Annotated in this window: 43 protein-coding genes and 2 tRNA genes; 38 read left to right on the plus strand and 7 right to left on the minus strand. The window is 51.2% G+C overall.

What is annotated here, in order from left to right; translation table 11 throughout:
• From BZG73_RS12395 to BZG73_RS12405, 3 genes are all read left to right on the plus strand, one after another.
• Positions 1–1,348 (plus strand): 6-phospho-alpha-glucosidase (locus tag BZG73_RS12395; protein ID WP_235606064.1); only part of this gene is annotated, 1,348 nt, incomplete at its 5' end.
• A gap of 48 nt (positions 1,349–1,396) precedes the next feature.
• Positions 1,397–2,953 (plus strand): alpha-glucoside-specific PTS transporter subunit IIBC, encoded by a 1,557-nt coding sequence (locus BZG73_RS12400; protein ID WP_046075085.1) that lies wholly within the window; start codon positions 1,397–1,399, stop codon positions 2,951–2,953.
• A gap of 578 nt (positions 2,954–3,531) precedes the next feature.
• Positions 3,532–3,762, plus strand: a complete 231-nt coding sequence (locus BZG73_RS12405; protein WP_077578297.1) for a hypothetical protein — start codon at positions 3,532–3,534, stop codon at positions 3,760–3,762.
• Between the two features lie 90 nt (positions 3,763–3,852).
• Here BZG73_RS12405 and BZG73_RS12410 read toward each other — a convergent pair whose 3' ends face one another.
• Complete coding sequence (locus tag BZG73_RS12410) at positions 3,853–4,887, minus strand: NADP(H)-dependent aldo-keto reductase (protein ID WP_046075087.1); 1,035 nt, start codon at positions 4,885–4,887, stop codon at positions 3,853–3,855.
• A gap of 199 nt (positions 4,888–5,086) precedes the next feature.
• Here BZG73_RS12410 and BZG73_RS12415 point away from each other — a divergent pair, with 199 nt between their 5' ends.
• Complete coding sequence (locus tag BZG73_RS12415) at positions 5,087–5,389, plus strand: DUF6482 family protein (RefSeq protein WP_046075088.1); 303 nt, start codon at positions 5,087–5,089, stop codon at positions 5,387–5,389.
• Positions 5,390–5,433: 44 nt separating this feature from the next.
• On the opposite strand, the gene mutH is transcribed toward BZG73_RS12415, so the two are convergent.
• Entirely contained in the window at positions 5,434–6,105 is a 672-nt protein-coding gene (gene mutH, locus BZG73_RS12420; protein ID WP_198531454.1) for a DNA mismatch repair endonuclease MutH, read from the minus strand.
• A 623-nt stretch (positions 6,106–6,728) separates the two neighbouring features.
• Here mutH and rppH point away from each other — a divergent pair.
• The 5 genes from rppH to BZG73_RS12445 all read left to right on the plus strand — a co-directional run bounded on the left by rppH (position 6,729) and on the right by BZG73_RS12445 (position 12,061).
• Positions 6,729–7,241: an RNA pyrophosphohydrolase gene (rppH, locus tag BZG73_RS12425; RefSeq protein WP_046075090.1), complete on the plus strand. Its 513-nt coding sequence runs from the start codon at positions 6,729–6,731 to the stop codon at positions 7,239–7,241.
• Between the two features lie 17 nt (positions 7,242–7,258).
• Positions 7,259–9,517, plus strand: coding sequence for a phosphoenolpyruvate--protein phosphotransferase (ptsP, locus tag BZG73_RS12430; protein ID WP_077606484.1), 2,259 nt, complete (start codon positions 7,259–7,261; stop codon positions 9,515–9,517).
• Positions 9,517–10,323 (plus strand): sulfite exporter TauE/SafE family protein, encoded by an 807-nt coding sequence (locus BZG73_RS12435; protein WP_369795707.1) that lies wholly within the window; start codon positions 9,517–9,519, stop codon positions 10,321–10,323. The genes ptsP and BZG73_RS12435 overlap by 1 nt, the downstream gene beginning before the upstream one ends.
• Before the next feature lie 12 nt (positions 10,324–10,335).
• Positions 10,336–11,133, plus strand: coding sequence for a prolipoprotein diacylglyceryl transferase (gene lgt, locus BZG73_RS12440; RefSeq protein ID WP_077578301.1), 798 nt, complete (start codon positions 10,336–10,338; stop codon positions 11,131–11,133).
• 88 nt (positions 11,134–11,221) lie between these two features.
• Positions 11,222–12,061: a thymidylate synthase gene (locus BZG73_RS12445; protein ID WP_046075094.1), complete on the plus strand. Its 840-nt coding sequence runs from the start codon at positions 11,222–11,224 to the stop codon at positions 12,059–12,061.
• 109 nt (positions 12,062–12,170) lie between these two features.
• On the opposite strand, the gene BZG73_RS12450 is transcribed toward BZG73_RS12445, so the two are convergent.
• On the minus strand, positions 12,171–13,319 hold the full coding sequence (locus BZG73_RS12450) for a Na/Pi symporter (RefSeq protein ID WP_046075095.1): 1,149 nt from the start codon (positions 13,317–13,319) through the stop codon (positions 12,171–12,173).
• A 419-nt stretch (positions 13,320–13,738) separates the two neighbouring features.
• Between BZG73_RS12450 and nhaA the strand changes: the two genes are divergently transcribed.
• The 4 genes from nhaA (at position 13,739) to BZG73_RS12470 (ending at position 16,538) form a co-directional block, all read left to right on the plus strand.
• Positions 13,739–14,944 carry a Na+/H+ antiporter NhaA gene (nhaA, locus tag BZG73_RS12455; RefSeq protein WP_046075096.1) on the plus strand — a complete coding sequence of 402 codons (1,206 nt, stop codon included), beginning with the start codon at positions 13,739–13,741 and terminating at the stop codon, positions 14,942–14,944.
• On the plus strand, positions 14,913–15,188 hold the full coding sequence (locus tag BZG73_RS12460) for a hypothetical protein (protein WP_046075097.1): 276 nt from the start codon (positions 14,913–14,915) through the stop codon (positions 15,186–15,188). The genes nhaA and BZG73_RS12460 overlap by 32 nt, the downstream gene beginning before the upstream one ends.
• 72 nt (positions 15,189–15,260) lie before the next feature.
• Positions 15,261–16,154, plus strand: coding sequence for a transcriptional activator NhaR (gene nhaR / locus BZG73_RS12465; protein WP_046075098.1), 894 nt, complete (start codon positions 15,261–15,263; stop codon positions 16,152–16,154).
• 66 nt (positions 16,155–16,220) lie between these two features.
• Positions 16,221–16,538, plus strand: a complete 318-nt coding sequence (locus BZG73_RS12470) for an ArsR/SmtB family transcription factor (protein ID WP_046075099.1) — start codon at positions 16,221–16,223, stop codon at positions 16,536–16,538.
• Between the two features lie 55 nt (positions 16,539–16,593).
• Here BZG73_RS12470 and rpsT read toward each other — a convergent pair whose 3' ends face one another.
• Positions 16,594–16,854, minus strand: a complete 261-nt coding sequence (gene rpsT / locus BZG73_RS12475) for a 30S ribosomal protein S20 (protein ID WP_046075100.1) — start codon at positions 16,852–16,854, stop codon at positions 16,594–16,596.
• A gap of 286 nt (positions 16,855–17,140) precedes the next feature.
• Here rpsT and murJ point away from each other — a divergent pair, with 286 nt between their 5' ends.
• From murJ to carB, 9 genes are all read left to right on the plus strand, one after another.
• The gene (murJ, locus tag BZG73_RS12480; RefSeq protein ID WP_077578304.1) at positions 17,141–18,712 is read left to right on the plus strand and encodes a murein biosynthesis integral membrane protein MurJ; all 1,572 of its coding nucleotides are present in this window, start codon (positions 17,141–17,143) and stop codon (positions 18,710–18,712) included.
• Between the two features lie 91 nt (positions 18,713–18,803).
• Positions 18,804–19,739 carry a bifunctional riboflavin kinase/FAD synthetase gene (gene ribF / locus BZG73_RS12485; RefSeq protein WP_077578305.1) on the plus strand — a complete coding sequence of 312 codons (936 nt, stop codon included), beginning with the start codon at positions 18,804–18,806 and terminating at the stop codon, positions 19,737–19,739.
• A 30-nt stretch (positions 19,740–19,769) separates the two neighbouring features.
• Positions 19,770–22,595 (plus strand): isoleucine--tRNA ligase, encoded by a 2,826-nt coding sequence (gene ileS / locus BZG73_RS12490; protein ID WP_077667058.1) that lies wholly within the window; start codon positions 19,770–19,772, stop codon positions 22,593–22,595.
• On the plus strand, positions 22,595–23,104 hold the full coding sequence (lspA, locus tag BZG73_RS12495; RefSeq protein WP_046075104.1) for a signal peptidase II: 510 nt from the start codon (positions 22,595–22,597) through the stop codon (positions 23,102–23,104). Before ileS ends, lspA begins: the two co-directional genes overlap by 1 nt.
• Positions 23,105–23,148: 44 nt before the next feature.
• On the plus strand, positions 23,149–23,580 hold the full coding sequence (gene fkpB / locus BZG73_RS12500) for an FKBP-type peptidyl-prolyl cis-trans isomerase (RefSeq protein WP_077578307.1): 432 nt from the start codon (positions 23,149–23,151) through the stop codon (positions 23,578–23,580).
• Between the two features lie 10 nt (positions 23,581–23,590).
• The gene (gene ispH / locus BZG73_RS12505; protein ID WP_046075106.1) at positions 23,591–24,535 is read left to right on the plus strand and encodes a 4-hydroxy-3-methylbut-2-enyl diphosphate reductase; all 945 of its coding nucleotides are present in this window, start codon (positions 23,591–23,593) and stop codon (positions 24,533–24,535) included.
• A gap of 134 nt (positions 24,536–24,669) precedes the next feature.
• Positions 24,670–25,473, plus strand: a complete 804-nt coding sequence (dapB, locus tag BZG73_RS12510; RefSeq protein WP_077668460.1) for a 4-hydroxy-tetrahydrodipicolinate reductase — start codon at positions 24,670–24,672, stop codon at positions 25,471–25,473.
• Positions 25,474–25,940: 467 nt separating this feature from the next.
• Entirely contained in the window at positions 25,941–27,080 is a 1,140-nt protein-coding gene (carA, locus tag BZG73_RS12515) for a glutamine-hydrolyzing carbamoyl-phosphate synthase small subunit (protein ID WP_077668461.1), read from the plus strand.
• A gap of 15 nt (positions 27,081–27,095) precedes the next feature.
• Complete coding sequence (gene carB / locus BZG73_RS12520) at positions 27,096–30,323, plus strand: carbamoyl-phosphate synthase large subunit (RefSeq protein ID WP_077668462.1); 3,228 nt, start codon at positions 27,096–27,098, stop codon at positions 30,321–30,323.
• Between the two features lie 51 nt (positions 30,324–30,374).
• Here the strand turns inward: carB and dacB are convergent, their stop codons facing one another.
• Positions 30,375–31,817: a serine-type D-Ala-D-Ala carboxypeptidase gene (gene dacB, locus BZG73_RS12525; protein WP_077668463.1), complete on the minus strand. Its 1,443-nt coding sequence runs from the start codon at positions 31,815–31,817 to the stop codon at positions 30,375–30,377.
• A gap of 276 nt (positions 31,818–32,093) precedes the next feature.
• Here dacB and greA point away from each other — a divergent pair, with 276 nt between their 5' ends.
• Positions 32,094–32,567 carry a transcription elongation factor GreA gene (gene greA, locus BZG73_RS12530; protein WP_046075110.1) on the plus strand — a complete coding sequence of 158 codons (474 nt, stop codon included), beginning with the start codon at positions 32,094–32,096 and terminating at the stop codon, positions 32,565–32,567.
• A gap of 103 nt (positions 32,568–32,670) precedes the next feature.
• Here the strand turns inward: greA and yhbY are convergent, their stop codons facing one another.
• Positions 32,671–32,967 carry a ribosome assembly RNA-binding protein YhbY gene (gene yhbY / locus BZG73_RS12535; protein ID WP_046075111.1) on the minus strand — a complete coding sequence of 99 codons (297 nt, stop codon included), beginning with the start codon at positions 32,965–32,967 and terminating at the stop codon, positions 32,671–32,673.
• 204 nt (positions 32,968–33,171) lie between these two features.
• Here yhbY and rlmE point away from each other — a divergent pair, with 204 nt between their 5' ends.
• The 13 genes from rlmE to rpsO all read left to right on the plus strand — a co-directional run bounded on the left by rlmE (position 33,172) and on the right by rpsO (position 45,791).
• On the plus strand, positions 33,172–33,801 hold the full coding sequence (rlmE, locus tag BZG73_RS12540) for a 23S rRNA (uridine(2552)-2'-O)-methyltransferase RlmE (RefSeq protein WP_077578311.1): 630 nt from the start codon (positions 33,172–33,174) through the stop codon (positions 33,799–33,801).
• Positions 33,802–33,852: 51 nt separating this feature from the next.
• Complete coding sequence (gene ftsH, locus BZG73_RS12545; RefSeq protein ID WP_077668464.1) at positions 33,853–35,802, plus strand: ATP-dependent zinc metalloprotease FtsH; 1,950 nt, start codon at positions 33,853–33,855, stop codon at positions 35,800–35,802.
• A 62-nt stretch (positions 35,803–35,864) separates the two neighbouring features.
• On the plus strand, positions 35,865–36,716 hold the full coding sequence (folP, locus tag BZG73_RS12550) for a dihydropteroate synthase (RefSeq protein WP_077668465.1): 852 nt from the start codon (positions 35,865–35,867) through the stop codon (positions 36,714–36,716).
• Entirely contained in the window at positions 36,716–38,053 is a 1,338-nt protein-coding gene (glmM, locus tag BZG73_RS12555; protein WP_077668466.1) for a phosphoglucosamine mutase, read from the plus strand. The genes folP and glmM overlap by 1 nt, the downstream gene beginning before the upstream one ends.
• 177 nt (positions 38,054–38,230) lie before the next feature.
• Positions 38,231–38,569, plus strand: a complete 339-nt coding sequence (gene secG / locus BZG73_RS12560) for a preprotein translocase subunit SecG (protein ID WP_046075116.1) — start codon at positions 38,231–38,233, stop codon at positions 38,567–38,569.
• A gap of 7 nt (positions 38,570–38,576) precedes the next feature.
• Positions 38,577–38,663 (plus strand) — tRNA-Leu (locus BZG73_RS12565).
• A 63-nt stretch (positions 38,664–38,726) separates the two neighbouring features.
• Positions 38,727–38,803 (plus strand) — tRNA-Met (locus BZG73_RS12570).
• Between the two features lie 422 nt (positions 38,804–39,225).
• Positions 39,226–39,681: a ribosome maturation factor RimP gene (rimP, locus tag BZG73_RS12575; RefSeq protein WP_077668467.1), complete on the plus strand. Its 456-nt coding sequence runs from the start codon at positions 39,226–39,228 to the stop codon at positions 39,679–39,681.
• A gap of 21 nt (positions 39,682–39,702) precedes the next feature.
• Positions 39,703–41,190, plus strand: a complete 1,488-nt coding sequence (nusA, locus tag BZG73_RS12580; protein ID WP_077668468.1) for a transcription termination factor NusA — start codon at positions 39,703–39,705, stop codon at positions 41,188–41,190.
• Positions 41,191–41,211: 21 nt separating this feature from the next.
• Positions 41,212–43,929: a translation initiation factor IF-2 gene (gene infB / locus BZG73_RS12585; protein ID WP_046075119.1), complete on the plus strand. Its 2,718-nt coding sequence runs from the start codon at positions 41,212–41,214 to the stop codon at positions 43,927–43,929.
• Positions 43,930–44,015: 86 nt separating this feature from the next.
• Positions 44,016–44,408 carry a 30S ribosome-binding factor RbfA gene (gene rbfA, locus BZG73_RS12590; protein ID WP_046075120.1) on the plus strand — a complete coding sequence of 131 codons (393 nt, stop codon included), beginning with the start codon at positions 44,016–44,018 and terminating at the stop codon, positions 44,406–44,408.
• 3 nt (positions 44,409–44,411) lie between these two features.
• Positions 44,412–45,368, plus strand: a complete 957-nt coding sequence (gene truB, locus BZG73_RS12595) for a tRNA pseudouridine(55) synthase TruB (protein WP_077668469.1) — start codon at positions 44,412–44,414, stop codon at positions 45,366–45,368.
• A gap of 153 nt (positions 45,369–45,521) precedes the next feature.
• Positions 45,522–45,791, plus strand: coding sequence for a 30S ribosomal protein S15 (rpsO, locus tag BZG73_RS12600; RefSeq protein ID WP_046075122.1), 270 nt, complete (start codon positions 45,522–45,524; stop codon positions 45,789–45,791).
• Between the two features lie 137 nt (positions 45,792–45,928).
• Here rpsO and metE read toward each other — a convergent pair whose 3' ends face one another.
• Positions 45,929–48,199, minus strand: coding sequence for a 5-methyltetrahydropteroyltriglutamate--homocysteine S-methyltransferase (metE, locus tag BZG73_RS12605; RefSeq protein ID WP_077668470.1), 2,271 nt, complete (start codon positions 48,197–48,199; stop codon positions 45,929–45,931).
• Positions 48,200–48,255: 56 nt separating this feature from the next.
• Here metE and BZG73_RS12610 point away from each other — a divergent pair, with 56 nt between their 5' ends.
• The gene (locus tag BZG73_RS12610) at positions 48,256–49,197 is read left to right on the plus strand and encodes a LysR family transcriptional regulator (protein WP_235606065.1); all 942 of its coding nucleotides are present in this window, start codon (positions 48,256–48,258) and stop codon (positions 49,195–49,197) included.
• A gap of 222 nt (positions 49,198–49,419) precedes the next feature.
• A partial coding sequence (locus tag BZG73_RS12615) for an Ig-like domain-containing protein (RefSeq protein ID WP_131826201.1) occupies positions 49,420–50,825 on the plus strand: 1,406 nt, incomplete at its 3' end.

The following is a 50,825-nucleotide window of genomic DNA, read 5'->3' on the forward strand; positions in this document are numbered from 1 at the left end:
ATTAAGAGGAGACATGATGATGAAACCACAAAAGCTCACTATCGTCGGGGGTGGAAGCACCTATACATTGGGGATGATCAATAGCTTGATTGCTGAAAAAGAAGTATTTCCGCTAAGCAAAATCACCTTCTATGACATTGATGAACAAAGACAAGCCTCAAATGCCAAAGCGACGGAGATTTTGCTGCGCGAGGCCTATCCCGAGGTCGAGGAGTTCGTTTATACCACGGATAAAGAAACCGCATTTTCAGATGCCGATTTCTTCTTTATTCAGATCCGCACGGGTGGGTTACCGATGCGTGAGCGTGATGAGCAGATTCCACTCTCTTATGGCTGTGTCGGTCAAGAAACCTGTGGCGCGGGGGGCATGGCGTATGGACTACGCTCGATAGGAGACATGATCACTCTCGTGAATGACATCCGTCACTTTGCTCCGGATGCTTGGATTTTAAACTATACCAATCCCGCAGCCATTGTCGCTGAAGCCTTACAGCGAGAGTTTCCTCATGACAACCGCATTCTAAACATCTGCGACATGCCCGCTGCCATTATGGTGAGTTATGCGCAATTACTCGGCTGCGAAATCTGGGACTTGGTGCCGGAATACTTTGGGCTGAATCACTTTGGATGGTTTACCAAGGTACGAAACCGAGAAGGTGTCGACCTGACCGATGAGATTAAACGCATCATTTTGGAAGAGGGGATCAGTGCCGTTGATCCAGAAATTGCTGATGACCCTTCATGGCAAGCAACGTTCAAGAACATGCAAACCATGCTAAAAGACAATCCGCAGTATTTACCCAATACTTACCTGCAATACTACTTATATCCAGAAAAAATGGTGGAAAAAGAAGATATTGCTAATACGCGTGCGCGCCAAGTGATCAATGGGCGAGAAAAGCGAGTGTTTAGCCTGAATGAGCGCATCATTGCCGCGGGCACTACCGCTAATGAGCACCTACACGCAGACATTCATGGGCGCTATATGGTTCGTGTGGCGGCCTCTTTGGCATATAACCGTGGCGAGACGTATCTGGTTATCGTGCCAAACGATGGCGCGATTCCAAATATTCAGAATGATGCCATGGTTGAAGTCCCGGCAGCGTTAACCAATGACGGCCCGAAACGTTTTGCCGTTGGCACCATCCCTACGTTCCAAAAAGCACTGATAGAAGGCCAACTCGGCTACGAAAAGCTGGTCGTTGATGCGTGGTTTAGCGGGGATCGACAAACACTGGTCAACGCGCTCACGCTTAATCGCACCGTCGTGGATGTGCCAAAAGCGCAACAAATCGTCGATGAGCTTTTACGCGTTAATGCGGACTATCTACCTCAATTTCAACAATAATAGTATGCCCCAGACACTATCTGGGGCCAACATCTGGGAGCGATCATCATGAAAGATATGATCCAGCGCTTTGGCGCAGCAATGTTTGTCCCTGTGCTCCTCTTTCCTGCGGCCGGTATGTTATTGGGCTTATCGGTGATGCTGCTTAACCAAGATCTTTTTCCTTGGGCAGTGGAAGGCAGTGCATGGGTAAAAGTGTCAACGATCCTACTCCAAGCCTCGTTGGCGGTGTTTAAAAATATGGCGTTAGTGTTTGCGGTCGGGTTACCGATAGCACTAGCAAAATCTGCATCCGGGCGCGCAGTGCTTGCCACACTGGTGTCATACATCACCTTTAATTATGTGATTGGTGGCATTTTACAGTTTTGGGGACCTGAGCTTGGGGTGAACTATGTGGAGGGTGAGCGTGGGCTTACTGATGTGGGCGGTATACTTACTTTGGATACTAACCTATTGGGCGCCATCGTAATTGCTAGCCTCTCCGTTTGGGTTCACAACCGTTTCTTCGACAAAAAACTGCCAAACTGGGCGGCGGTATTTGGTGGCACACCTTTGGTGGTTATTGTGAGTTTTCCGATTATGGTACTCATGGCGATCATCACCTGTTTTACCTGGCCAAGTATTCAGCACGGCATTAATAATCTACAAACCTTTTTAGTCGGTGCGGGGTCATTCGGGGTGTGGATGTTCACCTTCCTTGAGCGGATTATGATCCCAACGGGGCTGCATCACTTTGTCTATGGCCCCGTATTCTATGGACCTGTAGCGGTGGATGGCGGCACAGTGGCCCATTGGATTCAAAATATCCAAAACTTTGCCAGCAACCCTGCGCCTTTAACCGAGCAGTTCCCACAAGGTGGCTTGATGTTGACTGGGATGGGGAAAGTCTTTGGCTGTACGGGGATTGCCATGGCCCTTTACGCAACCGCAAAACCAGAAAACAAGAAGATGGTGCTCGGTTTAGTACTCGGTGCGGCATTGACGGCCATTCTTACGGGGATCACTGAGCCGATTGAGTTTACCTTCCTGTTCATCGCGCCGGCATTGTTTGCACTCCACGCGGTACTGGCAGCTACCATGGCAACCATTGCCTATTGGTTTGGTGTCTCAGGTAACTTTCAAACCGGACTTATCGACTTTATTTTTCAAAATTGGCTACCACTAGGCAGCTTGCATGGCACCACATATATTGCACAAGTACTTATCGGTCTGAGTTTTACCGCCATCTACTTTGTGGTATTCCGCGCGTTGATTTTGAAGTTTGATATTCCCACCCCTGGTCGAGGCAGCGCAGAGGCGAAGCTTTATACCAAAGCCGACTATAAGGGCGCGCAACAGAGTGATTCATCGAGCGGTGTGATTGACGGCGGACAAGCGAGCGCGTTTATTGAAGGGTTAGGTGGTAAAGACAACATAGCCCTGCTCACCAATTGTGCCACGCGGTTACGTATCAAGGTACATGAGCCTGAAAAAGTAGCGGAAACGCAATATTTTCAAGAACATGGTGCAGTAAACGTGGTACGTAATGGTGATAGTTTTCAAATTATTGTCGGCTTAACCGTACCACAAGTCCGCGAAGAAATGACGCAACTGACACGGGCTTAAAGACTTTGCTGATTGTTCAGCACTCGAGGCGTCATTGATAAGCAATCATCAACACACATAGCATGATTAGACACATAGCATGATTAGCGGGCGGCTAAACGTAGGGTCGCTCGCGCCATTCCCCTTCCTCTTGTGACGCCTCGATAATAGCGCATCAGTACCGGTCATAAAGGCATCTAATATCACGTCGATAGTACAACTGATTGAGTTTTATCGATGATTAGCGGACTGGTTAGCACAATCCCCCATGTCTTTATTGCTAGACAGAGTGTTGCGCTTTATTTGAACAATATTTATATAACTTATTGATATTAATTATAAGTTATTGAATACTATTAGCTCCATTCACGCAGATTCACATGCTCAAGGAGGTTAATGCCATGACTTATTTTCCGATGAAAAAACTCGATGTCATCGTTGCCTCTGCGCGTCACTGTGCCAACCACTTGGCTCAGGATACCCGCTCACGCATCTGACTCTGCGTCCAACTGTAACTGGTCGCAGGTATAACGCGGCCAGTTTGCAGTCCCACTTCGCTTTATGCCTGTGGCCTCCTGTAACCGAAAAGGAGAGCCATCATGACTCAACTATCTTTATTACCCTTAGCCCAAGCGCTGGTGCGTTTGGATATGATTCGTCAGCGTCGCGCGAGCACACACCGTTACCGCTACACAGATGTGGCGTTAAATCGTCACCTACAACGTGATATTGGTATTGCGCCTGACAAACAAGATGCTTTGCCCGTTAGCACACAATTTGCGGCCAAACGTTATCTTGTGACATGGCGACGACGATGGCGGTGGTTATAATGGGCCCCAGGAAGCGGCGTATCGGTTGATACGCCGCCCCATCCTCGAATAAAACACTGCGCGGCAGCCAACTTGGCTGCCGTTTGCGATCTAAGGGCAGGGGTTGGGATAGCGGTTAGCAATCTCATCAATACCGGCAAGCACATCGTCACTCAGCGTCAGATCCAAGCTATCGAGATTACTCTCGAGCTGTTTTAGCGTCGTGGCACCGATGATGTTAGACGCGACAAAAGGACGACTATTCACAAACGCGAGTGCCATTTGTGCAGGATCGAGGCCATGGCGTTGGGCAAGATCAACGTATTCTTGCGTGGCCTTTTGCCCTGACTCGGTAAAGTAGCGCGCGAAGCGTTGGTGCAGTGTACAACGGGCCCCTTTCGGGCGTGCGCCTTGCAAATATTTTCCGCTCAACGCGCCAAACGCGAGCGGCGAGTACGCAAGCAACTCGACCCCTTCATGATGACTGATTTCCGACAGGCCGACTTCAAAGGTGCGGTTAAGCAAATTATAAGGATTCTGAATAGAGACGATACGCGTTAGGCCGTGCTTCTCTGCCAGATGCAAATAGCGCATCACGCCCCAAGGCGTTTCGTTTGAGACACCGATATAACGAATTTTTCCTGCTTGGACAAGCTCATGCAGCGCATCCAGCGTGTCGAGGATGGTGACCCCAGAGTGTTCATCTTGATACGGATAATTGAGCTTACCAAAACAATTATTATGCCGCTGTGGCCAGTGCACTTGATACAAATCGATATAGTCGGTTTTTAGTCGTGTCAGGCTATCCTCAACGGCTTGATGAATATGGCGTCGGTTAAGCGACATATTGTCACGGATATAGGGTACATTGCGTGGTCCGGCTACCTTGGTGGCGAGGATAACGCGATCGCGCTTCCCGGACTTTTCTAACCAGCTGCCGATGTACTGTTCGGTTAAACCTTGTGTGGATTGGCTGGGGGGAACGGGATACATTTCAGCGGTATCAATGAAATTCACGCCCCGCTCAAAGGCAAGATCGAGCTGCGCATGGGCGTCAGCTTCACTATTTTGCTCACCAAATGTCATGGTGCCTAAGCACACTTTACTCACCTCTAGCGAGGAATGGGGCAAACGGTGGTATTGCATCCTTTCTCCTTGTCTGCAATCGACCTATGGCAGTCCATAGTAGAGAATTTTAAAAATGATCGAAAGCGGTTTAGCTGCGGCTTGACAGCTGGTTAAATATTGACCATTACTAAATGGACTGTCCGATGGTATCGGTCTGAGCGCGGTGTTATTGCTAGGCATGATGGACACGAAAAAGTGTAATCTAGAGGAAAGTCAGATGAACTATTCACAGCTTAAAGCCTGGATGCGCGCGGATCCTCGCTCATGTCCACAATGTTATGTGATGGCACACGCAGGCGGCGCAAAATACTCGGTCGAAGTAGAAGTGAAGCATGAATTAGAGCCTTTACGCTCAGACCAAACCGGTGAAGTGATGCAGTTTGATCATGTCGGGCAAGTCGGGGAGAAACTTAAAGCCCTAGGAATTGAAGAGGGCGTATTACGCTTGATGGACCCTTACGATGAGTTTGCCACCGGGGGCGAGCCAAGCTGTCGAGAAGATATGCCAATTCGTTTTTGATGTTTTACCTAAACGCGCGGGATGTCATGCATGCGGATTGACACTTACTTCGGATCCACAAAGTAACGACGCAAGATTTGGTGGGTGAATTGCGTGCGTAAATAAAAGCCGCGCGGCAAGGTACGGATCGGCTCACCATCGGGGCCGAAAGCGTCGGTCAAGGCCTTGCCGTTGGCTGCTTTGGGTCGTAGTTGGAGAGACTCACCTTGGCGGGCTGTGATTTCCGTCACGCGACCGAGTGCTACCCAATCCATTAACTCCTCCCAATCGGCGCGCAGTCGCGCTTCCTCCTCTTGGCTAGGGGACCATAATAATGGCGTGCCAATGCGGCGCTGTGATACCGGTATATCGCGTTCGCCTTCAACGGGGATCCACAAGACGCGTGACAGTTTTTGCCGCACATGGCTATTTTCCCAGCGCACCCCCGCGATCCCAGTGAGCGGCGCAACGCACACAAAGGTGGTTTCCAGCGGCTTACCATCGCCGTTGACCGGAATTGTTTTTAGCTCAATGCCTAAATGCGCAAAGTCTTGTTCGGGTTTGCTGCCGGCGTTGGCGCCCAAACAGGCCTCGAGTAGCATGCCAATCCAACCTTTCTCTCGCGTGAGTGAGGCTGGACAAGGGATCGACAGTGTCTCGCTGACTTCGCCAAGGGTCAGACCGGCGAGGGCGAGCGCACGCTCCATCAATACCTGCTCGGATGCGGGGGGCTGTATCACTGTGCTGGGATCCTGCTCGTTACGTTGAGAGCGTGCATTATCAAGAACTGCTGTATTGGCTGCAAGTCGATCCTACCCTTGATGATCCTATCCGTACGCTTGTAGTTATCCACAGATGAAGGATGATTGATAGGATTCCTGACTATCATGATCAAATATACAGTACGTAAAGGAGGGTTAAAATGTGAAAAATCGCGAACTTGCCGTTTTTTTGCGCTATTGGTGTGGATAATTTTCTGATTGGTGGATCTTTAAGCGATCTGTGTGTATTTGACGATCGCTCGATCTTAAAAAAGATCCTTTTGTTGTGGGGTGGTTTTAATTAACTGATTATTAATGCATTTATTGTTTTTTGGTTCGCTTTTAATTCTATGACGCGATCCTTAATCGTTCGAGAAGTGAACTTTTTCTAGGCTTCTTCACAAATCTATCCACAGAAAGCGTGAATAAATGTGCGCAAACTCTCATTGCTATGTTTATAACTTCCTGTTAGGGGCTGAGTTATCCTCAGATGACGACGAGTGCGCAAAAACAACGCTCAATCCACAATGTTTGTTTACCCTTCACCGCTTTTTGTGAAAAAATCAGGTTCAGTAGAGATTTATCATTGAGGTCGTCCAGTGATTGATGGCGATGGCTATCGTCCCAACGTGGGGATAGTAATTTGTAACGGCCACGGTCAAGTTCTCTGGGCTCGTCGATATGGTCAGCATTCATGGCAGTTTCCACAAGGTGGCATCGATGAGGGGGAAAGCCCTGAACAAGCGATGTACCGGGAATTGTATGAAGAAGTGGGGCTGACTAAAAAAGATGTACGCATCTTGGGGACTAGTCGACATTGGCTACGCTACAAGTTACCCAAACGCCTTGTGCGCTGGGATTCCAAGCCCGTGTGTATCGGGCAAAAGCAAAAGTGGTTTTTGCTCAAACTTGAATGTGACGAGTCACGCGTTAATGTCTCGCGCGGGGGGACACCAGAGTTTGATGGCTGGCGCTGGGTGAGCTATTGGTATCCAGTGCGGCAAGTGGTGGCATTTAAGCGGGAAGTGTATCGGCGTGCGATGAAAGAATTCGCGCCACTTGCGATGCCGTTTAAAGAACGCAAACCTCGGCGTCGACACAAGCGAGGATAAATGTAAGGAGAGATTGGGTGCTCACGCAGTTAAGGAATATTGTGCAAAGTGTGGCGGCGTCTTCAGATCTTGAGCAGGCGTTACACACCTTGGTGCAACAAACTTGCGTGGCGATGCGTACCGAGTGCTGCTCCGTTTATCTTGCCAATGCCGAACACCAACAGTTTGAGCTTATGGCAACACAAGGCCTCGACCCTTGTGCACAAGTGTCGATGGCATTTGGCGAGGGCTTGGTCGGTGTGGTGGGTCAGCGTGCTGAGCCTTTAAATTTGGCGTACGCGCGCAAGCATCCCGCGTTCAAACCCTTCCCCTCCACCGGCGAAGATGCCTTTCAATCCTTTCTTGGCACGCCCATCATTTATCGCAAAAAGGTGTTGGGTGTGCTGGTGGTGCAACAACATCAACCCCGCCAGTTTGATGAGAGCGAAGAGTCCTTTCTCGTGACCTTAGCCGCGCAGTTGGCCGTGGTGTTTGCGCATGCCGATGCCCAAGGTGGCTGGCAGGGAGCGCCGTCTCCCGTGTTGCTAGAGGGAATGCCTGCGTCGCCGGGCATTGGGATCGCACAAGCATGGTGTGATGACTCTCAACCGCGGCTTGAAGAGGTGGCGCCTGCTTGCCACCTAGATACACAAGGTGAACTCGACAGACTGGACGCGGCGATTGACGATGCCAGTACCGAGTTTCGCCGTCTGCGTAAACGCTTTGATAAAGAGCTGCAAAAAGACGCGCTGGCGATTTTTGATTTGTTTGTTCATCTGCTTAACGATCCTATGCTGCGTGAAGACATGACAGTACGGGTCCAACAAGGGGATGCCGCCACTTGGGCGGTGAGACAAACGGTTGAAGCCTTTTCTGCCCGTTTTGCCGCGATGGATGATCCTTACCTAAAAGCCCGAGCGGGCGATGTGAAAGAGTTAGGACAGCGGCTGCTTTACTTTTTAATTGCGCCTGCGGGGAGTCCACCACCGGTTTCGACGCCCATTGTGCTGTTGGCGCGAGAGCTAACGGCGGGCATGTTAGCGTCCATTCCTCGCGCGTTGCTCACTGGTGTGGTGGCGGAAGAAGGGGCGGCGAACTCACACGCCGCGATCTTGGCGCGTGCGTTGGGGATCCCGGCGGTGATGGGCGTCAGCTTTTCGCCCGCTAAGCTTCATCAAAAAACCGTGATCCTCGATGGCCACAAAGGGGTGTTGATGATCGAGCCCGCTGAGGCATTGATCAATGAATACCAGCACCTCGTGCAAGAGGAAGCGAGCCTACAGTCTACGTTTGAGACGGCACTTGCGGCACCAGGACATACTCAGGATGGCACGCGTATTGAAGTTCACTTAAACGCCGGCTTAAGCGCCGATAGCCAGATTGCAATCAATCAAGGCGTTGACGGTGTTGGGCTCTTTCGTACGGAAGTGCCGTTTCTGATGCAGCGCCGTTTTCCGTCTGAAGACGAGCAGGTCAAACAATACCGTGCGATTCTTGCCAGTTACCCTGATAAACCTGTGGTGATGCGCACCTTAGATATTGGCGGCGATAAACCATTACCGTATTTAAGTGTTGAAGAGGACAACCCGTTTTTAGGCTGGCGCGGGATCCGTTTTACCCTCGACCACCCGGATATCTTCTTGATTCAAGTTCGCGCCATGTTGCGTGCCAGTATTGGTTTTAACAACCTTAAGCTATTGCTGCCGATGATCTCTGGGCGTAACGAGTTATTGGAAGCCAAGGCGTTGATTAGCCGTGCTTATCAAGAGGTCAGCCAAGAGGCACACCAAGCTGGACAAAGTATCAATATCCCTTTATTGGGGATCATGGTTGAAGTTCCCTCTATTCTTTATCAGCTCGATAACATTGCGCGCGATGTCGATTTTCTTTCGGTCGGCACCAATGATCTCACTCAATATCTATTAGCGGTCGATCGCAACAATGCGCGCGTGGCTGATATTTTTGATGCGCTGCACCCCTCGGTATTACACGCATTAGCGTCGATTGCCGCTGTGGGGACCCGTCATCAGCTTCCGGTTAGTGTGTGTGGAGAGCTAGCCGGCGATCCGGTGGGGGCGTCTTTGCTGGTGGGGTTGGGGTATCACCAGCTCAGTATGAATACCCGCAACGTCGCCAAGATTAAGTATTTGCTAAGCCGTTTACCGCACGCGCATTTAGTCACGCAGGCCAAGCAGATGCTAACTCTGGATCAGCCAGACGAGATCCGCGCTGCCACTGAAGCCTTTCTGGCCGCGCAAGGGTTAGAGGCGTTGGTCAAAGTCGGACAGCTGCGATGATAACCAGCTTAACGGCCCTACTTTTTGTAGTGTGTATGCTGCTGGGTGCCTGCGTGGGGACGTTGTCTGGCCTTCTGGGAATTGGTGGCGGGTTGGTCGTCGTGCCTGCGCTGACCTTTCTCCTCCCCGTGTTCGGTATTGCGCCCACTGTGGTGATGCCCATTGCGCTCGCTACCTCGCTCGCGACCATTGTACTGACGTCGAGTGCCTCTGCTTGGCGCCATTTTCGTCTGGGGAATGTTCACCTTGAGGCGGTTAAAGCGCTCGTCCCTGGCATGATGCTGGGCGGCGTCTTGGGGGCAGGGCTTGCGGATCGGCTGCCACACGATTGGTTGCCCCGCCTGTTTGGCGTGATAGTGCTCGCCATGGCGCTACAAATGTTGCTCAATCGGCGTCCCTATCGCGCGCGTCCTTTACCGCATTGGCTGCGACTGTCCTTTGCGGGCACGCTGATCGGAACACTTTCTAGCTTAGCGGGGATCGGGGGCGGCTCGTTTACCGTCCCATACCTGCATTGGCGCGGAGTGAGTATGCACCAAGCCATTGGCAGTGCCTCGGCGGGGGGCGCGGTGTTGGCGCTGGGTGGCATGATGAGTTTTATGTGGTTGGGCTGGCGTCAAACGGAACCCTTGCCCGCGCTCAGTGTCGGATATTTGTATTTGCCTGCGTTGCTCGGCGTCGTGTCAACGTCGGTATTGATGACACGGGTCGGTGCTCAACTGGCGGTGAGACTACCCACTGCGCAAATAAAACGTATTTTTGCCGTCTTTCTTGTTATTGTCGGCGCCAGCATGTTGTTGAAATAAAGGATCCCATTCATGGCCGAAGGCTACATTACCTTTCCGTCAATCGACCCCATCTTATTTGAACTTGGTCCGGTAGCCGTGCGTTGGTACGGTTTAATGTATTTACTTGGCTTTGTGTTCGCCTTGTGGCTTGCGAATCATCGTGCGGCCAAACCGAATAGCGGTTGGAGCAAAGAAGAAGTCAGCGATCTCCTTTTTGCTGGCTTTTTGGGCGTCGTGCTCGGGGGACGTATTGGCTATGTCCTATTTTATCAATTTGATGCCTTTATTGCCGATCCGCTGTTTTTATTCAAAGTGTGGACAGGTGGCATGTCCTTCCACGGGGGCTTGCTGGGTGTGATCACCGCCATGGCGTGGTACGCGCGTAAAACTCAGCGTCACTTTTTTACCGTTGCTGACTTTATCGCGCCGCTGGTACCGTTTGGATTGGGCGCAGGTCGTCTAGGGAATTTTATCAATGGTGAACTTTGGGGACGGGTGACTGATGTCCCGTGGGCGATGGTATTCCCAAGTGGTGGCCCTTGGCCGCGGCACCCCTCACAGCTCTATGAGTTTGCGCTAGAAGGTGTCGCCCTGTTTGTGATCCTCAACCTCTACATCAAAAAGCCACGCCCGATGGGCGCAGTATCAGGGCTTTTCTTGGCTGGCTACGGGACGTTCCGCTTTATTGTGGAATATTTCCGTGAGCCAGATGCGCACCTAGGCTTGTTTGCCGGCATTTTCAGTATGGGACAACTGTTGTCATTACCCATGATTATTGCGGGGGCAGTGATGATCGGATGGGCGTACCAGCGTCAATCCGCCAAGTGACCGAATAGCGCTAATCGGTTATAGTAAGTAAACCATCAAGGCACCTCAGCGGTGCCTTTTGTTCGTTTGGCCAATGATAGGAAACACTATGAAGCAGTATCAGGCTTTGATGCAGGATATTCTCGATAATGGGACGGATAGAGGCGATCGCACGGGCGTGGGAACACGGTCAGTGTTTGGTCGGCAACTGCGGTTTGACCTTGCCGCTGGCTTTCCGCTACTCACCACCAAAAAACTCTACACGCGTGCCATTATCCATGAGCTTTTGTGGTTCCTTAACGGCGATACGAACGTTCACTATTTACAAGAAAATAAGGTGCGTATCTGGGATGAGTGGGCGACTGAAAGCGGTGACCTTGGCCCCGTTTATGGCGCGCAGTGGCGCTCTTGGGCGTGTCCTGATGGCTCGACCGTGGATCAAATCGAACAACTGATCGCGCAAATTAAAACGAAACCTAATTCACGTCGTCATATCATTACCGCTTGGAACCCTGCTGATTTGCCTGATGAGTCGATAAGCCCAACCGAGAACGCCGAACAAGGCAAGATGGCCTTGGCGCCTTGCCATTGCTTGTTCCAGTTCTACGTGGCTGATGGCAAGCTTTCATGCCAGCTTTATCAGCGCAGCGCCGATTACTTCTTGGGTGTGCCGTTTAACATTGCCAGCTATGCGCTTTTCACTCATATGATTGCGCAACAATGCGATTTAGCGGTGGGCGATTTTGTCCATACCTTTGGAGACGTGCACCTTTATCATAATCATTTAACCGACGAGATTGTTTACGAGCAACTAAAACGTGAACCGCGTGCACTACCTCGCTTGGTGATCAAACGTAAACCGGCGTCTATTTTTGATTATCAAATTGATGACTTTGAGATTGAAGGGTACGAGCCGCACCCAACGATTAAAGCACCGATAGCCATTTAGTGACGTCTCATCGATATCGCGACATCTTTATCTGACTTACTTTGGTGTCTCCAATAAAAAACCACCGCACGGGCGGTGGTTTTTTGCGCTTGGGCGGGAGGTCAACCCATCACTGTGACAACAGCACAATGCTTCCTGGAACAATCACAAAGACGAGGCCGATGTAAGCCAGTACCGCCGCTTTTGATTTGGCTGCCAATTGGCCTAACCAGTCGGCCCCTTTGAGCGGCAATTCACGCAAGAACGGAATACCGAAAATCAGCGTCGTCGCCAAGATGTTGAAGCTTAAGTGCACCAACGCGATTTGTAGGGCAAAGACCGCGAATTCACCGGTAACCGCCGTGGCGGCGAGTAGGGCGGTAATACAAGTCCCAATGTTGGCGCCTAAGGTGAAGGGGTAGATGTCACGGACTTTTAGCACCCCTGAGCCGACTAGCGGCACCATTAAGCTGGTGGTTGTCGATGAAGACTGCACCAAAACAGTGACCACAGAGCCTGAGAAAATACCGTGCAGTGGACCACGACCAATCGCGTTCTTCAGCATGTCTTTGGCACGACCGACCATCAGCTTTTTCATCACTTTGCCCATGATGGTAATCGCAATCACGATGGCAGCAATCCCCATGACAATCATGATAGCGCCACCAATGTTACCAGGCAGGGCGGCTTCAAGCGGTGATTGCACCGCGTTAACCACGGGTTTTGTCAGCGGTTTAACAAAGTTCAAACCTTTAATGCTCATGTCACTGGCTTGCGTCAGCGGTGAAACCAACCACTCGGAAATCTTGTTCAGCAAACCGAACGCCATCTCTAATGGCAGGAAGATAGCAACGGCAAAAAGGTTGAAGAAATCATGGACGGTGGCGCAACTAAATGCGCGACTAAACTCCACTTTACAGCGGGCATGCCCAAGGCTCACGATCGTGTTAGTGACCGAGGTGCCTACGTTTGCCCCCATGACCATTGGAATCGCGGCTTCAACGGGGAGGCCACCTGCGACTAAGCCAACTATAATAGAGGTGACTGTGCTTGACGATTGGATCAATGCGGTAGCAACAATACCAATCATTAAGCCAGCTACGGGATGAGAAGCGAACGCGAAGAGCGTCTTTGCTTCGTCGCCGACGGCCCATTTAAAGCCGCTTCCTACCATGGCAACGGCCACCAGTAGGAGGTAAAGCATGACGGCAAGCTTGGTCCAACGGAACCAATTTGAGGAGCTCTGGGTTGCCTCTACCGCTGTAGCATGGGGAGTCATAAGATATCTCCGTGACAGTTCGATGTCAGTTTAGTGTCAAAGCAAAAATCTGCGGCGATAGTAAGAAGGTAATATTTCAGAAATATGACACAAATACTGCAGTGGTTTGAAAATCCGATCTGGACGAGGTTATCAGTGGAATTCGCGCCAGTTAGCTTGCTGATTTTAAGTATTATTTGTGCCCGTTCGGTGCCGTAAAAAAATCCGTGGAAAAAATGTAACAGGGAGGCGCGCGTTGACACTATGCTAGACACTGGGCGGTTAGCAAGGATAAAAAAGATTAGACTGCGAATAAATCAATGGTAAGTTAGTTTTGATATCGGTTTTTCCGATGTTTACTATCAGAACAAACGATTTTTCTAAAAGTGGTCTGGCTGACTAGACTACGGAAATCCACTTTTTTTGTATGGAGTGCTTAAATGACTGATGTCATTCGTCAGTTTCTGAAAATGGAATCCGCAGGAGGTATTGTGCTGATTATTGCGGCGGTATTGGCGATGTTCGTAGCGAACTCGGATCTACAGCCTTTATATGACAGCACCCTTCATACCTATATAGCCGGTTTATCGGTTGGTCATTGGATCAACGATGGCTTGATGGTGATTTTTTTCCTGCTGATTGGTTTGGAAGTGAAGCGTGAGTTGGTGCAAGGTGCCTTAAACTCGAAAGACAAAGCGACCTTCCCGGCGGTCGCCGCCATTGGTGGGATGCTCGCCCCCGCATTGGTCTATTTAGCCTTTAACTGGGGTGATCCTCTCGCGGTATCGGGGTGGGCGATCCCGGCCGCGACCGATATTGCCTTTGCCCTCGGTGTCTTGGCATTGCTGGGTAATCGTGTACCGTTGGCGCTAAAGGTCTTCTTGCTCGCACTGGCGATTATTGACGATCTTGGGGTAATAGTGATCATCGCGCTGTTTTACAGCAGTGATCTGTCAGTGGTTGCGTTAGCCAGTGCGTTTGCTGCTACCTTAGTCTTGGTGGCGATGAACATGCGCAAGGTCACCAGTATCACCGCGTATGTGGTGGTCGGTTTGGTGCTGTGGTTCAGTGTTTTACAGTCAGGTGTTCACGCGACCCTCGCCGGTGTCGTGCTTGGCTTTGCCATCCCACTGAAAGGTAAAACGGAGGATGACCCATCACCGTTGAAAAAAATGGAGCACGCCCTCCATCCTTATGTGTCTTATTTGATCCTGCCTATCTTCGCCTTTGCGAATGCCGGGGTGTCTTTGGATGGCGTCTCTTTGGCAAACTTAACCGAAATGTTGCCGTTAGGTATTGCATTGGGTCTGCTGATTGGTAAGCCTTTGGGTATCTTTAGCTTTAGCTGGGCAGCGGTGAAACTCGGCATTGCCAAATTACCAGCACGTGTGAATTTCACCCACATCTTCGCGGTGTCAGTGCTTTGTGGTATTGGTTTTACCATGTCTATTTTTATCTCGTCACTGGCCTTTGTCGGTGTGAATGGCGAGTTCGTCACACTCTCTCGTCTGGGGATCTTGATAGGATCAACCTTGGCCGCGGTGATTGGTTATGCGGTCTTGCACTTTGCATTGCCCCCAGCCAGCGCGCTTGCTGATGAACGAGGAGACGAGTATGAAGAAGGCGACACTAGCATTGATTACTAGCCTGGTTGCCGTCTCTGGCTCTGCCATGGCGGCGAACCAGGAGATGTACTGCCACGGAGAAAAGGATAACAGCGACGTGTGCCAAGCCTACTTAGCGGGCGTGGCAGATGGAAAAGCGATGACGGCCTCATTAAACGACAAAGATAAAGCCGAAAATGGGTCGAGCTTTTCAGAGCGTGCGTTAGAGCATCGTGCTGGAGAGCGGGTGAGAAAGCCGCTCGATAAAGATGATGTGAAAGACTAAAACGAGCATGAAACTTGAAGGCGCCAGAGGGGCAGCGTAAGCTGCTCGTCTGGCGTTTTTTTATCAATCAGCATGGCTCACCTAAACTACAACCACCTCTATTATTTCTGGATGGTCTGCAAGCAAGGTTCAATCACCCAAGGGGCGGACAAACTTTGTTTAACACCACAAACAGTGACAGGGCAAATCCGAGCGCTGGAACAGCGCTTAAATGGCAAGCTTACTAAACGCAATGGCCGTTATGTTGAGCCCACCGAACTGGGTCAGCTCGTTTTTCAATATGCGGACCGTATGTTTGGCTTGAGTTATGAGATGCTGGATATTGTTAACTATAGCCAACAAGAAAACATCTTATTTGATGTAGGGGTGGCTGATGCCTTATCTAAGCGTTTGATCAGTCAAATCTTGCTTCATGCTATCCCGAACGATAATGCCATCCACCTACGTTGCTTTGAATCGACGCACGAGATGCTACTCGAACAGCTCTCTCAGCATAAATTGGATATGATCTTGTCCGACTGCCCAGTCGATTCCACGCAACAGGCGGGGTTATTTAGCGTCAAGCTTGGTGAGAGTAGCATGAGTTTGTATTCCTCTAATCCCGCAGAGCCCCCCGATGTGCCGCTACCTATCCGTCTTGCCACGCAAAAAATATTGATGCCGAGCAAAGCAACCGCTATGGGACGAAAACTCACACAGTGGTTTGATCAACAAGGCATCGTGCCCAACATACTGGGTGAGTTTGATGACTCTGCACTGATGAAAGCATTTGGCATTAGTCATCAGGCGTTATTCATTGCGCCCACCACCTATGCCGAGGAAGTGACGCGCCTCGGGCAAGCCGTACAAATTGTCGAGTTGAGTGCGGTCAAAGAAGAGTACTATGTGATATTCGCCGAGCGAATGATCCAGCATCCGGCGGTCAAGCGGATTTGTGAGGCAGATTACAGCCGCTTATTTGTTTAGTTACAGATTGGCATAAAGATCGTGCTAGACTCGTGGCAATGAGTATTAATGAGTGATGGAAGTTGAATGGATTTAGCCCGCATGCAGCAGAATGGGCCGAAGGCGGTAAACCTGCTCAAGGCCATGGCCAACGAGAAACGCCTGTTCATTCTGTGTTATCTATTGCAAGGAGAGTTGTCGGTTGGGCAGCTGGTGGAGCGAGTGCCTTTAAGCCAGTCGGCGCTGTCTCAACACCTTGCTTGGCTTCGAAAAGATGGCCTAGTGGCCACGCGTAAAGAAGCGCAAACCGTGTATTACTCGCTAAAAAGTGATGAAGTTGAGGCGGTTATCCAGTTATTACATGATCTGTATTGTAAGGAAACCGTGGATTCACCCAACCCTTAAGCAATAAAAAAACCGGCCGAAGCCGGTTTTTTTTATCTCTTTGCAAAGAGCAAAATTACAGCGCTTTAATTTGTGCTGCGAATGCTGCTTTGTAACGAGCTGCTTTGTTCTTGTGGATCAGGCCTTTGGTGGCTGAACGATCAAGAATAGGCTGAACTTGTGCAAAAGCAGCAGTTGCTGCTTCTTTGTCGCCTGCAGCGATAGCTGAAGCAGTTTTCTTCATATAAGTGCGCATCATAGAGCGACGGCTTGCGTTGTGCTGGCGACGCTTCTCAGACTGGATCGCACGCTTCTTAGCAGATTTGATATTCGCCAAGGGTCTAACTCCCAAATCTTTTTGTTCGGTGACATTTCAAGGCGGAGGACTATGCCTCTTTTTACCTCTATTGTCAATTCATTTGTGCAAAGATCCGCCGCTCCAACGATGTGTTGGCGCTGCGGGGTTATCACAGTTAATATGGCGGCTGATTCTATCAGCATTTCAGCCCCGACGTCACCTATATTTCCATTTCTTATCGATGTCAGCGATAACGTGACAGCGGAAAGAAACAATGAAGGTGCGACAGTGACGCGCATTGGGCACGTGTTTTCAAGAGGTAACCGTGAGTAAGCGACTTTTACGCTCTGGGCTCATCGTGAGCACCATGACTTTGGTGTCCCGTGTTTTAGGGCTGGTCCGTGATGTGGTGATCGCGAACTTGATGGGGGCAGGCGCCGCCGCCGATGTGTTCTTTTTCGCCAACAAAATTCCGAACTTTTTGCGTCGTTTGTTCGCAGAAGGCGCCTTCTCGCAAGCGTTTGTGCCCGTATTAACTGAATATCAAGCGCGAGATAAAGATGATGACACACGCGCGCACTCGCGTGAGCTGGTCGCCAATGTGGTGGGCACCTTAGGTGGCTTGGTCACTCTTGTCACCTTGCTCGGGGTGGTCGGTTCGCCCGTCCTAGCGGCGCTGTTTGGTACAGGTTGGTTCGTTGATTGGCTCGAGGGCCGGCCTGACGGTGCCAAGTTTGAGTTGGCGAGCTTGATGCTCAAAATCACCTTCCCTTACTTATGGTTTATTACCTTTGTGGCTTTATCTGGGGCGATACTTAACACCCTCAATAAATTTGCGGTGTCGAGCTTTACCCCTGTTTTTTTGAATATCGCCATTATCGCAGCGGCGATAGGTATCTCCCCGCATCTTGCCCAACCTGAAATAGGTTTGGCGATTGGTGTCTTTATTGGGGGCGCGGTTCAGCTTTTATTTCAACTGCCTTTCCTCTCTCAAGAAGGCATGCTGGTAAAACCTAAGTGGGGCTGGCAGCATCCTGGGGTAGTGAAAATACGCCAGCTGATGATTCCCGCGCTTTTCGGGGTCTCGGTGAGCCAAATTAACCTATTATTCGACACCTTTATTGCCAGTTTCTTGATGACAGGGTCGATCAGTTGGCTGTATTACTCTGATCGCTTGCTTGAATTTCCGCTCGGTCTGTTTGGTATTGCCATTGCCACCGTGATCTTGCCGGCGCTATCGAAAAAGCATGTTGACCAATCGCCTCAGCAATTTTCTGCCACCATGGATTGGGGCGTGCGTATGGTGTTGCTCCTTGGGATCCCAGCGATGGCGGGTTTGATCGTGCTTGCCCAACCGATGTTGATGGTGCTCTTTATGCGTGGTGAATTTGGCGTCCCTGACGTAGAAGCGGCGAGTTTATCGTTGATGGCTTATGCCTGTGGCTTGGTCAATTTTATGGTGATCAAGGTCCTTGCGCCTGGTTACTACGCCCGCCAAGACACCAAAACGCCCGTAAAGTATGGTGTGATAGCGATGGCGAGTAACATGGTTTTCAACGCCATTTTTGCTTACTTGTTTAGTTATGTCGGGCTGGCCATAGCCACCGCGCTGTCTGCGTTGATTAACGCCGGCCTGCTCTATCAAGGATTACACCGCCAAGGCATTTATCAATTATCGCGGGCAACCGTCGGATTTATTAGCAAACTCGTGTTGGCTGTGGGGGTGATGATTGCCGGTTTGTACCTGGTGATGCCTGCGTTGTCTCAGTGGGTGTCGATGTCCTTGTTATCTCGAAGCTTAACGTTAGCCAGCCTTATTGTGGGAGGCGGCGCGCTTTATCTTGTCACCGCCCTGTTGCTCGGTGTACGGGTGAGTGATATTCGTCATCGTGGATGATAGAGCGCGCGGATTATCAATCCAGGGCTGATTGCCAGCGCTGACTAGTATATAATCCGCCAGTTTTAATAGTTCAAATAGTCAGCAGGCGATGGAATTAATTCGAGGCATCCACAACATCCGGGCGCAACACCGAGGCTGTGTACTGACCATCGGGAATTTCGATGGTGTCCACCTCGGCCACCAGGCTGTTTTGCGTCAAGTCGTTGAGAAGGCCAGAGTCCTTGACTTGCCTGCGACCGTCATGCTGTTCGAGCCGCAACCGCTCGAGTTATTTCTCGGAGAGCAAGCGCCTGCCCGTTTATCGCGATTGCGGGACAAATACACCCAGCTTGCCAAACTGGGCGTCGACAGGCTGTTGTGCGTGAGTTTTACCCCGGCATTCGCCGCCATGAGCCCTGATGCCTTTGTGGACCGCTTGTTGGTCAATCAATTGGGTGTTAAGTTTCTGGTTGTGGGTGACGACTTTCGCTTTGGCCTTAAGCGAACTGGCGACTTTTCGCGCTTAAAGCAAGCCGGACAAGAGCATGACTTTGCGGTTGTCAGTACCGAGAGCTTTTGTGTGAGCGACCGGCGTGTGAGTAGCACGGCGATTCGTGATGCACTTTCCGCCGGAAAGATGCAAGTGGCGGCCGATATGCTAGGGCGTCCTTACAGTATTTGTGGCCGGGTTGCCCACGGTCGCAAGCTAGGGCGGACGATTGGTTTTCCTACTGCAAATGTGTTGCTTAAACGTCGCGTTTCACCTGTGTCTGGTGTCTATGCGGTAACGGTGGCCATCGATGGGCAATCGTTGCCTGGGGTGGCGAATGTAGGGCACCGTCCTACGGTAAACGGCACGCACCAGCAACTCGAAGTACACCTTTTTGATCACACGCTCGACTTATACGGCAAACAGCTTGAAGTAAGCTTGTTACATAAGTTGCGTGACGAGACCAAATTTGCGTCAGTAGACGCGTTAAAAATGCAAATTCAACGAGATGCATCAGCCGCGCGTGCGTGGCTGGCTGATGCCAATAATGTCTAGAGTGTAACCTCCATACGGAATCAATAATCAATGAGTGACTACAAAGATACCTTAAACCTGCCGGAAACCGCGTTTCCGATGCGAGGTAATCTTGCTAAGCGCGAGCCTGATATGCTCAAGCGTTGGTACGATGAAGATCTTTACGGTGCAATCCGTCAAGCGAAGAAAGGCAAAAAAACATTTATTTTGCATGACGGTCCTCCGTACGCGAACGGCAATATTCACATTGGTCACTCTGTTAATAAAATTCTCAAAGACATTATTATTAAATCGAAAACGCTAGCGGACTATGACGCACCGTACGTCCCTGGCTGGGACTGCCATGGTCTACCTATCGAATTGATGGTAGAGAAAAAAGTTGGCAAGCCGGGTCAGAAAATCTCCACCGCCGAGTTCCGGGAAAAATGTCGTGAATACGCGGCCAAGCAAGTAGAAGGTCAAAAAGCTGACTTCAAACGGCTTGGCGTATTAGGTGAGTGGGATAAGCCTTACCTGACCATGGACTTTAATACCGAAGCCAATATTATCCGAGCGCTGGGTAAAATTGCGGGCAATGGTCATTTGCACAAAGGCTTCAAGCCCGTACATTGGTGCACAGACTGTGGTTCGGCGCTCGCGGAAGCCGAAGTTGAGTACCAAGATAAAACATCACCGTCGATTGACGTCACTTTCCGCGCGGTTGATGAGCAGGCATTATTGAACGTATTTACCCTAGCGGGCGATCACCAAGGCGAAGGCCCAGTATCCGCGGTGATCTGGACCACGACGCCTTGGACTTTGCCAGCGAACCGTGCGGTCGCCGTTGCGGCGGACTTGGAATACGTCTTGGTGCAAGTGGAAGGTGACCAGCCACAGCGCTTGATCCTTGCCGCAGAGCTGGCAAAAGATGTGATGGATCGCGCGGGTATTGAGCACTATCACAACCTTGGTTTCTGTAAAGGTGAAGCGTTGGAGCTTCAACGCGTGCAGCATCCTTTTTATGACTTTGATGTGCCAGTTATCCTAGGCGATCACGTTACCACTGAATCGGGTACCGGTGTGGTTCATACGGCGCCAGGGCATGGTCAAGAAGACTTTGTGGTCGGTCAAAAATACGATCTCGAAGTAGCTAACCCGGTTGGCAGCAATGGTGTCTATCTGCCCGATACGCCGCTGTTTGCCGGTCAACACGTGTTTAAAGCCAACGACAGCGTGATTGAAGCGCTGAAAACACACGGTGCCTTATTGCATCATCACGCGTATGAGCACAGCTACCCGCATTGCTGGCGCCACAAAACACCGATCATCTTCCGTGCCACGCCGCAATGGTTCATTGCTATGGACAAAGCGGGTCTGCGAGATAAAGCGCTGCAAGAGATCAAGAACGTTGAATGGATCCCTGACTGGGGACAAAGCCGCATTGAGTCAATGGTGGAAGGGCGTCCAGACTGGTGTATTTCGCGCCAGCGCACTTGGGGCGTGCCTATTGCCCTGTTCGTTCATAAAGAAACCTCAGAGCTACACCCGGATACGCTCAACCTGATTGAGCAGGTGGCTCAGCGCGTAGAGAAAGCCGGTATTCAAGCGTGGTGGGACTTAGATCTGAATGAACTGTTGGGCGATGACGCTGATCAGTACGAGAAAGTCTTGGATACCCTGGATGTGTGGTTTGACTCTGGCGCAACGCACTATGCTGTGGTTAATCAGCGTGACGAGTTTAACGGTCAAGAAGCCGATATGTATTTGGAAGGCTCGGATCAACACCGTGGCTGGTTCCAGTCATCACTGATGACGTCGGTGGCAATTAAAGACAAAGCCCCATACCGCCGTGTACTCACCCATGGCTTCACCGTCGACGGTAATGGCCGCAAGATGTCGAAGTCGTTGGGAAATACCATCATGCCGCAAGATGTGATGAATAAGCTGGGTGCCGATATTCTCCGTTTGTGGGTGGCATCAACCGATTATACGGGTGAGATCAGTGTGTCGGATGAAATTCTAAAACGCAGTGCCGATGCCTATCGTCGTATCCGTAATACCTCGCGCTTCTTGCTGGCTAACCTACACGGTTTTGACCCTAAAACTGACTTGGTTGCTCCAGACGATTTGGTGGCGGTCGATCGCTGGGCCGTCAGCCGCGCCCTCGAAGCGCAGCAAGAGATCACTGCCGCGTATGATGCTTGTAACTTCCACCAAGTGACTCAGCGTTTGATGCAGTTCTGCTCGATTGAAATGGGCTCGTTCTACCTCGATATCATCAAGGATCGTCAGTACACAGCCAAAGCAGGCAGCCATGCGCACCGCAGCTGTCAAACGGCGCTGTTCCACATCGTGGAAGCACTGGTACGCTGGATGGCACCGATTATGTCATTTACCGCGGATGAGATCTGGAATGAAATGCCCGGCGAGCGAACCAAGTTTGTCTTCACCGAAGTCTGGTATGACGGCTTGTTTGACTTAGAACAGCAGGCTGTGCTGAATCAGGCGTTCTGGGCGAAATTGCTCGATGTTCGCGGTGCAGTGAACAAAACCCTAGAGCAAGCCCGGAATGAAAAAGTCATCGGCGGTTCATTAGAAGCGGAAGTCACGCTTTATGCACCGACAGACTTTGCCGAGAAGCTGCGCTTGATGGGCGACGAACTTCGCTTTGTGCTGTTGACCTCGAAAGCGACCGTGATCGCGGGAGATGCCCCTGATTCCGCAACACAGACTGAACTCGACGGGTTGGCTGTGGACGTGGCGGCATCAAGCGCGGCTAAGTGTGAGCGCTGTTGGCACCATGTCGCTGATGTTGGCACCATTGCGGGTCATGAAGAGATCTGTGGCCGTTGCGTGACCAATATTGCAGGAGAAGGCGAAACTCGCCAATTTGCGTGATGCAGACTCTTTCCCTCTCACAATCAGGATGGCGCTGGCTTTGGCTAGCGCCGCTGGTCTTTGCTCTCGATATCGGCAGCAAGTGGCTGGTGATGCAAACCATGGAATACGGGTTTGCGAATCGGATTGAAGTGCTGCCTTTTTTCAATCTTACATACGTGCACAACCACGGCGCGGCGTTTAGTTTTTTAAGTGATGCCGGCGGTTGGCAGCGTTGGCTGTTCAGTGCGATTGCACTGGGGGTGAGCGGATTATTGGCGTATTGGATGCGGGGAACACCGGCCAGCAAACGCATGATCAATATTGCCTATGCGATGATCATTGGTGGCGCACTGGGTAATTTGTTTGATCGTCTTGTGCATGGCTACGTGATTGACTTCCTTGATTTTTATCTCGGAAGTTCGCACTGGCCAGCGTTTAATCTCGCCGATTCGGCGATATGTTTGGGCGCTGCATTGATAATCCTAGATAGTTTTCGTCAAGGCCAGTCATCGACCAAACAAGGATGATGCGTATCTATCAGCAAAACCGCGACTGTCTAAAAGGATGAATCATGAAATCAATCACAGCGTCTAGCGAAGTCATTATGCACTTTACCATCAAACTGGAAGATGGTTCGGTTGCCGATACCACCCATAATGCGGGTAARCCGGCGAAGCTGGTGATGGGCGACGGTAGCTTGACGGAAAACTTTGAAACTTGCCTTCTTGGTTTAAAAGAAGGGGAGTCGAGCAGCTTCACCTTGGCACCAGAGGATGCATTCGGCCAGCCTAATCCGGATAATATCCATCACATGGATCGCCGTCACTTTGGTGGAGAAACGCCCGCAGAAGAAGGGGCGATCATTGCCTTTAGTGGGCCGCAAGGGCAGGAGATCCCGGGCATTGTGACGGCAGTGACTGGGGATTCCGTCACGGTTGATTTTAACCACCCGCTGGCTGGGAAGACCGTCATTTTTGATGTTGAAATTATAAGTGTGCAATAAAGGCGGACACATGAAGATCTTACTTGCCAATCCCCGTGGCTTTTGCGCAGGGGTTGACCGTGCCATCAGTATTGTTGAGCGCGCGCTAGAAATCTATCAACCTCCCATTTATGTCCGTCATGAAGTGGTGCATAACCGCTTTGTGGTGGAAGGCTTAAAGCAGCGTGGGGCGATTTTTGTTGAGCAGATCAGCGAAGTGCCCGACGACAATATTGTGATTTTCTCCGCCCACGGCGTGTCGCAAGCGGTGCGTAATGAGGCCAAGTCGCGTCAGTTAACCGTATTTGATGCCACGTGCCCGCTGGTGACGAAAGTGCATATGGAGGTTGCGCGTGCCAGTCGTAAGAATATGGAAGTGGTACTGATCGGCCATGCCGGCCACCCTGAAGTGGAAGGCACCATGGGGCAATACGCCAGTGAAACCGGCGGCATGTATTTGGTCGAAACCCCAGAGGATGTGTATACCTTGAAGGTGAGCGATCCTGATAACTTGCACTATGTGAGCCAAACCACCCTGTCGGTCGATGAAACCGCGGATGTGATTGATACCTTGCGTAAGGTGTTTCCTAACATCCAAGGACCACGTAAAGACGACATTTGTTATGCCACCCAGAACCGCCAAGACGCAGTGCGCGATTTAGCGCAAAGCTGTGATGTGATGGTGGTGGTTGGGTCAAAAAACAGCTCCAACTCAAACCGTCTGCGCGAGTTATCCGAAAAACTCGGTACGCCAGGTTATTTAACCGATACGGCGGAAGATATCGATCCGGCCTGGTTTGAAGGCAAGCAGACGGTCGGGATCACGGCCGGTGCGTCGGCACCAGAAGAGTTAGTGGATCAAATTATCGAGCGAATCAAGCAGCTGGGTGCCACCCATGTTGATAATCTCGCTGGGCGTGAAGAAAACATGTTTTTTGAAGTGCCTAAAGAGTTGCAAATTCGAGAAGTCACCTAGGGTGATGTTCAATACGGCGAGGGGAGCACGGGCTTCCCTTTTTTTCGCCAATATACAAGTGCCAAGGAACGCGCTAGAGTGATTGACTACCAAGAAGGAGCCAGTGAACTGGCATAGTGACAAAGGGGAAAATCATGGTACGTATTGCCATAGCAGGCGCGGCTGGGCGCATGGGTCGCAACCTTATCCAAGCGGTTTCACAGTATCCAGGTGCTACTTTAGGGGCCGCGAGCGAAAGACCGGAATCCAGCTTAGTCGGTACCGATGCGGGAGAGCTCGCGGGTATTGGCCGGTTAGGCGTTAATGTGGTGGACGATTTGGCGAAAGTGAGTGACGACTTCGATGTGGTCATTGATTTCACCGCCCCTGCTGCGACCCTGGCTAACCTGACGTTATGCCAAGCACAAGGCAAGCAGTTGGTCATAGGTACAACAGGGTTTGATGACTCGCAAAAGCAAACCATTGAAGAAGCGGCGGCTTCGACAGCCATGGTGATGGCCCCGAATTACAGTGTTGGTGTCAATCTTGTCTTCAAGTTGTTAGAGCAGGCAGCCCAAGTGATGGGAGAGGAGTGCGACATTGAAATTGTTGAAGCGCACCATCGTCATAAAGTCGATGCACCATCTGGTACCGCACTCGGTATGGGTGAAGCCATTGCCGGCGCAATGGGAAATAAACTTAGCGATGTGGCGGTTTATGYGCGTGAAGGGATCACCGGAGAGCGAAGCAAAGATGAAATTGGCTTTGCCACGCTTCGAGCAGGTGACATTGTTGGCGAGCATACGGCGATGTTTGCCGATATTGGCGAGCGTGTAGAAATTACTCACAAGGCGTCTAATCGAAACACCTTTGCCAAAGGCGCCGTACGAGCTGCGGTTTGGCTCAATCAGCATCAATGCGGTTTATACACGATGCAAGACGTCCTCAATCTTAAATAATTATTCATCGCGCCTCGGCGCGATGTTTTTTTCTGCTTTTCCCTCTTCCTCTGTCGGTTGCCTTCCTGGTTCAGACATTATTACCACTAATCTTGTGTTTGTTGTCATTATGGTGACAGATAGCCCTTATGCATGCTTTTGTTGCATGAGTAAACGTTTGCTAATTTACCTTTTCTGATAAGGGTAAAAAGGTGTTGATGAAAAACACATTAAGTGCGCCTTTTGCACGTTTTTTATCCGTAATTCATGGGTGAGGCTTGTTGTTATAGCGCTTTGGCGGTCGTTTCTTTATGAGTGACGAATAAAATAAAGAAAAATAACACGCTTTGATTGACACTCCCCCTGTGCATCCCTAGAATGCGCGCAATTTGTCAAAATTCAGCTTGACGTGAGTTTTGATCTTAGATGGAATACGTGAATGCAACGTTAGTCGTAAAAAGTGCATTTCTATATAACTGGAGGTTGTCTTGAGCAAGTCTGCGCTCTTAGTCCTAGAAGATGGGACAGTGTTCCACGGTACCCCAATCGGCGCTGATGGCACCGCGGTGGGAGAAGTGGTTTTCAATACCTCGATGACGGGGTACCAAGAAATATTAACCGACCCCTCTTATTCCCGTCRGATTGTGACACTCACCTATCCTCATATTGGCAACACCGGCACCAACTCCGAAGACGAAGAATCTAGCCAAGTTCATGCCCAAGGCCTCGTTATTCGTGATCTTCCCCTGTTAGCCAGCAACTTCCGCAATCAACAATCCCTTTCTGACTACCTCAAACAGCACAACATTCTCGGTATTGCCGATATCGATACGCGGAAACTCACGCGCTTGTTGCGAGAGAAGGGCGCGCAGAACGGCTGTATTGTGGCCGGTGACAGTGTGGATGAGGCCTTGGCGCTCGCGAAAGCGCAGGACTTTCCTGGCTTGAAGGGAATGGATCTCGCCAAAGAAGTGACCACCAAAGAAAGCTACCGCTGGACACAAGGCTCTTGGCAGCTTCATCAAGGCTTGCCCGAGGCTGCCGTAGAAGGTGAGTTGCCGTATCACGTGGTGGCCTATGACTTTGGTGCTAAACGCAATATTTTGCGCATGTTAGTTGACCGTGGCTGTCGCTTGACGGTCGTGCCCGCGACCACGCCAGCGGAAGAGGTGTTAGCGATGAGCCCGGATGGGGTTTTCTTATCCAATGGCCCTGGCGATCCGGCGCCGTGTGATTACGCGATTGAAGCGACGCGCACGTTTTTGTCAGAAGGCTTGCCTTTGTTTGGCATTTGTCTTGGCCATCAAATCTTAGCCCTCGCCAGTGGGGCGAACACAATTAAGATGAAGTTTGGTCATCACGGGGCTAACCATCCGGTCAAAGACTTGGAGCGTGGTGTGGTGATGATCACCAGCCAAAACCATGGCTTTGCGGCCGATAAAGACAGCCTGCCAGAGACGCTGCGCGCGACCCATGTGTCTTTGTTTGATGGTAGCTTACAAGGTATTCATCGCACGGATAAACCCGCATTTAGTTTCCAAGGGCACCCAGAGGCAAGCCCAGGGCCGCATGATGCCGCGCCACTTTTTGATCATTTTATCGACCTCATCAAACAACATCGCGCCTAATTGGAGTCGTTGAGCATGCCAAAACGCACAGACATAAAAAGCATCCTTATCTTGGGCGCAGGCCCGATTATCATTGGCCAAGCCTGCGAATTTGACTACTCAGGGGCACAAGCGTGTAAAGCCCTGCGCGAAGAGGGTTATCGTGTCATCTTGGTCAATTCCAACCCTGCCACCATCATGACAGACCCAGAGATGGCCGATGCCACTTACATCGAGCCTATCCAGTGGCAGGTGGTGAAACACATCATCGAAAAAGAACGCCCTGACGCCGTACTGCCAACCATGGGTGGCCAGACAGGTTTGAACTGTGCACTGGATCTCGAGCGCCATGGCGTGTTAGCCGAATTTGGCGTGGAAATGATCGGCGCCACCGCTGACGCAATAGACAAAGCCGAAGACCGCCATCGCTTCGATGAGGCGATGCAAAGCATTGGTTTGGATTGTCCGCGTGCGGGCATCGCCCACAGCATGGATGAGGCGCACAAGGTGCTCGACGAAGTGGGCTTCCCTTGTATTATCCGTCCCTCCTTTACCATGGGAGGCACTGGTGGGGGCATCGCCTACAACCAGGAAGAGTTCAAAGAGATTTGCGAGCGCGGCCTCGATTTATCCCCCACCAATGAGTTGTTGATTGATGAGTCACTCATTGGCTGGAAAGAATACGAAATGGAAGTGGTGCGGGATAAAAACGACAACTGCATCATTGTCTGCTCGATTGAAAATTTCGACGCCATGGGGGTCCACACGGGGGACTCTATCACGGTGGCGCCGGCGCAAACCCTGACCGACAAAGAATACCAATTGATGCGCAATGCGTCGTTGGCTGTTTTGCGCGAAATTGGCGTTGAAACCGGCGGCTCAAATGTACAGTTTGGGATTAACCCCAAAAATGGCCGCATGGTGATCATCGAGATGAACCCGCGGGTATCACGCTCTTCGGCATTGGCCTCAAAAGCGACCGGCTTCCCAATTGCGAAAGTGGCAGCCAAGTTGGCGGTGGGCTTTACCCTTGACGAGTTGATGAACGATATCACCGGTGGCGCAACGCCCGCCTCGTTCGAGCCGACCATCGATTATGTCGTGACTAAAATCCCACGCTTTAACTTTGAAAAATTTGCCGGCGCGAACGACCGTTTAACCACCCAGATGAAGTCAGTGGGTGAGGTGATGGCGATTGGCCGTAACCAGCAAGAGTCACTGCAAAAAGCATTACGCGGTCTGGAAGTGGGCGCGGCGGGTTTTGATGAGATGGTAAACCTGGATGACGATACGGCGTTAACTAAAATTCGTCATGAACTCAAAGAGCCCGGCGCCGAACGGATTTGGTACATTGCCGATGCGTTTCGTGCCGGTATGTCGGTCGATGGCGTATTTAATCTCACCAATATCGACCGCTGGTTTTTGGTACAAATTGAAGACATTGTTAAACATGAGCAGCAAGTGCGTGAGCAAGGCTTCGCGGGGCTCAACAAAGCCGCGCTGCGTCAGTTAAAACGTAAAGGTTTTTCTGATGTCCGTTTGGCAACCTTGTTAGGCGTGTCGGAAATTGAAGTACGCAAACTGCGTGACAAGTTCCAGATTCATCCTGTCTACAAACGTGTGGATACCTGTGCCGCTGAGTTCTCTTCTGACACCGCGTATATGTACTCTACCTACGATGAAGAGTGCGAGTCACAGCCGACGGATAAGAAGAAGATCATGGTGATTGGCGGTGGCCCGAACCGAATCGGGCAAGGGATCGAGTTCGACTACTGCTGTGTCCACGCATCTCTGGCCCTGCGTGAAGATGGTTTTGAAACCATTATGGTCAACTGTAACCCTGAAACCGTTTCTACCGATTATGACACCTCTGACCGCCTCTATTTTGAGCCGATCACCTTGGAAGACGTACTCGCCATCGTGAACGTTGAAAAGCCTGAAGGGGTCATTGTTCAGTACGGTGGGCAAACGCCACTTAAACTTGCCCGTGACTTAGAAGCGGCGGGTGTGCCGATTATCGGTACCAGCCCAGATGCGATTGACCGTGCTGAAGATCGCGAGCGTTTCCAAGATGCGGTGCAGCGCCTTGGCCTTAAGCAGCCTGCTAACGCCACCGTCACCGCACTGGAACAAGCAGTGGAGAAAGCCAAAGAAATTGGTTATCCGCTGGTGGTGCGTCCGTCCTACGTCCTCGGCGGGCGAGCGATGGAAATTGTCTATGATGAAACCGACCTACGCCGCTACTTTAACGAGGCCGTGAGTGTGTCGCATGAGTCGCCAGTCCTGCTGGATCATTTCTTGGATGATGCGACTGAAGTGGACATCGATGCCGTGTGCGATGGTGAAACCGCCGTGATTGGCGGCATTATGGAGCACATCGAGCAAGCTGGCGTGCACTCCGGTGACTCCGCTTGCTCGCTACCAGCTTATACCCTCAGTGACGATATCCAAGATCGCATGCGTGAACAGGTGCGTAAGCTGGCGTTGGAGCTAGGCGTCAAAGGTTTGGTCAACACCCAATTTGCGGTGAAAGATGATGAAATCTATCTCATTGAAGTCAACCCGCGTGCGGCGCGTACTGTCCCATTTGTGTCCAAGGCGACCGGTGTCCCGCTCGCGAAAATTGCAGCACGGGTCATGGCCGGACGCTCACTGGCCGAGCAAGGGTTTGTTAAAGAGGTGATTCCACCTTATTACTCGGTCAAAGAGGTAGTGCTGCCGTTCAATAAATTCCCAGGGGTTGATCCACTGCTGGGCCCTGAAATGCGCTCGACCGGCGAGGTGATGGGTGTCGGTGATACCTTTGCCGAAGCGTTTGCCAAAGCGGATTTAGCCTGTGGTAAAGCCTACAGCGAGGGTGGACGTGCCTTGTTATCGGTGCGCAATAATGACAAGCAGCGCGTGGTGGATTTAGCGGCGAAGTTGCTCAAGCTTGGTTTTGAGCTCGACGCGACCCACGGCACCGCGGTGATCCTTGGCGAGGCGGGCATCAATCCGCGTCTGGTCAATAAGGTACATGAAGGGCGACCACACATTCTTGATCGCATCAAAAACGGTGAGTACAGCTATATCGTCAATACCACGGAAGGGCGTCAAGCGATTGAGGACTCAAAAGTGCTGCGCCGTGGCGCACTGGCGGCTAAAGTGAATTATACCACGACCTTGAATGCTGCTTTCGCGACCTGTATGGCGTTAACGGCCGCCGATATGAGTAAAGTCAATCCTGTGCAATCGTTGCATGCACGGGTACGTACTAAATCATAACGGTGCGACCGTCAACGCGTATGAGCCCGCCATCTTGGCGGGCTTTTTTGTTCAGTGAGATGGCGCTCGTGTAGGCAGTAGCTGACCGCGGATCAGCGCCATATAAAATTCACGCTCAAACTGAGTAATCGGCGAGGGCACATTCTCCGGCTGTGCGTCTTCCTCGGGATGATAATGACTGACAAGTTGCACCACGATATGCTGGTTTCCTGAATCATCCTCCAAAAACCCAGCTAGATTAAAGCTGCCATACAGCGAACCACTTTTGGCCTTTAAACGCCCTTTTATGGGGGCGTGGCGAATACTCTGGCGATACTTGAGGGTACCATCCACACCGGCAGTGGGGAGCATTTTAACCATGCCAAGTGCCGGGTGAGTGGTGATGTAATGCATCACCTGCGCCAGTTGGCGGGCGCTGAGACGGTTATTACGAGACAGCCCTGAGCCATCGACCAGCACAGCCTGTGATAGGTCAATCCCAGCCTCCTGCAATATCGCTTTCACCGCCGCGACGCCATTGCGATAAGAGCCAGGCTGCTGAAAGTAGCGGCGTCCCAAGGCTTTGAGAAGATTGTCGGCAATGAGGTTGTCAGAGTCGCGCAGCATCGTGGTGAGTAGGGAGGTAAGGGGCGCTGACTGGTGACGAGCCAACTCGCGTGACTGGCTGGGCGCCCGCGCCACTCGGATATCGCCTTTCACACGCACATTCAGGCGTGCGAGCTCATCGGCCACAATGGCTTTGACGTAAGTCGAAGGGGTCTGTACGGCAAAGTTGAGGGGCAGCGGACGCTCCCGATGCGGGAGGCAACCGGAAAAATAATACGTATTTTGCGGTGTCGCGGTGAGATCGAGACCGCAATGGCGGTTAGCTTGTTCGTCCTCGCTTACCGCTCGCGCTTGGTTCTCTACCGAAACGGGCTGGTGGTCAGGGACATGCACGCGTGTCAACGTGCTATCAGGCTGGCTATAAATCGCACCTTGCACACAGTTGTGATTGAGGGTGATTGCCGTGGAAGGTGCACTGTAGCAGACCGCTAAAATGTCCCATGGCCAGCCAGGCGCACGGGTGCGACCAGCAAACGCATGCCCATCCAGATAGAGATTGTTAATGGTATCGAGACCACGACGCGGTAATTGACTCAGCAGTTGACGAATATCCTTTCGAGTCAGTGAGGGGTCACCGTTAAAAATAAGGGCGATGTCATCACCGGTTTGCACCAATCGGGTGGAAAAACGGAAAGTGCTCGGTAAATAAAGCCGAGCGGCGAGTCCGGTGAGGAGTTTTTGTGTACTGGCTGGGGGCAGCAGCGCATCGGCTTGCTCACTGATCTGGGGCTGATTTTGCTGCGCATCACTCACCCATAGCGCGACTTGGCTGCCTTTGGGGAGCAATGGTGTCAGTTGTTCCAGTGTTAACGACGGCGCCGAGGCCGATGCAAACGGCACGAGGAAAATCGCCATGGGGGCGAGGCGGCGGAAAAGAGCGGACAGCATGGTAAAAGCCTTTTTGTTTGCGCATGCATGCCATCCTACCCTGTCTAGCCTTGAAGACAAGCCGTTCGGGGTGGCCAGGCCGTCAGCTGGGCTGGGGGCGAAGCGGATAGCCGATGGATGGCTCACGCTATCACCGGATCAGAGATGATTTTGCGCGAATTCTTGTTTACAATCTAAAAAAAGCGTTGAATTCCGCCGCGCCCAGATACTCTGTTTGGGCGTGGCTTTGTTTTGCCAAAATCCCTTTGCTGTGGATTGAAAGAGGTAATGTCATTTATGGATAAAGTGCCAATGACCGTACGCGGTGAGCAGCTGCTACGAGAAGAGCTGGACAAGTTGATCAAGCGTCGCCCTGAGATCTCCAACGCCATTGCAGAGGCGCGTGAGCTCGGTGACTTAAAAGAAAACGCAGAATATCATGCGGCTCGTGAAGAGCAGGGCATTTGTGAGGCGCAAATCCGTGACATCGAATACAAGCTGTCGGTGGCACAGGTGATTGATGTCACCAAGATGCCGAATAATGGCAAAGTGATTTTTGGCGCGACGGTCACCTTGATTGACGTGAGCACTGACGAAGAAGTGACCTATCGGATCGTGGGTGATGATGAAGCCGACATCAAAGCGAATTTGATTTCGGTGAATTCTCCCATTGCTCGCGGCCTGATTGGTAAAGAAGAAGGTGAAGAAGTGAGCATCACCACCCCAGGTGGCGTCAAAGAGTTCGAAATTGATAGCGTCGATTACGTGTAGGAAAGTGTTACGGAATGTAACTTTTCTCCGATGCTGACACAGTAAAAAGGCCGCAATGCGGCCTTTTTGTTATGCTACAGCACGTACTTGATCACACACATGATTATTTGCGTGGTAATTCAATTTTGCGTGCGTCGCTTTGGCGATAAATGACCAAAGTTTTACCGATTACCTGCACTTTTTCGGCGCCTGTTTCCCGTAGGATCGCGTCGATAATCAGGTTTTTGGTCTCACGGTCTTCAGAGGCCACTTTCACTTTAATCAGCTCGTGGTGGTCAAGCGCAAGCTCAATTTCAGCGACCACGGCTTCAGTTAAACCATTGGCGCCCATTAAGACTACAGGCTTAAGCGGGTGAGCCAGTCCTTTGAGATACTGTTTTTGTTTGGTGCTGAGTTTCATGTTGGCTCGATTTCTATTTGCTAGGGGTTGAAAACATGCCATTCTAACGCCATCTCACCACAAACTGAAACAGTAGAAAGTGGGCAGATGCCATGCACGTCGTCTGCTGGGTGAGAGTGAGTCTGTCTTTGAGAATAAGCTAACGCACACAATTGCCTGAATTTTATATGAATGTGGTGCATTGGCGGGCGTAGTAGGAACAACATGGCGAATAAAAAACACTCTGCCAGCTCAGGACGCTGGCTGAAAGAACACTTCGACGATAAGTACGTTCATGAAGCGCAGAAAAAAGGATATCGGTCTCGGGCTATTTTTAAGCTAGAAGAGATTCAGCAAAAAGATCGCATCTTGAAACCGGGAATGACAGTGGTCGATCTGGGCGCTGCGCCTGGAGGTTGGTCGCAATATGCCGCGACACAAGTCGGTGACGATGGGCAAGTGATTGCTTGCGATATCCTACCCATGGATCCCATGCCAGGTGTTAGCTTTCTTCAAGGGGATTTTCGCGAACAAGCGGTGCTCGACACCTTGCTCGAGCGCATTCAACCCAACCAAGTTGATGTGGTGATGTCTGACATGGCGCCAAACATGAGCGGCAATCAGGCGGCCGATCAACCCAAAGCGATGTATTTGGTCGAACTGGCATTAGAGATGTGCCGTGAAGTGCTGGGGCCGAAAGGCAGCTTCGTGGTAAAAGTTTTTCAGGGCGAAGGCTTTGATCAGTATTTGGCCGAGGTGCGTAAAATGTTTACAGCGGTCAAAATTCGAAAACCCGACTCATCCCGTGCAAGGTCGCGAGAAGTCTACATTGTGGCTACAGGTTATAAACTGTAGTACCCTTACATTTATCTATCTCAGTTATGCGAGGCTAACACCTTGAGTGACATGGCAAAAAACTTGATTCTGTGGCTGGTTATCGCCGTTGTCTTAATGTCTGTGTTCCAAAGCTTTGGACCAGGGGACAGCGCCGGTCGTCAAGTCGACTATACCTCTTTCGTACGCGAAATCGGCAACGATCAAATACAGGAAGTAAAATTTGACGATCGTGAGCTGAGTGTCACCCGACGTGACGGCTCACGCTATGTCACCTTTATGCCTGTGATGAATGATCCAAAACTTTTGGATGATCTGCTTAACAAAAACGTGCGCGTGAAAGGGACGCCACCTGAAGAGCCAAGTATGTTGGCATCGATCTTCATTTCTTGGTTCCCAATGCTACTGCTTATCGGGGTATGGATTTTCTTCATGCGCCAGATGCAAGGTGGTGGCGGCAAAGGCGCCATGTCTTTTGGTAAATCAAAAGCCAAAATGATGAGTGAGGAGCAGGTTAAAACGACCTTTACCGACGTTGCAGGCTGTGATGAAGCCAAAGAAGACGTAAAGGAGTTGGTAGATTACTTGCGCGACCCAAGCCGTTTCCAAAAGTTAGGGGGTAAAATCCCAACCGGCGTACTCATGGTCGGCCCTCCGGGTACCGGTAAAACCTTGCTAGCCAAAGCGATTGCGGGTGAAGCCAAAGTACCGTTCTTTACCATTTCCGGCTCCGATTTCGTGGAAATGTTCGTAGGTGTGGGTGCATCACGCGTCCGCGATATGTTCGAGCAAGCGAAGAAAGCCTCACCTTGCATCATCTTTATCGATGAAATCGACGCTGTCGGTCGTCAGCGTGGCGCTGGGCTTGGCGGAGGTCATGACGAGCGTGAGCAGACCTTAAACCAGATGCTGGTCGAAATGGATGGCTTTGAGGGCAACGAAGGCGTTATCGTCATTGCGGCGACGAACCGCCCAGACGTATTGGACCCTGCGCTATTGCGTCCTGGTCGTTTTGACCGTCAAGTGGTGGTGAGCTTGCCAGATGTGCGTGGCCGTGAGCATATTCTCAAAGTACACATGCGCAAAGTACCGCTAGGCAATGATGTCGATGCGTCACTGATTGCGCGCGGTACGCCGGGCTTCTCAGGGGCTGACTTGGCTAACCTTGTTAACGAAGCAGCACTGTTCTCTGCGCGTGGTAACAAACGTGTCGTATCGATGGTCGAGTTTGAACTGGCGAAAGACAAAATCATGATGGGTGCAGAGCGCCGTTCAATGGTGATGTCGGAAGAAACCAAAGAGTCAACCGCCTATCACGAAGCGGGTCACGCAATTGTTGGTCGCTTGGTGCCTGAACATGACCCTGTGTATAAGGTATCCATTATCCCACGTGGACGTGCATTGGGTGTGACCATGTACTTGCCTGAGCAAGACAGGATCAGCATGTCGCGTCAGCATCTCGACTCGATGATTTCAAGCCTTTATGGTGGACGCTTGGCCGAAGAGCTGATATACGGCAAAGAAAAAGTTTCGACGGGGGCGTCGAATGACATCGAGCGAGCGACGGATATTGCTCGCAAAATGGTCACGCAGTGGGGCTTCTCGGAAAAATTGGGTCCGCTTCTGTATGCAGAAGAAGAAGGCGAAGTCTTCTTAGGACGCTCGGTCGCGCAAACCAAGCATATCTCCGATGAGACAGCCCGACTCATTGACTCTGAAATTCGTGGCATCATCGACCGCAACTACGATCGCGCCAAGCAAATCTTGGAAGAAAACCTCGATATCATGCACGCGATGAAAGATGCCTTGATGAAGTACGAAACCATTGATGCAGCGCAGATTGATGATCTGATGGCTCGCCGTGACGTGCGAGAGCCCGCGGGCTGGGAAGGCGGTAATGGCGGTTCATCTTCAGATGATACGCCGAGCAAGCCGGATGCCTCGAAAGCGAGCGAGTCTGACGAGCAATCTGACGACAAAAAACAAAAACCGCTTGATTCAGAAAACCAATCTGAAGCGTAAACCTCCATGAATGCAAACCCCGATACGTCGGGGTTTTTTTGATCGTGCTTGGAAACAAACACATGCAAATAACCCACAAGAATAACGCACTCCCCCTTACTCGCCCTGTCATCATGGGTATCTTGAATGTGACGCCGGACTCTTTCTCAGATGGCGGCCAATTTCAGCACCGCGATATAGCGGTTGAGCGAGCGATGCAGATGCTAGCCGACGGCGCCACCATTTTAGATATTGGTGGCGAGTCGACACGCCCAGGTGCTGCTGATGTAGAAGAGCAAGACGAGATCAATCGTGTTGTCCCAGTCATTGAAGCGATTCGTGAGCAATCTGATTGTTGGATTTCGATTGATACCAGTAAGGCTGGTGTGATGCGTGCCGCAGTAAAAGCAGGCGCCAATCTCATTAATGATGTGCGAGCGCTGCAAGCGCCTGGTGCGTTGGAAGCGGCAGCGGATCTGCAAGTGCCTGTGTGCATCATGCACATGCAAGGACAACCACGGACAATGCAAGCGGCCCCTGACTACCAAGATGTCGTGGGGGACGTGAAAGCGTTTTTAGCAGCACGTATCGAGGCCTGCACTGAGGCGGGGATCCGTCGACAGAATATTATTCTGGATCCCGGGTTTGGTTTTGGTAAGACGTTGGCGCATAACTATCAGCTTCTTGCTGACCTCGATGCTTTTCATGACTTCGGGTTACCTGTATTAGCAGGCATGTCACGCAAGTCAATGATTTATAAAATGTTAGATAAAACGCCGCAGGATATTCTGGGCGGTAGCCTTGCCTGTGCCACCTTAGCTGCGGCGAAAGGCGCACAAATCATTCGCGTTCACGATGTGAAAGAAACCGCTGATGCACTCAAGGTCGTCGCCATGGCAGCGCATGTAAAAAATGGATTAGGAGAAGAAAAATAATGACAGAACGTAAGTATTTTGGCACCGATGGTGTGCGTGGCAAGGTGGGGGAGTTTCCCATTACACCAGAGTTTATGTTAAAGCTTGGTTGGGCGGCAGGTCGTGTGTTATCACAACAAGGCACACGTAAGGTTCTGATTGGTAAAGACACGCGCATTTCTGGGTATATGTTWGAGTCGGCGTTGGAGTCGGGGCTCTCTGCGGCGGGTCTAGAAGCCGCCTTTACCGGCCCCATGCCGACACCTGCGATTGCCTACTTAACCCAAACGTTCCGCGCGGAAGCTGGGATTGTGATCTCGGCGTCACATAACCCGCATTATGATAACGGGATTAAATTCTTCTCCTCAGAAGGCACTAAACTGGCTGATGAGGTTGAGTTAGCGATTGAAGCTGAGCTGGAAAAAACACTGACTTGTGTCGAGTCGGCTGAGTTAGGTAAAGCCAGCCGCATTAATGACGCGGCCGGGCGTTACATCGAGTTTTGTAAAGGTACCTTCCCGAGCGCTTTAAGCCTGAGTGGCTTAAAAATTGTGCTCGATTGTGCTCACGGTGCCACCTATCACATTGCGCCTTCTGTGTTTCGTGAACTCGGTGCGGAGGTGACCACCATTGGCTGTGCGCCCAACGGTACCAATATAAACGATGAGGTGGGGGCCACGGACGTTCGTGCGTTACAAAAACAAGTCCTCGAACAAAAAGCGGACTTAGGCATCGCTTTTGACGGTGATGGCGACCGCGTGATCATGGTGGATCACCTTGGCAACAAAGTCGACGGCGACCAAATTGCGTATATTATCGCCCGCGAGAGCCTGCGCCGTGGTGAATTGAAAGGCGGTGTCGTTGGTACCCTGATGACCAACATGGGGATGGAGCTTGCGCTTCAGTCTCTCGGCATTCCGTTTGCGCGCGCCAAAGTGGGCGACCGTTATGTGATGGAAAAGCTGCAAGAGAAAGGCTGGCGGATCGGTGCAGAAAACTCGGGCCACGTCATTGTGCTGGATAAGGTCACGACCGGTGATGGTATTGTCGCCGCGTTGCAAGTGCTGGCGAGCATCGCCGCGACAGGGATGGATCTTAAAGCCTTAAGCGATGGCATGACGCTACTGCCCCAGGTGTTAGAGAACGTCCGTTTTAGCGGCACGGTTGACCCGTTACAAAGCGCGCCTGTGCTGGCAGCTAAAGCCAGTGTCGAGGAAAAGCTGGGCGAACAAGGACGTGTACTGTTGCGTAAATCGGGCACTGAACCTTTAATCCGAGTGATGGTGGAAGGGCCTGAGGCCGACAACGTCCACGCTTATGCGCTTGAAATCGCAGAGGCGGTGAAAGCGAATTGTTGATAACGGTCGAGCGGGTGGTCATAGATTGCGCAAACAGCGTCGAAATCAAGGTTTTTTGCAATTTCCTCTTGTTTCGTCACCGCGCTTTCGCTAGTATTCACCCGCTCCCAACAAAGGGGGCTGCGCTGGCTGAGAAGTAACACTGCCGGCTCAACAACCTGGAGCATAGGTGGAACCATGTACGAAATTCTACTTGTGATTTATCTGTTGGCCGCAATCGGTGTAATTGGCCTGGTTCTGGTTCAGCAAGGTAAAGGCGCAGATATGGGAGCCTCGTTCGGGGCTGGAGCATCAAATACTGTATTTGGCTCTGGCGGCTCTGGAAACTTTTTAACCCGAATGACAACCGGTTTTGCAATTGCATTTTTTGCCCTGAGTTTGGTGCTTGGTAACCTCACTGCACATAAGCCTGAAGCAAAAGGCGGTTTTGAAGATTTAAGCGAGCCTGCTACACAACAGCAAGCGGCGCCAAAAGAGGACGAAATCCCTGTTGATAACAGTGAGATCCCTCAGTAAAAATTGAGCCGAGGTGGTGGAATTGGTAGACACGCTATCTTGAGGGGGTAGTGCCTTTATAGGCGTGCGGGTTCAAGTCCCGCTCTCGGCACCAAGTTCACAAAGGGCATTTGCTTGCACCTTTGTTGCAAAAAGCGATATAGTAGTCGCCATCGGACGCGGGATGGAGCAGTTTGGTAGCTCGTCGGGCTCATAACCCGAAGGTCGGCGGTTCAAATCCGTCTCCCGCAACCAATTTTAGGTTGGTGAAGTGAAATATCAGGTTGAATGCAATCAACACGACCTTCGGTCGGCGCCGTTGCACGGCGCGGTAAAATCCGCTTCCCACAACCAATTTCAAGTTTGTTGTTAACATAACGGCTAAACTGAATAACGCGTTAGCGTTTCTTACTAAAGCCACGCTAACCGGGCTAGCCACGTGCTAGCCTTTTTGCCCTCGGGGCAGCACGAAGCGGACCAATAAGCCTTTGTGCAGAGAGTTACTCTCTCGTTATTGCTGAGATGATTCCGACACCAGCGATAACGGCTACGCTACTGGCGTAGCATCAGGGTCCAGTTACATTAAACCCCGATCTTCGGGGTTTTTTGTTATCTGAAGAAGACCATTCGGATAGTAACTGGGCTTTTAAGCCCTTTTTTTATTTCTGGGGTTTGGAATGACAGGATTAGAGAAACAACTGACTGAACTTTTGGCCGCGCCGGTTAAGGCGTTGGACTATGAGTTGGTTGGGCTTGAATTTGTTCGAGCTGGCCAACATTCGACACTGCGTATCTTTATTGACCATGAAAATGGCATTACCGTCGACGATTGTGCCGACGTGAGCCGTCAAGTGAGCGCAGTATTGGATGTAGAAGACCCAATCACAGTGGCTTACAACCTAGAGGTGTCATCACCAGGTGTTGATCGTCCACTGTTCACCGCTGATCATTATCAGCAATTCATCGGGCATGAAGTGAACATCGTGCTGAAAATGGCTATGCAAAACCGCCGTAAGTGGAAAGGAAAAATCCTTTCTGTCGATGGCGATACCATCACGGTTCGCGTTGACGGCCAAGATGAGGCGTTTGCCTTGAGTAATATCGCCAAAGCAAACCTGGTTCCTTCATTTTAAGAGTAAATGAGGCATTAGTAGATGAATAAAGAAATCTTGGCTGTTGTCGAAGCGGTCTCAAACGAAAAAGCCGTTCCGCGTGAGCGTATTTTTGAGGCACTGGAAACCGCACTGGCAACGGCAACCAAAAAGAAGTACGAAGCCGACATTGATGTACGTATCGCCATTGATCGCAAATCCGGTGAATTCGATACTTTCCGTCGTTGGCTCGTGGTTGACGAAGTGACACAGCCTACGCGTGAAATCACGTTAGAAGCCGCACAGTACGAAGACGAAACCTTAGAGTTGGGTGGTTACGTTGAAGATCAGATTGAATCTGTTGCCTTTGACCGTATTACCACTCAAACCGCTAAGCAAGTGATCGTACAAAAAGTGCGTGAAGCTGAACGTGCGCAAGTGGTTGAGCAGTTCATGGACAACGAAGGTGAACTGGTTACCGGTGTGGTCAAGAAGGTTAACCGTGATGTGATCATCGTTGACCTAGGCAACAACGCGGAAGCGGTTATCCAGCGTGAAGATCAACTGCCGCGTGAAAACTTCCGCCCGGGTGATCGGGTACGTGGTTTACTCTACGCCGTCCGTCCTGAAGCACGTGGCTTCCAACTGTTCATGACTCGCTCAAAGCCGGAAATGCTAAGTGAGCTGTTCCGCATTGAAGTGCCAGAAATTGGCGAAGAAATGATTGAGCTGATGGGCGCGGCGCGTGACCCTGCTTCACGGGCAAAAATTGCCGTGAAAACCAACGATAAACGCATTGACCCTGTGGGCGCCTGTGTGGGTATGCGTGGTGCGCGTGTGCAAGCCGTATCGACCGAGTTGGGTGGTGAGCGTATTGATATCGTGTTGTGGGATGATAACCCGGCGCAGTTTGTGATCAATGCCATGGCACCGGCCGACGTAGCCTCTATCATCGTCGATGAAGACACGCACTCCATGGATATTGCCGTTGCGGCGGATAACTTGGCGCAGGCGATTGGCCGTAATGGTCAAAACGTCCGTTTGGCATCTCAACTAACCGGTTGGGAACTGAACGTGATGACGGTTGAAGATCTACAGAAAAAACACCAGGAAGAAGCGCAAGCCTCTGTCGAATTGTTCGTGAAGTACCTCGATATTGACGAAGACTTTGCCGAAACCTTGGTGGAAGAAGGGTTTACCACCCTTGAAGAAGTGGCCTATGTGCCAACCAGCGAAATGCTCGAAATCGATGGACTAGATGAAGACACCGTCGAGATTTTGCGCGCACGTGCCAAAGAAGCGTTGACCACCATCGCGCTGGCACAAGAAGAGTCGCTGGGAGATGTTGAACCTGCCGAAGATTTGCTGGCACTGGATGGTGTTTCTCGTGAAATGGCCTTTAAACTCGCCGCTAAAGGCGTGAAGACCTTGGAAGATCTGGCTGATCAAGGTACTGACGATCTGTTAGATATCGACGGATTAGATGAGACCAGTGCAGGTGAGCTGATTATGGCCGCGCGTAATATCTGCTGGTTCAGCGACGAAGCGTAAAGACGGCAAAGGAGGAGCAGAATGTCAGAGGTTACAGTACATACACTGGCGAAGGAAATTGATACGCCAGTCGATCGTCTGCTGAAGCAGTTTAAAGAAGCTGGTATGCAAAAGTCGGCTGACGATCAGGTAAGCCAAGATGAGAAACAAGCTTTGCTCGCGCATTTAAAGCGTGAGCACGGTGATAACGGCAATGCTCCGACGCGTCTGACGCTTCAGCGCAAGAAACGTAGCACACTGAGCGTGTCAGGGGCTGGCGGAAAGAACAAAGATGTCCAAGTTGAGGTGCGTAAGAAGCGTACCTATGTGAAGCGTAGCGACCTTGAAGAGCAAAAGTCAGCGCAAGAAGCGGAAGAGCAAGCGAAACGCGAAGCCGAAGAAAAAGCGCGTCTAGAAGCCGAAGAGCAAGCGAAACGCGAAGCAGAAGAGAAAGCCAAGCGTGAGGCGGAAGAAAAAGCCAAACGTGAAGCAGAAGAGAAAGCCAAACGCGAAGCCGAAGAAAAAGCTAAGCGTGAAGCCAAGCCGCAAGCGCAACCGAACACTGAGCAGTCTAAAGAAAACGCAGCGGATACTGCTGCAGCTCAAGCTGCTGATGCGCAAGCGAAGAAAGAAGCTGATGAACTTAAGCGTCGCCAGGAAGAGGAAGCCAAGCGTAAAGCTGAAGAAGAAAGTCAGCGGCAGTTAGAAGAGGCACGCAAAATGGCAGAAGCAAATCAAGAACGCTGGTCAGATCAAGACAAAGCACTCAATACCATGGAGGCGGCTGATCACCATACAGTCACTTCCGAGTATGCCCGTGAGGCAGAAGACGAGGCGGATCGTCGCGAAGAAAGTGCCGCCCCGCGTCGTAAGAAGAAGAAAAAAGCGAACGCCGCTGAGGATAAAACCACTCGCGGCCGTCGTGGCAAAGGTGGAAAAGGCAAAGGCCGCATGGCTAAGCCATCATCGATGCAGCATGGCTTTAAAAAGCCAGCGCAGAAAGTAAACCGTGAAGTTGAAATCGGCGAAACCATCACCGTAGCGGAGCTGGCCAACAAAATGGCTGTTAAAGGCGCTGAAGTCATCAAAACCATGATGAAAATGGGTGCGATGGCGACTATTAACCAAGTGATCGACCAAGAAACCGCGCAACTAGTGGCGGAAGAAATGGGCCACAAGGTTATCCTACGTAAAGAGAACGAGCTGGAAGAGGCTGTACTCTCGGATCGTGATAGCGATGCACCTGTCGCACCACGTGCGCCGGTGGTAACTATCATGGGTCACGTTGACCACGGTAAAACCTCGCTGCTTGACTACATCCGTAAAGCGCACGTTGCGACGGGCGAAGCGGGCGGTATTACCCAGCACATCGGTGCGTATCACGTACAAACCGACAATGGCATGATCACCTTCTTAGATACCCCTGGACACGCCGCGTTTACCGCGATGCGTGCACGTGGTGCGGGTGCCACGGATATCGTTGTCTTGGTGGTCGCAGCTGATGATGGCGTGATGCCACAAACCAAAGAAGCTATCCAGCACGCGAAAGCGGCAGGTGTGCCTTTGATTGTTGCCGTCAACAAGATGGATAAAGAAGGCGCTAACCCTGACAGCGTGAAAAACGAGCTAGCACAGTATGACGTTATCCCAGAAGAATGGGGTGGTGAAAACATCTTCGTGCATGTTTCGGCAAAACAAGGCCAGAACATTGATGGCTTGCTTGAGTCTATCTTGCTGCAATCAGAAGTGCTTGAACTGAAAGCGGTCGAGCAAGGCATGGCGCGCGGTGTAGTGGTTGAATCACGTCTTGATAAAGGCCGTGGTCCTGTCGCGACAGTGCTGGTTCAAGAAGGTACCTTGAACAAAGGTGATATCGTTCTGTGTGGCTTGGAATATGGCCGTGTCCGTGCGATGCGTGATGAGAATGGCCAAGACGTAGAGCATGCGGGTCCGTCAATTCCGGTTGAGATCCTCGGTCTGTCTGGTGTGCCAGCAGCGGGTGACGAAGCCACGGTTGTGCGTGACGAGAAGAAAGCCCGTGAAGTGGCGCTGTATCGTCAAGGCAAGTTCCGTGACGTGAAACTGGCGCGTCAGCAAAAAGCCAAACTGGAGAACATGTTCTCGAACATGGCTGAAGGTGAAGTGGCTGAGCTGAATATCGTGCTGAAAGCGGACGTTCAAGGCTCTGTCGAAGCAATTGCTGATTCACTGGTGAAACTGTCAACGGATGAAGTGAAAGTGAAGATCGTCGGCTCAGGTGTCGGTGGTATCACTGAAACTGACGCTGTCTTGGCCGCTGCGTCTAATGCGATCATTTGTGGCTTTAACGTCCGTGCGGATGCGGCGGCGCGTAAGACCATTGAAAATGAAAGCTTAGATCTGCGCTATTACTCTGTCATCTACACCATGATTGATGAAGTGAAACAAGCGATGAGCGGTATGCTTGCGCCTGAGTTCAAACAAGAAATCATCGGTCTGGCAGAAGTACGCGATGTCTTCAAATCACCGAAACTGGGCGCAATTGCCGGGTGTCAGGTTTCTGAAGGTGTGATTAAGCGTAACAACCCAATCCGTGTACTACGTGAAAACGTGGTTATCTACGAGGGTGAGCTAGAATCACTGCGTCGCTTCAAAGATGATGTGAACGAAGTGAAAAAAGGCTACGAGTGTGGTATCGGCGTGAAGAACTACAATGACGTTCGCGTTGGTGACCAGATTGAAGTCTATGAAACGGTTGAAATTCAGCGCTCAATCGACTGATTAAGCGTATAAATCAACCAGGTTGTTTGGATACACCGTGGGGGGAGGCGCATGCGCTTACCCCCATTTTATTGAGAGAAAAGAAAATGGGTAAAGATTTTAGCCGCACAGACCGCGTCGCCCATCAGCTGCAAAAAGAAATTGCACTGATACTGCAGCGCGAGATTAAAGATCCGCGTATTGGCATGGTCACTGTCTCTGATGTTCAGATTTCACGTGATTTGGCGTACGCGAAGGTTTTCGTCACGTTTTTAACCGTTGACGAGCAAGCACCGACAGAAAGCCTCAAAGCCCTCAATGAAGCGAGTGGTTATATCCGCTCTTTGGTTGGAAAGGCCATTCGTTTGCGTGTGACCCCAGAGCTGACGTTTGTGTTTGATGAGTCACTCACTGAGGGAATTCGTATTTCCAACTTGGTAAGCAAAGCGGTGCGCAGCGATGATGAGCGCCGTGGTGAAGATGACAAAGGTGAGGAGTAATAGATGGCGCGTCGTCAACGTCGTCGAGGTCGTCCAGTCGATGGCATTATCCTGCTCGATAAGCCCACGGGCATGACCTCTAATGATGCCTTACAAAAAGTAAAACGCATCTTTTTTGCCGAAAAAGCAGGCCATACGGGCGCACTTGATCCACTCGCAACCGGTATGTTGCCCATTTGCCTGGGCGAAGCCACCAAGTTTTCCCAGTTTCTGCTCGACTCTGATAAGCGTTATCGCGTGGTCGCAAAGCTGGGTGAGCGGACGAACACCTCTGACGCCGATGGCGACGTGGTGGAAACCCGAGATGTGAAAGTTAACCTAGGCTTACTCGAGCGTTGTATTGCTAAGTTCCGGGGTGAAACCCAGCAAATTCCTTCTATGTTCTCGGCGCTGAAGTACCAAGGGAAACCTTTGTATGAATACGCGCGCCAAGGTATCGAGGTGCCGCGTGAAGCGCGTACCATCAAGGTGTATCAGATTGAATTGCTGCGCTTTGAAGGTGACGAGATAGAAATGGAAGTGCATTGTTCCAAGGGCACTTATATTCGCACTATCGTCGACGATCTGGGTGAAATGTTGGGCTGTGGGGCGCATGTGACGGCTTTACGTCGTACTGGCGTATCAGCCTACCCAACGCGCCAGATGGTGTCGCTTGAGCAACTGGAAAGCTTGCTCAATCAAGCCAGAGAGCAAGAGATCCAGCCTAAGCAGTTGCTCGATCCTTTGTTGCTGCCACTCGATACCGCGGTGCAAGACTTACGTGAAATTAACTTGCTGCCGGTGATGGCCAGCTATGCATTGCAAGGGCAAGCGGTTCAAGTGCCCAATGCTCCCACGAGTGGTTTTGTTCGCTTAACGGCGGGCGATGAGCGTCACTTTATTGGGGTGGGAGAAATTGACGCCGATGGCTTGGTAGCACCGCGTCGTTTGGTGGCCAGTCGCCAGCCCGACGCACGCTAGAAACATGATGCCTTTGCGCGTGGTGACGGCAAAAAGAGGCGCGGATAGATTGCTACCTTAGACGAAAGTCAGTAGAATACGCGCCTTCGGGCACCGGCTGAATCAGAGATTGGCTGGTGCATGATAATCACACACTCTTATTAGGAGAGCATTATGTCTCTGACTGCAGAAGCAAAAGCACAAATCGTTGCTGATTTTGGTAAAACTGAGAACGACACTGGTTCACCAGAAGTTCAAATCGCCCTTTTGACCGCATCAATCAACGATCTGCAATCGCACTTCGCTGAGCACAAAGGTGACCACCACAGCCGTCGTGGCCTGCTACGCATGGTTTCACGTCGTCGTAAGCTGCTGGACTACCTGAAAAAGAACAACGTTGACCGTTACTTGGACGTTATCAAGCGTCTAGGCATCCGTCGCTAAGATTCTGGAGAAAAGGGAGCTCAGGCTCCCTTTTCTTTTGCGATAAGAAACGCGCCACCGGAGTTATCCGTGGCGCGTTTTTTTATTTGACGCTATCTTGATTCTTCGCCTTGCTGACGCAGCGCCATTGACGCTGGTTATTGGCGAAGTGTTTTCGCCGCAGCGACCATGTTTTCTAGGGCCGGGATCACTTCATCCCATTGCCGGGTCTTTAATCCACAGTCCGGGTTCACCCACAACCTTTCTTCGGGGATCCGCGCAGCGGCTTTGTTCATCAAGCCCACAATTTGTGCTTGAGTGGGCGTATTGGGGGAATGAATATCGTAAACGCCTGGGCCGATGTCATTGGGATAATCAAAGTGATCAAACGCGTCCAGCAGTTCCATATCCGAGCGTGAGGTTTCAATGGTGATGACGTCAGCGTCCATATCCGCAATCGATGCAATGATGTCGTTAAACTCGGAGTAGCACATATGGGTGTGGATTTGCGTCTCGTCACTCACGCCATTAGCCGCAATTTTAAACGCATTGATGGCCCAGTCGAGATAGTGTTGCCATTCACTGCGACGCAGAGGTAGGCCTTCACGCAGGGCTGCTTCATCAATCTGAATGATCTTGGTGCCAGCTTTCTCGAGATCTTGCACCTCTTGACGGATCGCCAGCGCCAGCTGGTTACAGGTTTGCGATCGTGGCTGATCATCGCGGACAAACGACCAGTTGAGAATCGTCACCGGTCCGGTAAGCATGCCCTTGAGCGGCTTATCGGTGAGAGATTGTGCGTACTGCGTCCATTCTACAGTCATTGCTTTCGGGCGTTCGATATCACCAAATAAAATCGGCGGCTTCACACAGCGAGAGCCATACGATTGCACCCAACCGAACTGGCTAAACACATAACCATCCAATTGTTCGCCAAAGTATTCCACCATGTCATTACGCTCGGCTTCACCGTGGACCAAGACATCGAGCCCGAGAGCTTCTTGTTTGTCGACCGCATGGGCGATCTCTTTGCGCATGATGTCTTGATAGGTCACCGCATCAATCTCGCCTTTTTTGTATTGCAAGCGCGTTTGGCGAATGGTGCTCGTCTGCGGGAATGAGCCAATGGTAGTGGTCGGGAAGCGTGGCAGGTTGAGCTGCTCGTGTTGCAAGCGAATGCGTTCTGCAAACGGGCGTTGTCGCTTACCCAGATGCGGTGTAATCGCCGCCAATGCAGCTTGCACATTAGGGTTGTGCACGCGTGGTGACTGCTGACGACTCTCAATAGCTTGGCGGTTGTCGGCCAGTGCTTGTTGAACGCTTTGCTTGCCATGGTTGAGCGCGTTGGCAAGCACATCCAATTCATCAAGCTTTTGATGGGCAAAGGCGAGCCAGTTTTTTACTTCAGGATCGAGCTTGTGTTCGCTGGTCAAATCGACGGGCACATGGAGCAATGAACAAGAGGGAGCGAGCCAGAGACGATCGCCCAGTGCTTGGTGAATGGGTTCAAGCCAAGCTAGCGTGGCATTAAGATCGGTTTTCCAAACGTTACGGCCGTTAATCACACCAAGAGACAGGACTTGGTGATCGCCAAGTGCTTCTTGGTACGACGCAACATCCCCTCGGCCACGAATCGCATCCAGGTGCCAACCGTCAACGGGCAAGGATTGCGCCAATTGACGATTTTCAGCTTGCTCGCCGAAGTAGCTTGCCAGCAATAACTTCACGTTGGTTTGGCTTAGCGTCTGATACGCGGTTTTTATTGCTGTTTGCCACGCAGGGGCAAGCTCAGTGACCAAAATAGGCTCATCGATTTGAACCCATTCAACACCTTGTTCTGCCAGCGTGCTCAGGAGCGATTGATAAACTGGCAAGAGTTCATCAAGCAGATCCAGCTTGTTAGAAGCATCTTTTTCTTTACCTAACCACAGATACGTGACGGGGCCGACTAAAACAGGTTTGGCCTGAACACCGGTTTGTTTGGCTTCTTCTATTTGCGCCAATAGACTTTCAGCATGCAAGCAAAAGGTGGTTTGTGCTGTGAATTCTGGCACGATGTAGTGATAGTTGGTGTCAAACCATTTGGTCATTTCACCAGCGTGGACACATTGGCAGCCAGTATCGTTCGCCGAGCGACCACGGGCGACGCGGAAATAGTTATCGAGGGTATTATCTTGATGATCAGCCACACGGTCAGGGACATTGCCGACTAAAAAGCTGGTGTCGAGTACATGGTCATAAAAAGAAAAGTCACCCGCTGGAACGGCATCGAGCTTACCTTGTTGTTGCCAATGGGTACGGCGTAGAGCCCCTGCAGTATTGGTTAAATCTTGCTGGGATGATTCGCCACGCCAGTAACGTTCGAGTGCAAATTTTAGTTCGCGCTGTGCCCCTATGCGGGGAAAACCGAGGTTATGAGTTTTAGCCATCTATACGTCCTCCTTTAAGTTGAGTTCAGCATAGGGCTTTCTCGTTATGAACTAAAATGGCATTATTTCATCAATTAATGAAATTTGGTCATGGAAAAGACATGTTAGAACGTCATCATCTTCATATTCTGCGTGCCATCAAAGAGCAAGGATCGCTTACCGCCGCGGCAGAGACGCTTTATCTCACCCAATCTGCCATTAGCCATGCGATGAAAAAATTAGAAAGTCAGATAGGCGTTAGCCTGTGGAAAAAATCAGGCAGACAATTACATTTCACTCAGGCTGGTGAGTACTTGCTGACCCTCTCTGAGCGTATGCTCCCTCAATTTGAGCATGCCGAGCAGCAACTTAAACAATTTGCACAAGGTCAGCGCGGCACCCTGCGCATTGGCATGGAATGTCACCCCTGCTATCAGTGGCTGCTTAAGGTGGTTGAGCCTTTCTTGCACCAATGGCCGGATGTGGATGTTGACGTGAAACAAAAGTTTCAATTCGGTGGCCTAGGGGCATTATTTGGTCATGATATTGATGTGCTCGTCACTCCGGATCCCTTGTTTAAACCAGGTATTGAATACGTCTCCGTGTTTGATTACGAATTAGTGCTTGTGACTCACCCACAGAGCCCGCTGGCATCGCAGTCTCATGTCGAACCCCATCAGGTGACACAAGAAGTGCTCATTACCTATCCTGTTGACCAAGCGCGTTTAGATGTGTTCACGCAGTTTCTCGCCCCGGCACATTGTGCGCCACGCAAACACAAAACCATTGAAACAACAGATATTATGCTACAAATGGTTGCGGCAGGACGAGGCATTGCGGCCTTACCGAAGTGGCTGGCAAAAGAGTACCAACAACAACTTAACTTACATGTTCTACGTATGGGAAAAAGCGGCATCAATAAATCCATCCATCTAGGAATACGTGCTGGAGAGAGAGAGGATTATATCGAGGATTTTATTCGGCAGGCGAGTGTGACCAGTATCCATCACAAGCTGTGATGCACATGGCACAAGAAAGTGGAATAACCTCTTCTTTGCAAATAACTTTCGTGTCATCGCACTGCCGTAGTTTCAGTCTCATTGTTGTCTCATTTTTGAGCCGTATAAAGCGCACATTTCCTAGTAAAATCACTTTCGGATAAGTCTAATTAGACCGATAATGTATCAAGGTTCGCTTTTTCTGAAAGCAGATCACACTTTGTTTAGCTAAAGAGTCCGGCTATGGAATCAATCTCGCTATCTCGCAACGTAATTGTCGAAAATATTCAAGGAAACGGTGTTGTTCTTGTCAATGGGGCGCCTATGACGGTTTCTGAGGGGATGTCATTTCCCGCAGGAACGGAGCTTGTATTGCCCGACAACAGCGATGCTGTGATTGCATTGAGTAACGGCTTATTGCTCACTTTGGAATCGCAAGGCGGGGAGCCCGGCTCCTTGATTGATAATTTGCCGCAAGACGTGCAAGACGAAATAGCCGACATTCAACAACAAATCTTGGAAGGTGAAGGCGAGATCACCATTCAAGAAGACCAAGCGACCGCTGCAGGTGGTGAAGCAACGGGTAGTGGCTCATGGAGCTATGTCAACTTGGAGCGAGATGGAAGCGAGACCATTGCGAGCTCTGGGTTTGACTCTGACTCGATTGCCAACAATGCAGGCGCAATTGGCACGGACGAAGAAGACGGTTTTGGTCGCTTGGTGGACGTTACTGCCCCCAACGCCCCTGGGGTCACTATCCTCAACGATGCAAACAATGATGGTGTGATTAGCAGCCAAGAAATTGGCGACGGTATTCGAGTGTCTATCGATCTGACTGGCACCAACGCCAATCCAGGCGATGTGTTAACGGTGAATGGACAGACGTTCACCGTGACGGAAGATAATATTACTGACGGAACTGTCATCGTCACCCTCCCGGATACGCCCGCAGACGGTGAAACGCTTACCGTAGAAGCCACCATTACCGATACCTCCGGCAACACCTCAGCGCCGGGGAGTGATCAAGCAGATATTGATACCAGCGCGGATGCGGGCACGGTCAGCGTGAACAACATCACCAGCGATGACGTGATCAACGCGCAAGAAGCGGGCGAGACCATCACGGTCACTGGCAGCGCGAGCGGCGGCGACATCGCCGCAAACGATCCGGTCACCATGACCATCAACGGCACCGAGTACACCACCACCGTGGATGAAAACGGCGAATGGAGCGTGGACGTGGCCGGCAGCGACCTGGCAGCGGACACCGAGTTCGAGGTGATCGTGAGCTCGACAGATGACGCGGGCAATACGGTAGAAAGCACTGGCTCATCAGAGCATACGGTGGATACGGCGGCCCCAGGCGAAGGTGGCGATAGCAGCAACAGCATCGCGTTCGACGATGCCGATGGCCTGATCAACGACAACGAACAAGACGACGTCGAGTTCACCGGCACGGTGGAAGACGGTGCGGCGATAGACAGCATCGTGATCAGCGACGGCGACGCCAACACGGCCGACATCACCGTGGATGCGAACGACATCAGCGTGGATGGTGATGGCAACGTGACCGTCACAGGCCAAGACGTGAGCAGCCTGGCCGATGGCGAGCTGACGGTGACCATGACGGTGACCGATGAAGCCGGAAA

This window comes from Salinivibrio siamensis (assembly GCF_001996005.1).
Classification (GTDB): domain Bacteria; phylum Pseudomonadota; class Gammaproteobacteria; order Enterobacterales; family Vibrionaceae; genus Salinivibrio; species Salinivibrio siamensis.

What these genes read in the sequence shown, in the direction of transcription:
- nhaA (WP_046075096.1), top strand. Translation starts at nt 13,739, where the DNA reads ATGACTGATGTCATTCGTCAGTTTCTGAAAATGGAATCCGCAGGAGGT.
- ispH (WP_046075106.1), top strand. Translation starts at nt 23,591, where the DNA reads ATGAAGATCTTACTTGCCAATCCCCGTGGCTTTTGCGCAGGGGTTGAC.
- truB (WP_077668469.1), top strand. Translation starts at nt 44,412, where the DNA reads ATGGCGCGTCGTCAACGTCGTCGAGGTCGTCCAGTCGATGGCATTATC.
- rimP (WP_077668467.1), top strand. Translation starts at nt 39,226, where the DNA reads ATGACAGGATTAGAGAAACAACTGACTGAACTTTTGGCCGCGCCGGTT.
- secG (WP_046075116.1), top strand. Translation starts at nt 38,231, where the DNA reads ATGTACGAAATTCTACTTGTGATTTATCTGTTGGCCGCAATCGGTGTA.
- rbfA (WP_046075120.1), top strand. Translation starts at nt 44,016, where the DNA reads ATGGGTAAAGATTTTAGCCGCACAGACCGCGTCGCCCATCAGCTGCAA.
- dacB (WP_077668463.1), bottom strand. Translation starts at nt 31,817, where the DNA reads ATGCTGTCCGCTCTTTTCCGCCGCCTCGCCCCCATGGCGATTTTCCTC.
- metE (WP_077668470.1), bottom strand. Translation starts at nt 48,199, where the DNA reads ATGGCTAAAACTCATAACCTCGGTTTTCCCCGCATAGGGGCACAGCGC.
- BZG73_RS12445 (WP_046075094.1), top strand. Translation starts at nt 11,222, where the DNA reads ATGAAGCAGTATCAGGCTTTGATGCAGGATATTCTCGATAATGGGACG.
- nhaR (WP_046075098.1), top strand. Translation starts at nt 15,261, where the DNA reads ATGGCTCACCTAAACTACAACCACCTCTATTATTTCTGGATGGTCTGC.
- BZG73_RS12470 (WP_046075099.1), top strand. Translation starts at nt 16,221, where the DNA reads ATGGATTTAGCCCGCATGCAGCAGAATGGGCCGAAGGCGGTAAACCTG.
- carB (WP_077668462.1), top strand. Translation starts at nt 27,096, where the DNA reads ATGCCAAAACGCACAGACATAAAAAGCATCCTTATCTTGGGCGCAGGC.
- BZG73_RS12405 (WP_077578297.1), top strand. Translation starts at nt 3,532, where the DNA reads ATGACTCAACTATCTTTATTACCCTTAGCCCAAGCGCTGGTGCGTTTG.
- BZG73_RS12415 (WP_046075088.1), top strand. Translation starts at nt 5,087, where the DNA reads ATGAACTATTCACAGCTTAAAGCCTGGATGCGCGCGGATCCTCGCTCA.
- lgt (WP_077578301.1), top strand. Translation starts at nt 10,336, where the DNA reads ATGGCCGAAGGCTACATTACCTTTCCGTCAATCGACCCCATCTTATTT.
- BZG73_RS12400 (WP_046075085.1), top strand. Translation starts at nt 1,397, where the DNA reads ATGAAAGATATGATCCAGCGCTTTGGCGCAGCAATGTTTGTCCCTGTG.
- ileS (WP_077667058.1), top strand. Translation starts at nt 19,770, where the DNA reads ATGAGTGACTACAAAGATACCTTAAACCTGCCGGAAACCGCGTTTCCG.
- nusA (WP_077668468.1), top strand. Translation starts at nt 39,703, where the DNA reads ATGAATAAAGAAATCTTGGCTGTTGTCGAAGCGGTCTCAAACGAAAAA.
- lspA (WP_046075104.1), top strand. Translation starts at nt 22,595, where the DNA reads ATGCAGACTCTTTCCCTCTCACAATCAGGATGGCGCTGGCTTTGGCTA.
- BZG73_RS12410 (WP_046075087.1), bottom strand. Translation starts at nt 4,887, where the DNA reads ATGCAATACCACCGTTTGCCCCATTCCTCGCTAGAGGTGAGTAAAGTG.
- rlmE (WP_077578311.1), top strand. Translation starts at nt 33,172, where the DNA reads ATGGCGAATAAAAAACACTCTGCCAGCTCAGGACGCTGGCTGAAAGAA.
- infB (WP_046075119.1), top strand. Translation starts at nt 41,212, where the DNA reads ATGTCAGAGGTTACAGTACATACACTGGCGAAGGAAATTGATACGCCA.
- BZG73_RS12610 (WP_235606065.1), top strand. Translation starts at nt 48,256, where the DNA reads ATGGCATTATTTCATCAATTAATGAAATTTGGTCATGGAAAAGACATG.
- folP (WP_077668465.1), top strand. Translation starts at nt 35,865, where the DNA reads ATGCAAATAACCCACAAGAATAACGCACTCCCCCTTACTCGCCCTGTC.
- greA (WP_046075110.1), top strand. Translation starts at nt 32,094, where the DNA reads ATGGATAAAGTGCCAATGACCGTACGCGGTGAGCAGCTGCTACGAGAA.
- BZG73_RS12450 (WP_046075095.1), bottom strand. Translation starts at nt 13,319, where the DNA reads ATGACTCCCCATGCTACAGCGGTAGAGGCAACCCAGAGCTCCTCAAAT.
- BZG73_RS12460 (WP_046075097.1), top strand. Translation starts at nt 14,913, where the DNA reads ATGAAGAAGGCGACACTAGCATTGATTACTAGCCTGGTTGCCGTCTCT.
- ribF (WP_077578305.1), top strand. Translation starts at nt 18,804, where the DNA reads ATGGAATTAATTCGAGGCATCCACAACATCCGGGCGCAACACCGAGGC.
- yhbY (WP_046075111.1), bottom strand. Translation starts at nt 32,967, where the DNA reads ATGAAACTCAGCACCAAACAAAAACAGTATCTCAAAGGACTGGCTCAC.
- rpsO (WP_046075122.1), top strand. Translation starts at nt 45,522, where the DNA reads ATGTCTCTGACTGCAGAAGCAAAAGCACAAATCGTTGCTGATTTTGGT.
- ftsH (WP_077668464.1), top strand. Translation starts at nt 33,853, where the DNA reads ATGGCAAAAAACTTGATTCTGTGGCTGGTTATCGCCGTTGTCTTAATG.